We start from the raw sequence: 57,671 nt of genomic DNA on the forward strand, positions 1-57,671 counted from the left end.
TGCACTGACAGACGGGAGGCCCGGTGCCAGCTGGCCCCGGGCCTCCCGTCTGTCTGGTGTGCCCGATCAGGGCACGAGGCGACTCAGGAGGACGACTCCCAGTCCGCGGGACCGCGCGAACCGGCGCGGTACTCCTCGAGCGGGACGTCGTTCGCCTTCCAGGCGGCGACGACCGGCTCGACGATCTCCCAGCAGCGCTCGGCCACGTCACCGCGGATGGAGAGCAGCGGGTCGTCGTGGAAGATGCCGTTGAGGACCTCGCCGTACGGGGTGAGCTCGCCGTCGCTGAAGGACGAGGACAGCGTGATCTGTCCCATCTCGAACGGGTTGCCGCCACCGTTGGCCGACACGGTCAGCTCGATCTCGTCCGGGTTCAGGACGATGCGGAGCGTGTCCGTCTTCGGCCGACCGCTCAGGCCGGAGGGCAGACGCGGCACCGGCTTGAAGGTGATGAGGACTTCCTTGCGGCTGTTGCCGAGGGCCTTGCCGGAGCGCAGCGTGAAGGGGACGCCCTTCCAGCGGGCGGTGTCCACCTCGACGGAGATCTCGGCGAGGGTCTCGGTCTGGCGCGACGGGTCGACGCCGTCCTCCTCCTGGTAGGAGGGGAGGTCCTTGCCGTCGATCGTGCCCGCCGTGTACACGGCGCGACGCGAGGCGATCTTGGCGTCGTCGCCCTTGAGCTGGGTCGACCGGAGCGCGCGGGCGAGGGACGAACGGAACTCGACGGCGTCGATCTCCGCCGGGGCGTCCATCGTGACGATGCCGAGGATCTGCAGCAGGTGCGACTGGATCATGTCGACCATCGCGCCGGCCTCGTCGTAGTACTGGGCGCGGTTCTCGAGGCCGAGGGTCTCGTCGTAGAAGATGTCGACCTTCTCGATGTTCTCCGCGTTCCAGATGGGCTCGAACAGGCGGTTCGCGAAGCGCAGACCGATGATGTTCAGCACCGTGGTGCGGCCGAGGAAGTGGTCGGTGCGGTGGACGCGGTCCTCGGGAACGAGCTTCAGCACCGTCTCGTTGAGGGCCTTGGCGCTCGCGACGTCGGTGCCGAAGGGCTTCTCGAACGCGAGGGTGGTGCCCTCGGGGAGCTCGACGTGCTCGAGCGCCTCGCAGATGTCCGAGGCGATCTGCGGCGGGAGCGCGAAGTAGAGGATCGGCTCGTGCTCGGCGGCGGCGAGGAGGGCCTCGAGGTGCTTCGGGTCCGTCGGGTCGCCCTGGATGAAGGTCGTCGACTCGATGGTCGCGTCGACCTCGGGGCCCTTGACGTCCTGCGAGGCGAAGGACGTCGTGACGATGTCCTTCCACTTCTCGGGGCTGCGCTCGCTGCGGCCAGTACCGATCAGCTGCACGGGGACGGAACGGCCGCTCTGCAGGAACGTGCCGAGACCCGGCAGGAGCAGGCGGGAGGCGAGGTCGCCCGTCGCGCCGAAGATGATGAGAGTGCGCTTGTCGGTCACCGGGGGTGACTCCTTTCGCGAGGTGGATGGGTCCGCGTGGCTCAAGCCGCTGTCGGACCGGTTGATTCCCCAGGCTGGAACGCTGTCACGATCCACAGCCGGGAAGGTCGTCCGGACACAGTTCGGGCGGCACCAGGTGGTGCCGCCCGAAGCGCGTCAGGTGCGGGTCAGTGCCCGAAGTTGCCGCGGTAGTACTCGAAGACCCAGCCGACGAGCGTGATCGTCACCAGCGCGAGGCCGATCGGGACGATCCAGAGGCCGGCTGCGACCCCGAGGAAGATGATCGAGACCGAGGCTGCCAGCAGGATGGGCCACCACGACCACGGGCTGAAGTGCCCGAGCTCGGCGTCGCCGTCCTCGATGTTGGCGTCCTGGCGGTCCTCGGGCAGGTCCCCGCCCTGGGCCGACAGCACGCGCTGCAGGTAGAAGGCGATGAACGCCGACATGACCCCGACGAGGCCGAGGCCCATCGTGCCCACCGGCTCCCACCCACCGTGGTTGAGGCGGAACCAGATCGTGTACGCGGCGTCCGCGAGGATGAAGAACCCGAAGAGGATCCAGAACAGGTTGACGTTGGCGCGCATCGCCTTACTTCACCTCGCCCTTCGCGGCGTCGTAGGTCGGGGCATCGGGAGCGTCCTTCGCAGGACCCACACCGATCGGCACACCCGCTTCGGGGTGGTTCAGGTCGAACGCCGGGGACTCGGAACGAATCCGCGGGATCGACGTGAAGTTGTGTCGCGGCGGCGGGCAGGAGGTCGCCCACTCGAGCGAGCGGCCGTAGCCCCACGGGTCGTTCACGGCCACCTTCGGAGCGTTCCGCGCCGTGACGTAGACGTTGAAGATGAACGGCAGGAACGAGATGCCGAGGATCATCGCGCCGATGGTCGACAGCTGGTTCATCCAGGTGAAGCCGTCGTTCGGCAGGTAGGTCGCGTACCGACGCGGCATGCCGATGACGCCCAGCCAGTGCTGGATCAGGAACGTCGTGTGGAACCCGACGAACAGCAGCCAGAAGTGGATCTTGCCGAGACGCTCGTTGAGCATGCGCCCGGTCCACTTCGGCCACCAGAAGTAGAAGCCGGAGAACATGGCGAACACGACGGTGCCGAACACCACGTAGTGGAAGTGCGCCACGACGAAGTACGAGTCGGACACGTGGAAGTCGAGCGGCGGCGAGGCCAGGATGACGCCCGTCAGACCACCGAAGGTGAACGTGATCAGGAAGCCGATGGCCCAGAGGATCGGGGTCTCGAAGGTGACCGAACCGCGCCACATCGTGCCGACCCAGTTGAAGATCTTCACGCCGGTGGGGACCGCGATGAGCATCGTCATGAGGGAGAACCACGGCAGCAGCACCGAACCGGTGACGTACATGTGGTGCGCCCACACCGTGATCGAGAGGGCCGCGATGGAGATGGTCGCGTAGACGAGGGTCTTGTAGCCGAAGATCGGCTTGCGGCTGAAGACCGGGAAGACCTCGGAGACGATGCCGAAGAACGGCAGCGCGATGATGTAGACCTCGGGGTGCCCGAAGAACCAGAACATGTGCTGCCAGAGCAGCGCTCCGCCGTTGGCCGGGTTGAACACCTGGGCGTCGAACACCCGGTCGAGACCGAGGCCGAAGAGCGCGGCGGCGAGGACCGGGAAGGCCATCAGCACGAGGAGCGACGTCACGAGGGTGTTCCACGTGAAGATCGACATGCGGAACATCGTCATGCCGGGAGCGCGCATCGTGATGATCGTCGTGATGAAGTTCACCGCGCCGAGGATCGTCGAGAAGCCGGTCAGGCCGAGCCCGAACACCCAGAGTGTGCCGCCGAGCCCTGGTGTGAACGTCGTGTCACTCAGTGGCGCGTACGCGAACCAGCCGAACGACGCGGCGCCCTGCGGGGTGAGGAAGCCACCGACGGCGATGAGGCCACCGAAGAAGTAGAGCCAGAACGCGAAGCCGTTGAGCCGCGGGAAGGCGACGTCAGGGGCACCGATCTGCAGCGGCATGATCGCGTTCGCGAAGCCCGAGAACAGCGGCGTCGCGAAGAGCAGCAGCATGATCGTGCCATGCATCGTGAAGAGCTGGTTGTACTGCTCCTTCGTCGCGACGAGCTGCAGCCCGGGCTCGAAGAGCTGCGCGCGGATGACGAGTGCCATCACGCCGGCGAGCAGGAAGTACAGGAACGACGTGATCAGGTACATGTACCCGATCGTCTTGTGGTCCGTGGAGGTGATCCACCGGACGATGATGTTGCCCTTCCGACCGACCTTGGACGCCTGGAAGTCCGGCGTCGCGGTGCTGGTCGGTTGGCCGACGAATGACGTTGTCATCTGGCGAGCCCCTACTTGTCGTCGCTCGACGCCGTGACGGGCGCCTTGTTGTCAGGCTGGTTCGTGTTGGTGTTGTACTCGTCGCCGAGCAGGCCCACCTTGCCCTGGTCGGTCAGGGTGTCGAGGTACGCCTGGTAGTCAGACGAGGACACGACCTTGACCTGGAAGAGCATGAGGGAGTGGTACTCGCCGCAGAGCTCGGCGCACTTGCCCTGGTACGTCCCGATCTTCTGCGGGATGAAGTACTCGTAGTTCGTCTTGCCGGGGAGCATGTCCTTCTTGTACAAGAAGTCGATGACCCAGAAGGAGTGGTCGACGTCACGCGAGTCGAGCTCGATCTTGACCTTCTTGTCGACGGGCAGGTACAGCGTCGGGAGCTGCGTCTCGTCGATCGCGCCGTTCGCGTTCTCTTCTTCCTGGGCCTGGATGCCCTGGTAGTAGACGCTCTTCGACGGGTCGTTCTGGTTGATGTAGTTGAAGTCCCAGCCCCAGCGCTTGCCGTAGACGTGCACGGTGGCGTCCGGCTGCGCGAAGGGCTTCTCGATCGCGGCCTGGTCCTTCGCGGTGAAGGCGAAGAAGCCCAGCACGAGGATGAGCGGCACGATCGTGTAGAAGATCTCGAGCGGCATGTTGTACCGCATCTGCACCGGGAGGCCGGTCTGGCCCTTCCGACGGCGGTAGACGATGGCGGCCCAGATGATCAGACCCCAGACGATGAGCCCCACCGCGAGCAGCACGATCCAGCTCGTGGTCCACAGGCCGACGACGCGGCTCGTGTGGTTGGTGACGTCCTTCGTCTCTTCCGTCCCGGGGAGCCATCCGTTGAGCTGCTGCTGCGAGCACCCAGCCAGTGCGATGACCAGACCGACGGCCACCGGGACGGCCGCCCAACGTATACGGCGATTCGAACGCACTGTTACCTCTCGGAAGACGCGGAAGCGAGAGCGCAGTCTGTCGTTGCCGACACCGTGCCGCTCGGAGGCGACGCATGACTGGTTCCCAGCTTGGTTGGAACACTCCTAGCTTACTCGCAGCTGGTGACAGCGAGTGCACGCGCGACACGCGTCGTGGACTCTCGGGGGGCCCTGGGACGACTATTTCCCCTGGTCATCCGCGAGATGTCCGAGATCGGCGGCGTCGCCACGCCGAATGACGAACGGGGAGCGACCGTGTCGGTCGCTCCCCGTCCGGGTGCTGCTCGTGGTGGGCTCAGTGGAAGCTGTCGCCGCACGCGCAGCTGCCCTGCGCGTTGGGGTTGTCGATGGTGAAGCCCTGCTTCTGGATGGTGTCCTCGAAGTCGATCGTCGCGCCGTCCAGGTACGGGACGCTCATCTTGTCCACGACGACCTCGACACCGTCGAACTCGGCGGTGGTGTCACCGTCGAGCAGACGCTCGTCGAAGTAGAGCTGGTAGATGAGCCCCGAGCAGCCGCCGGGCTGGACGGCCAGGCGCAGGCGGAGGTCGTCGCGGCCCTCCTGCTCGAGGAGGCTCGCCACCTTGCCGGCGGCGGCGTCGCTGAGCAGGACCCCGTGCGACGGGACGGCCGTGGTGACGGCTTCGGTCGTGATGGTGTCGCTCATGCGCGCCTCCTTCTGGGCGGTGCGGTCACCGCGCCTCGTCTCCGATTGTAAACACCCGCACCGACGGAACGCACACGCCCGTCGCGCGGTGTGGAGGACATGCACGGTTCCACCTGCCGGGGGCGGGCGGTCAGGACCGGCCGACCCGGGCCTCCCGTCCGGTGTCCGCGCTCAGGCGCGCGTGGCGAGGCGAGCCAGCAGGATCGTCTCGGAAGCGACCGCGCGGTGCAGCACGCCGAGGTGCTGCGACTCGTTCGGGCTGTGCGCGCGCGTGTCGGGGTCCTCGACGCCCGTCACCAGGATCTGGGCCTCGGGGAACTCGGCGGCCAGGTCGGAGACGAACGGGATCGAGCCGCCGATGCCCTGCTCGACGGGCTCAGCGCCCCACCCCTCGGCCATCGCGGTCCTGGCCTCCTTGACGGCCCAGCCGCTGGTGTCCACCAGGAACCCGTCGCCCGCGTCCGGTTCGCTCAGCTCGACGCGGGCGCCGAACGGGGTGTGCGCGCGGATGTGGCGCTCGACGGCGGCCGCGGCGTCCGTGGCGCTCTGGCCGGGTGCCACGCGCACCGAGACCCGCGCGCTGACGGTGGGCAGCAGCGTGTTCGACGCGTTCGCCACGCTGGGGACGTCCATGCCCGTGACGGTGATCGACGGCTGGAACCACATGCGGGAGAGCACGTCGCCGGTGCCGACGGGTCGCACCCCGGACACGAGGGCGGCGTCGGCCGCGAGCTCGTCCTCGGAGCGCGCGGGGACCGGGGCGTCGTACGCGGTCAGGCCCTCGACGGCGACCGAGCCCGCGTCGTCGTGCAGGGAGCTGAGGAGGCGGACCATCGGCAGCATGGCGTCGGGTGCCGCTCCCCCGAACATGCCGCTGTGGCTGGCGTGCTCGAGCGTCGTCACGGTCAGCTTGAAGGTGACGTTGCCGCGGAGGGACACGGTGATCGCGGGGACCTCGGTGGACCAGTTGTCGCTGTCGGCCACGACGATGACGTCGGCGGCGAGGTGCTCCTTCTGCTCCCGGAGGAAGGTGCGGAACGAGCGGGAGCCGAACTCCTCCTCGCCCTCGACGAACAGCACGATGCCGAGGTCGAGGTCGTCCCCGAACCGGGCGTGCAACGCCCGGAGCGAGGCGATGTGCGTCATCACCCCGGCCTTGTCGTCCGAGGCACCGCGACCGTAGAGCCGGTCCCCGCGGAGCGTCGGCTCGAACGGCGGGGTCTCCCAGAGCGCGTCGTCGCCCTGCGGCTGCACGTCGTGGTGGGCGTAGAGCATCACGGTCGGCTTGCCGTTCCGGGCCGGACGGACGGCCAGCACCGCGGGCTGCCCCAGCTCGACGCCGGCGTGCTCCGTGCCCTCGGCCTCGCTGGCACCGTCCGGTGTGTCGCCCGACACGGCGGACCGAACGATCCGGACGGACTCGAACACGCCCGTGTCCCGCGCCAGTCCGGCGACCGCCTCGGCGCTGCGGCGCACGGCCGACGCGTCGAACGCCGACCACGACACCGACGGGATCCGCACCAGCGCGGAGAGGTCGGCGATCGTCCGGGGCAGGTCGCCATGGACCTGTTCGCGGAGGGCGTCGAGCAGCTCGGGGTCGGTCGCGGGCGCGGACTGTGCGGTGTCGGTCATGCCCGGTAATCTAGAGGACACCAACGTCGGGCTGTTCCCCGGCGCACCGCTCACCGACCAGCAGGAATCACCGTGGCGAAGGCAGCACCCAAGACCATCACGACAGTCAACCCCTCGGAAGAGGAACTGCTCGAGCAGGGCAAGGGCCGTCCCACCCCGTCCCGTCGTGAGCGGGAAGCGGCCAACCGCCGTCCCCTCGTGGGCAACTCTCCCGTCGACAAGAAGGCAGCGCGCGCACGCCTCAACAGCGAGCGCGAGAAGGCCCGCGTCGGCATGGCCAACGGCGAGGAGCGCTACCTCCCCGCGAAGGACCGCGGCGAGCAGCGCCGGTTCGTCCGCGACACGATCGACGCCCGCTGGAACGTGGGCGAGGTCATGATGCCCGTCCTCGTGCTGTTCCTGGTCGTCGGCTTCGCTGCTCCGCGGACCTCGGTCGCCTCGTACTCCCTGCTGGTGATCTGGGCATTCGTGGCGCTGTTCCTCATCGACTGCCTGGTGCTCTGGATGTCGCTCCGCAAGAAGCTCACCGCGAAGTTCGGCGAGTTCCAGCGCGGCACCTTCTTCTACATCCTGACGCGGGCGTGGCAGCTGCGCTTCCTGCGCCTGCCGAAGCCCCAGGTCAAGCGCGGGCAGCGTCCCGCCTGACCTCGTGTCCTCCCGGAGCGCCGTCGGCATCGCCGGCGGCGCTTCGTCGTTCCCGGTGCGTCTGATGCTGCGGGCGGTGCGATCGCACGTCGTGTCGGGTCGCGGAGCGCCGAGTCGACACCACGTGCGATCTCGGCGGGGCGCGGGGGCGCGGGGGCGCGGGGGCGCGGGGTGCGGGAGGCGTCGGGCCGGAGGCTCGGTGGCGGGCCGGCGGTGAGCCTCCCGTCCGGCGAGGGGTCACGACACCCCGAGCGCGCAGCGCCGACCGGTCACAACCCGTCGCCCGCGCCGCGTGTCAGCGACGGAACGCGACCGCTCGGCGGACCTGAGCGGGGTGTCGCGACCGCTCGCGCGCAGCGGGCGGTGAGATCGCACGTCGTGTCGGGTCGCGGAGCGCCGAGGCGACACGACGTGCGATCTCGGCGGGCCGCCGAGGCGGGACGCGCCGGGCCGGAGGCTCGGTGGCGGTCCGGCGGCGAGCCTCCCGTCCGGCGAGGGGTCACGACACCCCGAGCGCGCAGCGCCGACCGGTCACAACCCGTCGCTCGCGCGGCGCGCCAGCGACGGAACGCGACCACTCGACGGACCTGAGCGGGGTGTCGCGACCGCTCACGCGCAGCAGGCGGCGCGATCGCACTTGGTGTCGGGTCGCGGAGCGCCGAGGCGACACGACGTGCGATCTCGCCGGGGCGCGGGGGCGCGGGGGCGGGACGCGTCGGGCCGGAGGCTCGGTGGCGGGCCGGCGCCGCGCCTCCCGTCCGGCGAGGGGTCACGACACCCCGAGCGCGCAGCGCCGACGGGTCACGATGCGTCGGTCGCGCGGCGCGCGAGCGACGGATCGCGACCGCTCGACGGACCTGAGCGGGGTGTCGCGACCAGTCGCGCGCAGCAGGCGGTGAGATCGCACGTCGTGTCGGGTCGCGGAGCGCCGAGGCGACACGACGTGCGATCTCGGCGGGGCGGGGTGCCGGGGCGGGACGCGTCGGGCCGGAGGCTCAGTGGCGGGTCGGCGCCGGGGCTCCCGTCCGGCGAGGGGTCACGACACCCCGAGCGCGTCGCGCCGACGGGTCACGATGCGTCGGTCGCTCGGCGCGCGAGCGACGGAACGCGACCGCTCGGCGGACCTGAGCGGGGTGTCGCGACCGCTCGGCGGACCTGAGCGGGGTGTCGCGACCGCTCGGCGGACCTGAGCGGGGTGTCGCGACCGCTCGACGCGCGACCGCTCGGCGCGTCAGCGCTCCGCGCGCCGCAACCGCTTCCGGCGCAGCCGGTTGATGCGCGTGGCCCAGGTCGGGCCCTCGTAGAGGAACGCCGTGTAGCCCTGCACGAGCGTGGCGCCGGCCTCGATGCGGGCCTGGACGTCGGCCTCGGTGGTGACGCCGCCGACGGCCACGACGCAGAAGTCCGCCGGCACGGCAGCCCGCACGCGCCGCAGGACCTCGAGCGACCGTGAGGCGATCGGCGCACCGGACAGTCCCCCGGCGCCCATCGCGGTCACGTCGGCCTCGGGCGTCGTCAGCCCGGAGCGGCCGATCGTGGTGTTGTTCGCGATGATGCCGGCGAGTCCGACGTCTACGGCGAGACCGGCGATCGCGTCGATCTGCTCGTCGGTCAGGTCCGGCGCGATCTTCACGAGCACGGGCACCCGGCCCGCGGCCTCGTGCACGGCGTCGAGCAGCGGCCGGAGCTGGTCGAGCTCCTGCAGGCCGCGCAGTCCGGGCGTGTTCGGCGAACTGACGTTGACGGCCAGGTAGTCCGCGAAGGGGGCGAGGAGCCGCGTCGACTCGAGGTAGTCGTCGACGGCGTCGGCGACGTCCACGACGCGGCTCTTGCCGATGTTCACGCCGATGACCGGTCGGCCCGGGTTGCGCCGGGCACGTTCGAGTCGGCGGGCAGCGGCCGGGGCGCCGTGGTTGTTGAAGCCCATCCGGTTGATCAGTGCGCGGTCGGCGATGAGCCGGAACAGTCGGGGCTTGTCGTTGCCCGGCTGCGGCTTCGCGGTGATCGTGCCGACCTCGACGTGGCCGAAACCGAGCAGGCCGAGCCCGGCGATGCCCTTGGCGTTCTTGTCGAACCCGGCGGCCAGGCCGAAGCGGGACGGGAAGTGGATGCCCATCGTGGTGACACCGTCGGCCGCGGCGGGACGGGAGTAGCGCTCGACGACCCCGGCGAGGAACGGCACGCGCGGCAGCCACCGGATGACCGCGAACGCGACGTGGTGCGCACGCTCGGGGTCCATGTTCGCGAACACCGCACGGAAGACCACGCCGTAGCCGACGCGGATGCACCGTTCGGCGATGTTCGTCACGCGCCCGCCCCGGTGCTCGCTGTGCGCGGGCCGTCGCGGTGGTCGATGCGGAGCTGCCCGATCGCGGACTCGAAGTCCTCGAGCGAGTCGAAGGCCTGGTAGACGCTGGCGTAGCGGAGGTAGGCGACCTCGTCGAGCTCACGCAACGGGTCGAGGATCGCCAGGCCGATGTCGTTGGCGTCGATCTGGCTGGCGCCCGAGGACCGCACGATCTCCTCCACCCGCTGCGCGAGCACCGCGAGGTCGGAGTCGGTGACGGGCCGTCCCTGGCACGCCTTGCGCACGCCGGAGATGATCTTCTCGCGCGAGAACGGCTCGAGCACCCCGTTGCGCTTGACCACGTTCAACGACGCCGTCTCGGTGGTCGAGAAACGGCGGCCGCAGTTCGGGCACTGACGGCGTCGGCGGATGGAGGTGCCGTCGTCGCTCGTGCGGGAGTCGACGACGCGGGAGTCCGGGTGGCGGCAGAAGGGGCAGAACATGGCACCGCCAAGGCTATCGGTTCACGCGCTCCGTCACGGCGGCACCGTGCCCCGGCAGCTGTTCCTCGGTCGACAGGGCGACGATGTGCGGAGCCACCGCGGCCAGGGCCGCGGCCGTGTACCGGATGACCTGCTGCGGCCGGAGGAACGTCGACGCGGACAGCCCCGACCCGAAGCGCGCCTGACCACCCGTCGGCAGCACGTGGTTCGACCCGGCGAGGTAGTCGCCGAGGCTGACCGGCGTGCTCGGGCCGACGAACACCGCACCTGCGGCGTCGATGTCCGCGAACACGGCGTCGTCGTCGACGGTCTGGATCTCGAGGTGCTCCGGCCCGTAGGCGTTGCTCACCGTGGCGGCGTCGGTCAGTGAGTCCACCAGCACGACGGCGGACTGCGGTCCGTCGAGTGCGGCCTGGAGGCGCGCCGCTGTCCCCAGGGCGGCCGTCCGTTCCGGGATGGCGGCTTCCACCGCGTCGGCGAAGGCCGCCGACGTCGTCACCAGCACGCTGCCGGCCTGCTCGTCGTGTTCGGCCTGGCTGATGAGGTCGGCGGCGACGAACCCGGGGTCGGCGGAGTCGTCCGCGATGACGAGGATCTCGGTGGCACCGGCTTCGGAGTCGATCCCGACGACGCCACGCACCAGGCGCTTCGCCGCGGCAACGTAGTTGTTGCCCGGGCCGGTCACCAGGTCGACCGGGTCGAGCCCGATCTCGGCGACGCCGTACGCCAGCGCGCCGATCGCCCCGGCCCCGCCCATCGCGTAGACCTCGTCCACCCCGAGGAGCCCGGCCGCGGCGAGGATCGTCGGGTGCACGGCGCCCCCGTGGTCCCGCTGCGGTGGCGACACGAGCGCGATCGACCCGACACCGGCGACCTGCGCGGGGACGACGTTCATCACGACGCTCGAGGGGTACACGGCCTTGCCGCCGGGCACGTACAGCCCGACACGACGCATCGGCTGCCAGCGCTGGTGCACCTCGGCACCGTCGCCGAGGGTGGTCACGGACGGCTGCGGCACCTGCGCCGCACTCGCGGCGCGGACGCGGGTGATGGCTTCGTCGAGCGCCGTGCGGAGCTGCGGGGTGAGTCCGGCGACCGCGGCGGCGATCTCGGCAGCGGGCACCCGGACGTGCTCGGGGGCTCCCCCGTCGAACCGCTCGGCCTGCTCGCGCAGCGCGTCGGCACCGCGGTCGCGCACGTCGTCGACGAGCACCCGGGCGGCGTCCACCGCATGCCCGACGTCACCGACGGCGCGCGGCATGAGTCGGAGGAGTTCGGCACGGGCGGGGAGACCGCCGCGGAGGTCGATTCGCTGCATCATGAGGCCTCCAGCGTAGCGAGCACCCCTGACCGCCATGCGCCGGCGAGCAGCGGTCAGGGGGCAGCCGTGACGGCCGTGACGACCGCGCGGTGGTGGTCCACGGCGGGCTCGTCCCAGGCGCCGAGCAGCACGAGCGTCGCGATGCGGAAGGCCAGCGCACGGACGAGCAGCTGTGACCACTCGGGGACCTCGACGCCGAGCGGCCCGAGCTCGTCGAGCGGGACACCGTGCCAGCAGACGGCGTCGACCGCCGCGATCGCCGCACCGAGCCCGGCCGGCCGCCAGTACGGCGCCCAGTCGAACACGGCCGGTGGGGCGTCGGCGGCGAACAGCACGTTGCCGAGCAGGTCCCCGTGGATGACCTGCGCGGGTGCCTCGACCGGCCGGAACGCCGCGGCCAGTTCCGCGAGCATCGGGTCGTTCGGCAGCGGGGTCTCGCCCCACACCATCCGGTCGGCCCGGCTCCAGGGGTCGTCCGTCGTGTCGAGGAACGCCGGACGCTGCAGGTCGGCGAGGGCACGGTGGAAGGCGGTTCCCGCGCGGATGACGTCCGACGCGCGGGACTCGTCCGTGGCACCGTCGACCCACGTGGAGGCCTCCCATCCACCGTGCAGCCAACCGCCGTCCTGCGTGACGACGGGCCGGGGCGTCCGGAACTCCGGGGTGTGGCCGAGTCGGGTCAGCACGTCCGCCTTCCACACGGCCTCGGCTGGGTCACCGTGCGGCCGCAGCACGACGTCGCCGGCGCGCCAGGTGAGCCCACGGCCACCTGGAAGCGGATCCGGGACCGCCCCGGCGACCCCGAAGGCCGTCAGGACCTCGGGGTCGGGGCGACCCGGGCGTTCCACGTCCCTGCTCCCCCGGGCCGCGCTACACCAGGCAGCGCGGGCCGAGCAGGCTCTTCAGCTCGCCGAACAGGTCCGGGGTCAGGTTCACCGGGAACGGCAGCTCGAAGGTGCGCGCGACGTCGTCCTTGAGCAGCCGGAGCCGCACCTCGGTGTCACCGGTGTGCCGACCGAGGACCGCAGCGAGCTCGGTCACGGTCTCGGTGGTGGCCTGCCGCTCCGGCACCGACAGCGTCAGCGGGCCGGAGCCCATGACGTCGCCGAGGGCCGGCTGGAACATGCTCACCGCGTGCAGCGCCTTGCCGTCGTCACGGACGTTGACCCGACCGCGCAGGACGACGATCGAGTCCGCCACCAGGGACGGCCCGAACTCCTGGTAGGTCTTGCCGAGGAACATGACGCCGATCTCGCCGCCGAAGTCCTCGACCTGGACGATGCCGTACGGGTTGCCGCTCGTCTTCGCCACGCGGTGCTGCACGCTCGTCAGGAGTCCGGCGACCGTGACGGTCTCGCCCTCCACCGAGTCGTCAGCCGCGATCAGGTCGGCGATGGTGATCGACTGGTGCTTCGCGAGCTCGATCTCGAGCCCGGCCAGCGGGTGGTCGGACACGTAGAGCCCGAGCATGTCGCGCTCGAAGGCGAGCTTGTCGCGCTTGGACCACTCCGGGCGCTCGGGCACCTGGGACACCGCGGCGACCGCCGGCTGCTCCTCGGCGACCTCGGCGAAGAGCGAGTCGAAGTCGAAGCCCACGTTGCCGTGGACCTCGTCGCGCTTGATCTTCACCGCGGCCTCGACCGCGCCCTCGTGGATCTCGACGAGCGCGCGGCGGGTGTCGCCGAACTCGTCGAACGCCCCGGCCTTGATGAGCGACTCGACGGTCCGCTTGTTCGCGGACGAGATCGGGATCTTCCGGAGGAAGTCGTGGAAGGAGTCGAAGGCGCCCTTCTCCTGGCGGGCCTTCACGATGTCGTCGACGACGTTGAACCCGACGTTGCGGATCGCGCCCATGCCGAAGCGGATGTCGTTCCCGACGGCGGCGAAGAACCCGATCGACTCGTTGACGTCCGGCGGCATCACCCGGATGCCCATGCGGCGGCACTCGTTCAGGTAGAGCGCCAGCTTGTCGCGGGCGTCACCGACGGACGTCAGCAGCGCAGCCATGTACTCGGCCGGGTAGTGCGCCTTCAGGTACGCCGTCCAGAACGAGACCACGCCGTACGCCGCCGAGTGCGCCTTGTTGAAGGCGTAGTCGGAGAACGGCAGCAGGATGTCCCACAGCGTCTTGATCGCCGCGGCCGAGTACCCGTTGTCCAGCATGCCGCGCTCGAAGCCGGCGTACTGCTTGTCCAGCTCGGACTTCTTCTTCTTGCCCATCGCGCGGCGGAGGATGTCCGCCTGACCGAGCGAGAACCCGGCCACCTTCTGCGCGATGGCCATGACCTGCTCCTGGTAGATGATCAGGCCGTAGGTCCCGCCGAGGATCTCCGCCAGGGGCTCCTCGAGCTCCGGGTGGATCGGCGTGATGGGCTGCTCGCCGTTCTTGCGGAGCGCGTAGTTCGTGTGCGAGTTCGCACCCATGGGGCCCGGACGGTACAGGGCGATGAGCGCGGAGATGTCCTCGAAGTTGTCGGGCTTCATCAGGCGCAGCAGCCCGCGCATCGGCCCGCCATCGAGCTGGAAGACGCCGAGGGTGTCGCCGCGCTGCAGGAGCGCGTAGGCCTCGGCGTCCTCGAGTCCCATGTGCTCGAGGTCGAGGTCGGTGCCGCGGTTGGACTTGATGTTGTCCAGGGCGTCACTGATGATCGTCAGGTTCCGCAGGCCCAGGAAGTCCATCTTGATCAGGCCGAGCGACTCCGATGCCGGGTAGTCGAACTGCGTGACGATCTGGCCGTCCTGCTCCCGCTTCATGATCGGGATGATGTCGATCAGCGGGTCGCTCGACATGATGACGCCGGCGGCGTGCACGCCCCACTGGCGCTTCAGGCCCTCCAGCCCGAGCGCCGTGTCGAACACCGTCTTGGCTTCCGGGTCGGTCTCGACGACCGTGCGGACGTCGACGGCCTCCTTGAACCGCGGGTGCTCCTTGTCGAAGATCCCGGTGAGCGGGATGTCCTTGCCCATCACGGGCGGCGGCATCGCCTTCGTGAGCTTCTCGCCCATGCCGAACGGGAAGCCGAGGACGCGGGAGGAGTCCTTCAGCGCCTGCTTCGCCTTGATCGTGCCGTACGTGACGATCTGCGCGACGCGCTCACTGCCGTACTTGTCGGTGACGTACTTGATCGCCTCACCGCGGCGCCGGTCGTCGAAGTCGACGTCGAAGTCGGGCATCGAGACGCGGTCCGGGTTGAGGAAGCGCTCGAAGATCAGACCGTGCCGGATCGGGTCGAGGTCGGTGATGCGCATGGCGTAGGCGACCATCGAGCCGGCACCGGAACCACGCCCGGGGCCGACGCGGATGCCGTTGTCCTTCGACCAGTTGATGAAGTCGGCGACCACCAGGAAGTACCCCGGGAAGTTCATCTGGTTGATGATGCCGACCTCGTAGTCGGCGCGGTCCTGGACCTCTTTCGAGATGCCGCCCGGGTACCGGTACTGCAGCCCCTTCGCGACCTCTTTCTCGAACCAGGTGTGCTCGGTCTCGCCCTCCGGCACCGGGAACTTCGGCATGTAGTTCGCCGAGGTGTCGAACTCGACGTCGCACCGCTCGGCGATGAGCAGCGTGTTGTCGCAGGCCTCGATGTTGTCGCGGAACAGGTGCCGCATCTGCTGCGGGGTCTTGAGGTAGAACTCGTCGGCGTCGAACTTGAACCGGTTCGGGTCGTTCAGCGTCGAGCCGGACTGCACGCAGAGCAGCGCCGCGTGCGACTTGGCGTCGTGCGAGTGCGTGTAGTGCAGGTCGTTCGTGCCGACGAGCGGCAGGCCGAGGTCCTTGGCCAGGCGGATGAGGTCGCCCATGATCCGGCGCTCGATCTCGAGGCCGTGGTCCATGATCTCGGCGAAGTAGTTCTCCTTGCCGAAGATGTCGCGGAAGTCGGCCGCGGCCTTGATGGCCTCGTCGTACTGGCCGAGGCGCAAGCGCGTCTGGACCTCTCCTGACGGGCAACCGGTGGTCGCGATGATGCCCTCGTGGTGCTCGCTGAGGAGTTCGCGGTCCATGCGGGGCTTGAAGTAGTAGCCCTCCAACGACGCCTTCGACGACAGCCGGAACAGGTTGTGCATGCCCGTCGTGTTCTCGGCGAACATCGTCATGTGCGTGTACGACCCCGCACCGGAGACGTCGTCCCCGCCGCCGTCGCCCCACCGCACACGGGTCTTGTCGGACCGGTGGGTGCCGGGCGTGATGTAGGCCTCTGTCCCGATGATCGGCTTCACGCCGCCGGCCTTGGCGGCCTTCCAGAACTCGAACGCGCCGAACATGTTGCCGTGGTCCGTCACCGCCACGGCCGGCATGCCCTGCGCCGCGGTCTCCGCGACGAGGTCGTTGAGCCTGGCTGCGCCGTCGAGCATCGAGTACTCGCTGTGCACGTGCAGGTGGACGAAGGAGTCGGAACTCGCCACGGGACCTCCGGTCGAACGAACTGCGTGTGGGACGCAGACAGCCTAACCACGGCCGGCGACACCCACGGGCGTGTCGACGGAACCGCCCGCGTGTCAGAGCGACGCGGCCCGGATCCGGTCGAGCGCGAGCCGCAGGTCGTCCGGGTACTCCGCCTGGAACTCCACCCAGTCGCCGGTGCGCGGGTGCGCGAACCCGAGCCGGACGGCGTCGAGCCACTGGCGGGTCAGCCCGAGTTCGGCGGCGAGCACCGGGTCGGCGCCGTACATCGTGTCCCCGACGAGCGGGTGGCGCGTCGCGGCCATGTGCACGCGGATCTGGTGGGTGCGCCCGGTCTCCAGGTGCACCTCGAGGAGCGTCGCCGACCGGAAGGCCTCGAGCGTCTCGTAGTGCGTGACGCTGGGCTTGCCGTCCGAGGTGACCGCGAACTTCCAGTCGCTCGAGGGATGCCGGCCGATCGGCGCGTCGACGGTGCCGGAGGTCGGGTCCGGGTGCCCCTGCGCGAGCGCGTGGTAGACCTTCTCGACCGTGCGCTCCTTGAACGCCCGCTTCAGGTGCGTGTAGGCGAGCTCGGTCTTCGCGACGACCATCAGCCCGGACGTGCCGACGTCGAGCCGGTGCACGATGCCCGCGCGTTCCGCGGCTCCGGAGGTCGCGATGGTGAACCCCGCGGCGGCGAGTCCGCCGGGGACGGTCGGACCGTCCCACCCGGGCGACGGGTGCGCGGCGACGCCGACGGGCTTGTCGACGACGACGATGTCCTCGTCGTCGTGCACGATCGTCATCCCGGGGACGTGCGCCGGGACGATGCGCGGGGCTTCCTTCGGCGTCCACTCGACCTCGAGCCAGGCGTCGCCGTGCAGGCGGTCGGACTTCTCGGCGGTGACGCCGTCGACCCGCACGCCGCCGGCGGCGACGACGTCGGCCGCGAAGGACCGACTGAACCCGAGCAGCTTCGCGAGGGCCGCGTCGACACGCTCACCGGCGAGCCCGTCGGGGACGGGCAGACTGCGGGACTCGGTCACGTCGCGTCGTGCCCGAGCGAGTCGTCGGGACGAGCGGAGGCACGGCGAGCGTCGGCAGCGTCGGTGACGCTCCCCGACTCGGGGACCGCAGCGTCCGTGGCGGACGCGCCGTGGGCCTCCTGGCTGGCCGTGCGCTGCTTGTCCGACACCGTCCTGGTGCCGTCGAGGTTCACCCCGAGGATGACCAGCAGGACGAACACGACCATGCTCACGCAGATGAACGCGTCCGCGATGTTGTAGATCGCGGGCATCATCCACGGCGTGGAGATGAAGTCGACCACGTGGCCCCGCCCGAAGCCCGGCTCACGGAAGAGCCGGTCGAGCAGGTTGCCGAGCGCGCCGCCGAGCAGCATGCCGAGGACGATCGCCCACCACATGGAGCGGATCCGCCGGGCGAAGACGATGATCGCGACGACGACCGCCGCCGAGACGATCGAGAACACCCACGTCATGTTGACCGCGAACGAGAACGCGGCGCCGGGGTTCCGCACGTACAGGAACTGGAGGGCCCGGCCGAGGACCGGCACCACCTGTCCGTAGGGGAGGTGTGCGACGACCAGCGCCTTCACGACCTGGTCGGCTGCCACCACCACGACAGCGGCGAAGGCCAGTGCCGCGATCGCGCGGACACTGACCTTCGCTCGTTGGTCTTGCTGGGACAACGTCAGTTGCCGAAGCCCTGCGCCGATGCCGGCGCGGGCGTGAAGCCGGACTGTTCGGTGCCCGACGGGGTGTCGAGCTCGTTGAGCTGGCCCTGGATGTAGCTCTTCAGCTGGGCGCGGTAGTCGCGCTCGAACGTGCGGAGCTCGTCGATCTTGCCCTCGAGCTGGCGCTGCTCGCCCTCGAGCACCTGCACGCGCTGGCGGTTGGCGTTCTCGGTGTCGGCGATGATCTGGCGCTGCTTCGACTCGGCCTCGGAGACCAGACGTGCTGCCTGGGCCTGACCCTCGGCGATTAGCGCGTCGCGCTTCTCGACACCCTCGCGGACGTGCTCCTCGTGGAGACGACGTGCGAGCGTCAGGAGGTTCGTGGTGCCCTCGGTGTCCTCGTCCGGGTGGACCGTGGTGGTCGGAGCCGCGGCGGCGACCGGCGCCGGCTCGGGAGCGGCGGCGACGGGGGCCGGCTCCGGCTCGGGCTCGGGGGTCGGAGCAGGAGCGGGCTCTGCGGCAGCGGCCGGCTTCGGCGCCGATTCGGCGGCCTGCAGGCGCTGACGGAGCTCCTCGTTCTCCTGGGTCAGGCGACGCAGCTCGACCACGACCTCGTCGAGGAAGTCGTCGACCTCGTCCTGGTCGTAGCCCTCGCGGAACTTGGTCGGCTGGAACCGCTTGTTGACTACGTCTTCCGGCGTCAAAGCCATTGCCGTCACCTCAATAGAACTGCTGAACGTGTGGAACCGGGACGTCCCGCTGTGAATGTACCAGCGGGGCCCTCGGTGCGGATGCCCGCGGAGGCGAGCATCGATCCCGACCACCGTACACCGAGCACGGGCCTGATCCGTGATCGTGGCCGCGGCGCGGCGCGTCTCGGACGAGACAAGGGCCGGGAGGGGTGGGTCAGACTGCGACCGAGATGACCCGGACGACGCTCATCAGGATGATCACGACGAGCATCACGATCGACCAGCCGAAGTCGAGCGCCACGGCTCCCATCCGGAGCGGCGGGAGCGCACGGCGGACGGTCTTGATCGGCGGGTCGGTGAGCGAGTAGACCGCGTTCGCGACCACGAGCATGCCGCCGCGCGGTCGCCACGAGCGGTTGAACGCCTGCACCATGTCCAGCGCGAACCGCCCCCACATGACGAAGAAGTACAGCAGGAGGAGGAAGTACAGGATCGTGAAGATCGAGGACACGGTTCGGCTCGCTCGTCTCGGGTGGTCGGCGTCTGGAGGACGTCGGCCACGGGGCGGGTGGGCCTGGGCGGCGCCCCGCGGTCACGACCGAGGTCGGGACCTGAGGGACGCGACGACTCAGGACTGGGCGAAGAAGGACGCCTCGATGTCGGACTCTACCTCGGGCGCCTCACCGCTCACTGCGACGTGCGCCGGGGAGAGCAGGAAGACCTTGTTCGTGACGCGCTCGATCTTGCCGTAGAGGCCGAGCGACAGGCCGCTCGCGAAGTCGATCATGCGACGCGCGTCGGACTCGGTCATCTGCGAGAGGTTGATGATGACGGGGATCCCGTCGCGGAAGCTCTCGGCGATGGACTGGGCGTCCTTGTACTCGCGCGGGTGGACGGTGAGGATCTCGTTCATTTCCTGGACCGGGGTCGCCTTCTGTGCGGTCGTGTGCGAGCGGCGCAGCGGAGTGACCTGGGCGCCGCGCTGGTGGGTGTGCGGGGCCTTCGCCTCGGGGGCCGCCGCAGCGGGTGCCGCCGCGGGAGCCGCAGCCGCCGGAGCGGGGGTCTCGTGCTGCTGGGCAGCGAGTGCCGTGGACTGCTGCTGCGGCGCGCGCGACTGCGGCTGCGCGCTCTGCGGCTCGTCCTCGTACTCGAGTTCCTCGTCGGCGAGGCCGAGGTAGACCATCGTCTTCTTCAACGGACCGGCCATGGTTCCTCCAGGGGTGTGCGTGCTCGGGGTTGCCCTGTGACGAGGCTAGGGCGCGGCCGGCCGGTTTCCGGTGATTGCCGTCCCGATCCGCAGGTGTGTCGCGCCCTCGGCGATCGCCTCGGCGAAGTCGCCGCTCATCCCGGCGGAGACGTCGGTGGCCGTGGGCACCGTCAGACGCACACGCTCGGAGATCGCCCGGAGCCGCGCGAAGGCGGCTCGGGGCTCCTCGTCGAGGGGCGCGACGGCCATCACGCCGCGCAGGGCGATCGTGCCGGTGGCCAGGACGCGCTCCACCATGGCGTCGACGTCATCGGGCTGCACGCCCCCGCGGCCGGGGTCGTCGGTGAGGTTGACCTGCACGAAGCCGTCGATGACGGGCGGTGCTGGTTCCTCGGTCGTGGGTGCGAAGGCGTCGACGACGGACGCCCGGTCGAGCGACTGCACCACGTGGGCGTAGCGGCGCACCTGACGGGCCTTCTTCGACTGCAACTGCCCGACGAAGTGCCAGGTGAGCCCCAGGTCCGCCAGCTCGGCGGCCTTGGCCTGGGCCTCCTGGTGGCGGTTCTCCCCCACGTCGGTCACGCCGAGTGCGGCGAGCTCGGCGACGAGCGACGCCGGGTGGTACTTCGTGACCACGATGAGCGTCAGGTCGTCGGACGAGCGACCGGCCGCCCTGGCCGCGTCGGCGATGCCGTCGCGGACCGAGGACAGCCGGTCCTGGAGGCTCGGGGAGCCGTCCGTCATGTCGTCTTACTTCAGGAAGTCGGGGACGTCGAGCTCGTCGTCGTCACCGTCGAAGGCGGGGTCCGCGGCGCGCTGCGCCGGCGGCTCGTGCTCCTGCGACGCCCACGAGCGTGCCGGGGCGTCCTGCGGGCCGGTCGAGCTCGAACCGACGGGCACGGTGGCACCGGCGTCCGGGTCGACCCAGCTGGCGCGGCGTTCCTTGACCTGCGACGAGGGCTCTCCGCCGTCGAACCCGGCTGCGATGACCGTGACGCGGACCTCGTCGCCGAGGGTGTCGTCGATCACTGCGCCGAAGATGATGTTCGCCTCGGGGTGGACGGCTTCCTGCACCAGGCGGGCCGCGTCGTTGATCTCGAAGATGCCGAGGTTCGAGCCACCCTGGATCGAGAGCAGCACGCCGTGCGCGCCGTCGATGGAGGCCTCGAGCAGCGGCGATGCGACCGCGAGCTCCGCAGCCTTGATCGCCCGGTCGGCTCCCCGCGAGGACCCGATGCCCATGAGCGCCGAACCGGCACCCTGCATGACGCTCTTCACGTCGGCGAAGTCGAGGTTGATCAGGCCGGGGGTGGTGATCAGGTCGGTGATGCCCTGCACGCCGGCGAGCAGCACCTGGTCGGCGGTCGCGAAGGCCTCGACCATCGAGATGCCCCGGTCGGAGATCTCGAGGAGGCGGTCGTTCGGCACGACGATGAGGGTGTCGACCTCGTCCTTCAGGCCGGCGACGCCGTTCTCGGCCTGCGACTGACGACGCTTGCCCTCGAAGCTGAAGGGCTTCGTGACGACACCGATCGTCAGCGCGCCGATCGACTTGGCGATGCGGGCGACGACGGGCGCACCACCCGTGCCGGTCCCACCGCCCTCACCGGCGGTGACGAAGACCATGTCGGCCCCCGCGAGGGCCTCTTCGATCTCTTCGGCGTGGTCCTCGGCGGCACGACGGCCGACCTCGGGGTCCGCACCGGCGCCGAGGCCGCGGGTGATCTCGCGGCCCACGTCGAGCTTGACGTCGGCGTCGCTGAGCAGGAGCGCCTGGGCGTCGGTGTTGATCGCGATGAACTCGACCCCACGGAGGCCCAGCTCGATCATGCGGTTGACGGCGTTGACGCCGCCGCCGCCGACACCGACGACCTTGATCACGGCGAGGTAGTTGTGGTTCGTGGTCACGTCAGTCCGGCCTCCGGTAGAACCCTCAACCTCTACTTGAAGTTGCGGGGTTGTGCTGCTATGGGTGGTGCTGGCTTCGACGCTACGGGTGCGCTCCGGGCGGTGTCGCCCCGCCACGCCGCGTGTCGTGCAATGCGGTGCCGCACTTTCTCGGCGCGGCGGTCCGAGCTCAGTCCTGGGTGCGGATGATCCCGTTGTCGGGCGCGGACACGTCGTACTCGACCGCCGTGTCCGGGGCGCGGGTGGCATGGTCCTTCACCAGGGCGTCGAGCAGGGCTGCCTTCGCCGCGGACTCGTCAGGGCTCCCCCACACGACGCGCGAGCCGTCCTTCATGGTGAGGGTCACGTCGTCGGCGGTCGACGCCGCGACGCCGGACACCTGCGACCGCACGGCCGACGGCAGCGCCAGGACGACCTCGGTCATCGTGCGGAACACCGAGGAACCGAGCTTCGCGGACCCGACGTCCGCCAGCGGCATCGTGTCCGGGCGCTTCGTCGAGGACTGCACGACGATGCCGGCGGGGTCGACCAGGTCGAAGGACTTCCCGTTCTCCACCGTCACCACGGGGGTGCGCTCGGTCACCGTGACGACGAGCGTGTGCGGCGGCGACTCCTCGGTCACGTAGCTCTCGATGAGCGGGAAGGCGGCGATGTCCCGCTTGATCGCGGCGGAGTCGAGCCGCGCGAGCGGCGTGCCGATCTGGTCGGACAGCGCCCGGCGCAGCTCGGCGTCGTCGACCCGGCTCGTGCCCTTGACCTCGATCCGCTGGAGTGCCATCAGCGGGGAGAACACGGCGACGAGGATCGAGACGCCGAGCACGACGACGATGCCGCCCGTCGTGATCCAGGCGGCGCGCCGGTGCCGGGAGCGGCGGGTGAAGCGACGGACCTCGGCCCGTTCGTGCAGCCGGCGGCGCTTGCGCGCGGCCCTGGCCTCACGCGCGGTCTCGGCAGCGCGGACACCGGCGCCGATGGGCGTGGTCGCGGCGTCGGGCTGTCCGGGACGGGAGGCCGTGCGCAGGTCCACGACGTCCGTCGCGCCCGGCGCGTGGTCGCGGTCGCTGTCGCTGTCGCGGTCGACACGGTCACCGTCAACGTCACCGGCGCGGTCGGCGTCGTCACCCTCGTGCCGCGCGTCTGGGTCGTGGTCGCGCCGCGCGTCGCGGTCGTCGTCCGCGTCGACGACGGTGCCGGTCGCCGTGACGTCGGGCAGGTCCGGCAGCGCTCCGGCCGAGCGTGTGGGGGTGGACGCGACCGTCCAGCGGTCCGTGGCGGACGAGGCGGAGGCGAGCGGGGCCTCCTGGGCGTCCTCGACCCCACGGCGGCCGGTGAGCCGCCCGAGTCGCGGGACCCGGCGCTCGCGTGGTGCGGGTTCGTCGCCCTCGTCGGCGGCGGCGCGCTGCGCCGGACGCTCGTCGAAGCCCTCGGGACGCTTCACCTGGCGCTGGCCCCGTCGGTCTGGTCGGCCGGCGCGTCGCCGAGGGCGGTGAGCACCTGCGGGATGATCCGGTACACGTCGCCGCAGCTCAGCGTCATGATGATGTCGCCGTCGCGGGCGACCGCGGCTGCGCGGGCCGAGGCCTCGGCCCAGTCGGGCAGGTAGTCGACGTGGGTCTGGTCGTGGAAGCGCTCCTGCACCAGGGCGCCGGTGACGCCGGGCTCCGGGTCCTCGCGGGCGCCGTAGACGTCGAGGACGACCGTGTGGTCGGCGAGCTGCTCGTAGACCGCGGCGAAGTCCCCGGCCATCATCCGGGTGCGCGAGTACAGGTGCGGCTGGTGGATCGCGATGATCCGGCCGTCGCCGACGACGTTCCGCGCGGCGCGCAGGGCTGCCGCGACCTCGGTCGGGTGGTGGGCGTAGTCGTCGTACACCGACACGCCGCGCTCGACGCCGTGCAGCTCGAAGCGGCGCTCGGTGCCGCCGAAGGCCTCGATGCCGCGGACCGCGTCGGCCGGGGACACCCCGAGCCCGACGAGCACGGCGAAGGCACCGACGGCGTTGACCGCGTTGTGGCGCCCGGGGACGCGGAGCGTGAGGTGGTGGGACTCCCCCGCCGCGCGGAAGTCGACCTCGACGCCGGCCGACTCGACGATGCGCTCGATGCGGACGTCCGCGTCGGCGGCCTCGCCGAACGTGACGACCTCGGGCGCGTGCTCGAGGGCGCGGACCCCGGCGGTGACGCGCTTCGCACCGGCGTCGTCGCTGGAGACGACGATGCGCTCGCGGGCCTTCGCCGCGAACTCGACGAAGGCGTCGATGAACGCGTCCTCGCTGCCGTAGTGGTCGAGGTGGTCCGCGTCGACGTTCGTGATGAGCGCCACTGCGACGTCGTAGAGCAGGAAGGAGCCGTCGGACTCGTCGGCCTCCACCACGAACAGGTCGCTCGTGCCCGGCGCTGAGCTCGTGCCGAGGGACTGGATGACGCCACCGTTGACGAAGCTCGGGTCGAGGCCGAGCTCGACCATCGCCGTGACGATCATGCCGGTGGACGTGGTCTTGCCGTGGGCCCCCGCGACCGCGACCAGGCGGTGCTGGGCGATGAGGGCGGCGAGGGCCTGGGAGCGGTGCAGGACCGGCAGCCCGCGGCGCTGGGCCTCGAGGAGCTCGGGGTTGTCCGGCCAGAGGGCGCTGGTGACGACGACGGTGTCCGCGGCGCCGACGTTGGACGCGTCGTGGCCGATGTGCACCTCGGCGCCGAGCTCGCGCATCCGCCCGGTCGTCGCGGTCTCGCGGGAGTCGCTGCCCGTGACACGGTGCCCGGCGGCGAGGAACATCCGCGCGATCCCGCTCATGCCGGAGCCGCCGATGCCGACGAAGTGGACCGTGCCGAGGTCGTCCGGGATCGGCTGGGTCAGGTCCGGCTTGATGGTCATGGTTCCTCCGTGCTGCTGCCGTGCGTGGTGCTGTCGTGCGTCGAGTCGCCGTGCCTGGTGCTGTCGTGCGTCGTGCTGTCGTGCGTCGCGCCGCCGTGCGAGCGGGGGCTGGTGCCCGTGGCGGCCGCCCGTCCGGCGTCGAGGACCAGGTCGGTCATCCGGTCGGCACCGTCGCGGTGGCCGACGCTGCCCGCACGCATCGCCATGTCGGCGATCCGCGCGCGGTCCTGCAGGAGCGTCAGGAGCTGGAACGTCACCCAGTCCTGGTCGAACTCCTGGTCGGCGACGAGCACCGCACCCCCCGCCTCGACGACGTCGCGGGCGTTGTGCCGCTGCTCGCCGTTGCCGACAGGGTACGGCACCAGGACGCTCGGCAGCCCGACGGCCGCGAGCTCGCACACCATGCCGGCACCGGCTCGCGACACCACGAAGTCCGAGGCGGCGTACGCCAGGTCCATCCGGTCGCAGTACGGCAGGACGGTGTACCCGTCGAGGTCGCTCGGGCCTATGTCGGACTTGCCGCCGACGACGTGCAGCACCTGCCACCCGGCGCCGACGATGGACGCCGCCGAGCGGTTCACGGTGCGGTTGATGCTCCGGGCACCGGAGGACCCACCCGTCACGAGCAGCACGGGTCGGTCCGGGTCGAGCCCGAACTCGGCGAGGCCCTCTGCCCGGCGCGCACGACGGTCGAGGTCCTCGACCTCACGGCGGAGCGGCATCCCGACCAGGCGGGAGTGGCGCAGCCGGGTGTTCGAGAAGGTCACCCCCACGTGGTGCGTCAGGAACGCCGCGAGCCGGTTCGCCAGGCCCGGCTTGGCGTTCTGCTCGTGCACGACGATCGGGGTGCCGGTGCGCTTCGCCGCGATGTACGCCGGAGCGGCCGCGTAGCCGCCGACCCCGAGGACGACCTCGACGTCGTGCTCGCGGATGAGCTGTTCCGTCCGTCGCACCGCTCGCCAGAAGGCACCGGGGAAGCGCAGCGCCGCGGCGTTGGGCTTGCGCGGGAACGGCAGCCGCGGGATGGTCAGGAGCTCGTAGCCGCGCATCGGCACCAGGCGGGACTCGAGGCCCTCCGCCGTGCCGAGCACGAGGACGCGGTCCTCCGGGGAACGCTCGGTCAGCCGGTCGGCGACGGCGAGCAGGGGGTTCACGTGGCCGGCGGTGCCCCCGCCGGCGAAGAGGTAGGTGCTCACCGCACGCTCCCGTTCCTGGTGCGGACGTCGTGGACGTCGTGGGCGCGGGACAGCGCGTTCTTCCCGGGGATCTCCCGCGCGAAGGACAGGACGACGCCGATCGCGACGAGCGTCATGATGAGCGCGGACCCGCCCGCGGAGATGAGCGGGAGTGGGACACCGAGCACCGGCAGCAGGCCGAGGACCACCGCGATGTTGACGAGTGCCTGCCCGATCACCCAGGCGAGCACGCCGCCGGTGACGGTCCGGACGAAGGGGTCGTCCGACAGGCGGATGACCTTGATCATGCTGATGGCGAGCACCACGAAGAGCGCCAGCACGACGACGCAGCCGATGAGCCCGAGCTCCTCGCCGACGATCGCGAAGATGTAGTCGTTGTCGGCCTCGGGCAACCAGGACCACTTCGCCTTGGAGTTGCCGAGCCCGACGCCGAACACCCCGCCGGACGCCAGCGCCCACATGCCGTGCACGGGCTGCCAGCAGATGTCCTGCGCCTGGTTCGAGTCGGTGCACCCGGAGAGCCAGGCGCTGATGCGGACCTGCCGGGAGCTCGACGCCATCGTGACGACGGGCAGCAGGACCGCGATCGCCGCGATGCCGACCGCCAGGTGTCGCAGCCGCACACCGCCGACGAACAGGCTGCCGAAGACCAGGATCACCATGATCATCGCGGTGCCCTGGTCGCCGCCGAGCAGGACGAGGCCGATGGAGACCGCGGTGGCCAGGCCGACCGGGATGAAGACCTCGCGCCAGTCGTGCAGCTTCTCGCGCTTGCGGAACAGCACCGCGCCGATGCCCAGCACGAGTGCGAGCTTGAGGAACTCGGACGGCTGCGCGGTGATCCCGCCGAAGCCGATCCAGTTGCGATTGCCCTGGACGTCGATGCCGATCGGGGTGAACACGAGCAGCTGGAGCACCAGGCCGGCCCCGACGATGCGCATGGCCCAGCGGCGCCAGAACTCGGCGGGGAACCGGCTCACCACGAGCATGAGCGGCACGCCGATGAGCGCGTAGAGGCCCTGCTTGGCGAAGGCGCCGAAGAAGCCGTGCTTGTACCGGTACTCCTCGACGCTCGAGGACGAGAGCACCATCACGACGCCGAACACGACGAGGAACAGCGTCACGCCGAGGATCGCGTAGAAGCTGCTCGACTCGGCCACGAAGACGTTCCGGACCGCGACGACGGCACCGTTCGCCCGGCGTCCGGCAGCAGAGCGGCTCGAGGTCGTGCCGGGCCGCCCGGCCGTGGTCGTCGTGCGCGCCGTCGCTGTGCGCGCGGTCGCTGCTCTGGCCGTCGCCGTGTTGGCCTCCGCTCGGCCGCTACGGCCGTTCGCCGGAAGATCCGTCGGTGTCGCCATCGGCGTCGCCTCCCAGGTGCTCGTGGACCGCCGCCGCGAAGCGCTCGCCCCGGTCGGCGTACGAGCCGAACTGGTCGAACGACGCGGCAGCCGGGGCGAGGAGGACCGTGTCGCCCGACCTCGCGATCGACGCGGCATGTCGGACCGCCTCGGGCATGACCTGATCAGTGTCCGTTGCTTCGACCTGCAGGACCGGCACCGTCGGCGCGTGTCGCGCGAATGCCTCCACGACCGGGCTGCGATCCGCGCCGATGACCACGACGCCGCGGGCTCCGGGGCCGAACTCCTCGACGAGGGCCTCGACGTCGACGCCCTTGAAGAGGCCACCGACGATCCAGACGACCGAGGGGAACGCCGACAGCGACGCAGTCGCGGCGTGCGGGTTCGTCGCCTTGGAGTCGTCGACCCAGGCGATGCCGTTCGCGGTGGCCACGTGCTCGGTGCGGTGGTGGTCGGCGCGGAAGGCCCGGACCGCGCGCTGGATGGCCGAGGGACGGACCGTGCCGGCGCGTGCGAGGGCCGCGGCGGCGAGCACGTTCATGGCCATGTGCGGGCTTGCGAGCCCGGCGGCCTCGAGGTCCTCGTGCGTGGCGAGCTCGAGCGCGCTGCTGCGGCGGTCCTCGACGAAGGCGCGGTCGCACAGGACGTCGTCGACGATCCCGACGTCGCCGGCAGCCGGGACGCCCGGCGTGAACCCGACGGCACGGCAGCCCTCGACCACGTCGGCTTCCTCGACCATGCGGCGGGTCGCCTCGTCGGTGACGTTGTAGACGCAGGCCAGCACGGTGCGCTCGTACACCTTGGCCTTGGCCGCGCGGTAGGCCTCCGCGGAGCCGTGCCACTCGAGGTGGTCGTCGGCGATGTTGAGGCAGACCGAGGCCAGGGGCACGACCGCGCCGTCCCCGGAGTCCGCCATGTAGTGCAGCTGGTGGCTGGAGAGCTCGACGACCAGGACGTCGAAGCCCTCGGGGTCGCGCACGACGTCGAGGACGGGGACACCGATGTTGCCGCAGGCCACGGCCCGCAGGCCCTCTTCCTGGTACATCGCGGTGGTGAGCTGCGTCGTCGTGGTCTTGCCGTTCGTGCCGGTGATCGTCACCCACGGGGCGGCGACCGGGCCGCGGACGACCTTGTCGCGCACACGCCAGGCGAGCTCGACGTCCCCCCACACCGTGCTGTGCTCGGTGGCCCAGCGGACGGTCGCGTTGTGCGGCGGCAGCCCGGGCGACACGACGACCAGGTCGGGTGCCTGGCGCTCCAGGTCCGCGGGCACGGCATCGAGCGGCGTCTGCACGAACCGGGCGCCGATCACCGCGAGCAGCTCGACGCTGTCCGCGGGGGCGTCGGTCGAGTAGACGGTGACGGTGCTGCCGAGCTCCACCAGGGTGTCGGCGACCGAGAACCCGGTGGCCCCGAGACCGAGCACGGCCACGCCGAGGCCCTTCCAGCCCTCGGACCACCAGCTGTCGAGCCCGTCGAGACGATCAACCAACGCGTGCGATCCATTCCAGGTAGAAGAGTCCGACACCGGCGGCGACGCAGAGTCCGGCGATGATCCAGAACCGCACGACCACCGTCACCTCGGCCCACCCCTTGAGTTCGAAGTGGTGGTGGAGCGGGCTCATCCGGAAGATGCGCTTCCCGTGGGTGATCTTGAAGTACGCGCGCTGCAGGATGACCGAGCCGGTGACGATGAAGAACAGGCCACCGATGAGGATGAGCAGCAGCTCGGTGCGGCTGAGGATCGCGAGACCCGCCAGCGCGCCGCCGAGGCCGAGCGAACCGGTGTCGCCGAGGAAGATCTGTGCCGGCGACGTGTTGTACCAGAGGAAGCCGATCAGGCCACCGCAGACCGCGGCCGCGACGACGGCGAGGTCGAGCGGGTTCGTCACGGTGTAGCAGGCGTGCTCGGTGCTCGCGTCGAGCCGGGCGCCCCCGCAGATCTGGTTCGACTGCCAGAAGCCGATGATCACGTACGACCCGATCGCCAGGATGCTCGACCCGGTCGCGAGGCCGTCGAGGCCGTCCGCCACGTTGACGCCGTTCGACGTCGACACCGTGAGCAGGACGATCCAGGCGAGGAACAGGATGGTGCCGATGACCGTGCCGAGGGCCATGAAGTCGAGCCACGGGATGTCCCGGATCGCCGAGATCATGGTGGATGCGGGCGGCTTGCCCGTCGAGCTCGGCACCACGAGTGCGACGGTCGCGAAGATGACGCCGACGATGACCTGGCCGAGGATCTTCGCCCACCCGCCGAGCCCGAGGCTCCGCTGGCGACGTACCTTGAGGAAGTCGTCGACGAACCCGACCAGGCCGAGCCCGACCATCAGGAACAGCACGAGCATGCCCGAGAGCGTGACGGAGTCCCGCCCGACCAGGTGCCCGACGAAGTAGCCGATCACCGTGCCGAGGATGAGCACGATGCCGCCCATCGTCGCGGTGCCGCGTTTGGTGTGGTGCGACTGCGGACCGTCGTCACGGATGAACTGGCCCCACCCGAGACGGTGGAACAGCCGGATGAACAGGGGCGTGAGCAGGAGTGTGAACACCAGCGACACGGCGCCGGCGATCAGGAGGGCGATCATGCGGGGACACCTCCGAGGCGGTCGCCGAGGAACCGCAGCCCGGCCGACTTCGAGGACTTGACGAGGACGACGTCGCCGGGGCGGACCATCTCCTGCAGGGTCTGGACGGCGTCGTCGACGTCCTCGATGAACACGGACTCGCCGTCCCACGATCCCTCGAGGGTGGCGGCCTGGTGGATCGCCATCGCGCCGCGGCCGACGACCACGAGCTGGCCGATCCCGAGCCGGACGACGAGGCGACCGATGGTGTCGTGCTCCTCCACCGAGAACTCGCCGAGCTCGGCCATCTCGCCGAGGACCGCGATGGTGCGCTCCCCCGGTCGGACGACCTGCACGAGCGTGCGGAGGGCAGCGGCGGTGGAGTCGGGTGAGGCGTTGTAGGCGTCGTTGATGACGGTGACGCCCTCTGGCCCGCCCTGGAGCAGCTCCATGCGCCAGCGCTCTGCCCGCGTCATGGACGCGAGCGCGGCGGCGCCGTCGGCGAGCGGGACGCCCCAGCGGTGGGCGACGGCCAGGGCGGCCGTCGCGTTCATCGCGTGGTGCTCGCCCAGGATGGCGAGGCGGACGTCGACGGTCTCGGGGACCTGCTCCGAGCCTCCCGGCTGGTCCTGGTCCTGGTCCTGGTCCTGTCGGCCGGGAGGCGCGGTGAGCGTGAAGCGCGTGCCGTCACGGTCCGTGGACACACCGGTCAGGCGGTAGTCGGCGTCATCGGACGTGCCGAAGCCCACGACGTGGGCGGCCGTGAGGCCGCGCATCGCCGCCACCCGGTCGTCGTCGACGTTCAGCAGGGCGGTCGCGGAGGCCGGCAGGTCGGTGACCATCTCGGACTTCGCGCGCTGCGTGGCCTCGATGCCGCCGAACTCGCCGGCGTGCGCGAGGCCCACCTTGAGGACGACGCCCGTGTCGGGCTCGGCTACGTGTACGAGCTTCGCGATGTGGCCGATGCCGCTGGCGCCCATCTCGACGACGAGGTACCGGGTGTCGTGGGTGACGCGGAGCATCGAGATCGGTGCGCCGACGTGGTTGTTGAAGGAGCCCTCGGGTGCGACGGTCTCACCGTGTTCGGCGAGGATCGTCCGCAGCATGTTCTTCGTGCTTGTCTTGCCGTTCGAGCCGGTGATGCCGACCACGCGCAGCCCGGCGGCACGGCCGTGCTCGTCGGTCCGGTCGGCGCTGGACGCACGGACGCGGGCGACGACCTCGTGCGCGAGCGCGGCGAGGGCGGCGTAGCCGTCGGCCACGACGACCTGCGCGGTGGCGCTGCCGTCGGGCAGGTCGGTGGCGCGCTCGGTGACGACCAGGGCGGCACCCGCGTCGGCCGCGGACGGCACGAAGCGGTGGCCGTCGGTCTCCTCACCGAGGAGCGCGAAGAAGACGCTGCCGGGGCCGACCAGGCGGGAGTCGGTCTCCACGGAGCCGTCGACGATCGTGTCGGCGGCACCGCGGACCAGCTCGCCGTCGACCGCTGCTGCGATCTCGGCGAGGGACATGGCGATCATCGCGTTTCCTCCACCGGGCCGGCGTTCGGCTCCCAGCCGGCCTCGCGGAGGGCCGCACGGGCCTCGTCGCGGGCGGAGTACGGCGTCCTGACGCCCTGGATGTCGCGGTAGTCCTGGTGTCCGGGCCCGGCCCAGAGGATCGAGTCCCCCTCGCCGACCAGTGCCACGGCGGCGCGGATCGCGGCCTCCGGGGGGCTGACCTCGTGGATCTCGTGGTCCGGGAAGGCCGCACGGGCGGCGTCGACCAGCGTGGTCCGGATCGAGGCGGCGTCCTCGAAGCGCGGGTGGTGGTCGGTCACGACGAGGATGTCGGAGCCCTCGGCGGCGACGCGGGCCATGTCGCCGCGCTTGGTCGTGTCGCGGTCGCCGTCGGCGCCGAAGAGCATGACGACCTTGCCCGGCGTGAACTGCCGGACGGCGGCCAGGGTGTTGAGGAAGGCGTCGGGGCTGTGGCCGAAGTCGACGTACACGCTCGGACCGTGCTCGCCGGAGACGCGCTCGGTGCGGCCGGGCAGGTAGCACTCGATGGCGCTGACGCGCTGGCCGTCGGTCTCGTCGGGGTAGCGGCGGTGGCCCGACTCGAGCGCCTGCGCGACGGCTCCGAGCTCGAAGCCGCCCTCGACGAGCATGACGATCGCCAGCGCGGCGTTCGCGGCCATGTGCCAGCCGATGAGCGGCACGCGGGTGGTGAGCTCGCGGCCCTCGGGTCCGGTGAGGCGGAACTCGGTGTACGCGGCCTGGGCGTCGGTGATGTCGACGTGCCACTCGGCCTCGACCTCGGGGTGCACCGTGATGGTCGTCACCGGGATGCGGGAGTCCTGCACGACGCGGTGGCCCCAGTCGGTGTCGAGCGAGACGACGCCGCGGCGACCGTGCTCCGGCTCGAACAGCGGGAGCTTCGCGCGGTAGTACTCCTCCATGTCGGCGTAGTCGTCGAGGTGGTCGTGGCTGAGGTTCGTGAACGCCACGACGTCGAAGACGATGCCGTCGACCCGGTGGCGGCTGAGGGCCTGCGCACTCACCTCGACGGCGACCGCGCGCACCTCGCTCTCGCGCATCCGGGCGAGGAGGGCGTGCATCTCGCTGGCCTCTGGTGTGGTCAGGCGGCTCGTCACGCTGAGCGAGCCGATGTGGCGCTCCGCGGTCGAGCTCAGGCCGGTGACCAGGCCGAGCTGCTTGAGGATGCCCTCGAGGATGTAGGAGGTGCTCGTCTTGCCGTTCGTCCCGGTCACGGCGAAGAGCTGCGGGAGGTCCTCGGCCTCGTCCGGGTGCGTGCGGTAGACCCAGGCGGCCACGTCACCGAGGGCCGCGCGGGGGTCGTCGACGACGAGCACGGGCAGACCGGCCGGCTCGGCCAGGGCGACACCGTCGGCGTCGGTCAGCACCGCGACGGCACCGCGCTCGGCGGCGTCGGCGGCGAACTGCGCGCCGTGCCGGTTCGCACCGTGCACGCCGACGAACAGGTCACCCGGCTGCACCTCGGCGGCGCTCAGCGTGACGCCGGTCGTCTCGACGCCGTCGAGCGAACCGACGACGCGGAGCCCGAAGGCGTTCGCGAGTTCGGCCACGGCCCTCGGGGTCGGGTGTTCGGGCCGGAGGACCGGGGGGATCCGTGCGGACAAGTGCTCCTTCTTCCTCACCACGTGGACGGGTAGGTCTTCGCCTCGGTCGTGGAGGGGGCGACACGGTACTTCTCGAGCACCTGGGACATCAGGGTACGGAACGCCGGAGCGGCGGAGCTGGAGAACTTGTGTCCCGGCCCCGGCTTCGTGAACGTCACCGTGACAACATACTGGGGGTCCTCGGCGGGTGCCATTCCGGCCACCGAGATGATCCGGTCGGAGCCGTAGCCCTTCGCACCGTCCGCGACCTCCGCCGTACCCGTCTTCGCGGCGATGTTGTAGCCGGAGATCGGCTTCATGCCGACGAGCGTGCCGCCGGTGACGACGCTCTGGAGCATGTCGGTCACCTGCTCGGCAGCGCCGGCGGACACGACGCGCTCCGGCTGCACGTCGGGCGCGTCGATCGTCTTGCCGTCGGCCGTCGTGCAGCCCTTGATGAAGTGCGGCGGGATGCGCACGCCGCCGTTCGCGAGGGTCTGGTAGATCCCCGCGACCTGGATGGCCGTCGTCGAGATGCCCTGGCCGAACATGGAGTTGATGTCGGTCTGCTGGTCCCAGTTCGGGCTCGCGCCGTACTGCATGCCGGGCTGACCCGGGTACTCGATCCCCGGCTCCGGCTGGAACAGGCCGAACTTCTTCATGACGTCGTAGCGCTGCTGCGTCGTGAGTCGGGCGCCGAGCTCCGTGATGCCGACGTTCGAGGAGTCCCGGAGGATGCCCGTCAGCGTCAGGTTCTCGGTCGCGTGGTACTCGGAGTCGTGGATGGTGCCGCCCCACGGGAACGTGCGGGAGTACGGCACCGAGATGCCCGTCGTCGGCGTGGCCTTGCCCTGGTCGATGAGCGCCGCCGCGATGGCCGACTTGATCGTCGAACCTGGCTCGTAGGAGTCCGTCAGGGCTCGGGACCCGTACGCACCCTTGTCCGTCGTCGCGTCCACGTCGTTCGGGTCGACCGTCGGGTAGTCCGCGACCGCGAGGATCTCCCCCGTCTTCACCTTCGTGACGGTCGCCGTGGCGGACACGGCGCCGATCTGCTGCGCGGCGTCGGCGATGTCCTGGGACGCCATGTACTGCAGGTCGCTGTCGATGGTGGTCTCGAGGGTGCCACCGTTCGTGGCCTGCTTCTTCGTCACGGTGCTGCCGGGCAGCTGGACGCCGTCCTCGCCACGTTCGTAGGTCTCGGAGCCGTTCGTGCCGGCGAGGCAGCTGTTGTACGCCAGCTCGAGGCCGGCCTGCGCGCCGTCGGTGCCCATGAAGCCGGTCAGGTTGCCGGTCGTGGCACCGGTCGGGTACGTCCGGGCCGACTGCTGCTGCGGGTACAGCCACGGGACGTCGAGCGCACGGACGGCCTCGTACCGCTTCACGTCGAGGCCCTTGACCAGGTAGGCGAAGTCGGACGTCGGGTCGGCGGCGATCGCCTTCTCCATGGCCGCTACCTCACCGCCGGAGGCCTCGGCGATCGCGGTCAGGGCGGCGTCGACGCTGACCTGCTTGACGCGGGTGCCGCCGAGCTTGCCCGTGAAGGACTTGACGAGCCGCGGCGCGGTCGTGATGTTGTAGCGGGTGACGCTGTCGGCCAGCGCGGTGCCGTCGCGGTCGACGATCGACCCGCGCGTGCCGTAGAGGGTCACGGGGATGCTGCGCTTGGCCTTCGACTGCTCGTTGAGCTCGGCTGCCTGCACGACCTGGATGTCGACCAGGCGCACGACGAACACCGCGACGAGCGCGATCACGGCGATGATGACGACGCTGTAGCGGAGTCGGCGGTTGCGGATCGTCTTCGTCACGCTGTGCGGTCCTTCCGGGGTCCTGACCCGCAGGTCACCGGGTGGAGGGTGCCTGGAGCTGGTTCGGGTCGGACTCTACGGACGACTTCGAGGAAGCCCCGTCCGACGCGCTGGCGCCGCTGGTCTTCCCAGTGTCACCCGTCGCAGCGGCGTCCTCCTCGGCCGGCGCAGCGGCTCCGGGTGCAGCAGCTGCAGGAGCGGCAGCGGCCGGCGCAGCAGCCGTGGGGGCGGCAGCGCCGTTCTCCTTGCTCGTCGTCGTGTCGCCCCGCGTCGCCGCGAGGGGCACGCCGTCGAGCAGCGAGTTCGGCACCTGGTTCGCGGTGTTGCCGGTCGCTTCCTCGGGCGTCGCGGGCGTCGGCGTGCCGAAGACCCGGCCCGTCGTCGGGTCGAGGTAGACCGGCGTCGAGTTCGCGATCATCCCGAGTGCCTGGGCGTTGCGAGCGAGGTTCTGCGGCGAGTCGAGCACCCGGAGCTCCTCGGACAGCGACTGCTGCGACCGGCTCAGCGTGGTCTGCTCGGCGGACAGCGAGTTCAGCTCGTAGGCGCCCTGGCTCAGGACCATGCTGATGCCGAGCTGCGCGAGCAGCAGCGTCCCGAGGGCCGTGACGCCGACGACGGCGTACGCGATGCGCGGGCGTGCTCGGCGCTGGGCCTTCGTCGGGGCGACCTCGACGAGCTCCGGCCGGGGGCGGGAGGGCCTGGGCGCGCGCGACGGGGCGACGGTGGGGTCGACGAGTGCGAGGTTCGTGCTCATGTCACTTCCGGATCCGCTCGGCCGCGCGGAGTCGCACGGGCGTTGCTCTGGGGTTGGCGGCGCGTTCGGCCTCGTCGGCCAGTTCCGCGCCCTTGACGACCAGGGAGAAGGTGGGGGCGTGCTCGGGGAGCTCGACGGGCAGGTCGGCGGGGGCACTGGACGTCGTCCGCGCGACCAGCGCACGCTTGACGATGCGGTCCTCGAGCGACTGGTAGGACTCCACGACGATCCGGCCACCGACGGCGATGGCGTCGAGCGCCGCGGGGATCGCCCGCTCGAGCACGCTCAGCTCCGTGTTGACCTCGATGCGGAGCGCCTGGAACACGCGCTTCGCCGGGTGTCCCTGACGCTGGATCGCGACGGGAGTGGCGTCGTGGAGGACCTGGACGAGGTCACCCGACATCGTGAAGGGCGTCTCGGTCCGGCGTTCGACGATGGCCTTGGCGTAGCGGCCGGCGAGCTTCTCCTCGCCGTAGCGCTGGAAGATGCGCCGCAGTTCGCCCTCGTCGTAGTCCGCGAGGACCTCGGCTGCGGTGATGCCCTGCGTCCGGTCCATGCGCATGTCGAGCGGGGCGTCCTGGCTGTAGGCGAACCCGCGCTCGGCCCGGTCGAGCTGCAACGAGGAGACGCCGAGGTCGAACAGCACACCGTCGACGGCGGCGAAGCCCTCGTCCGCGATGGCCGTCCGGATCTCGTCGTACACGGTGTGCACGAGCCGGACACGGTCCCCGAACCGGGCGAGGCGCTCCCCCGCGATGCCGAGGGCGTCGGTGTCGCGGTCGAGGCCGATGAGCGTCAGCTCGGGGAAGCGCTCGAGGAGGCCCTCCGAGTGGCCGCCCATGCCGAGCGTGGCGTCGACGACGACCTTGCCGGGGCCGTCGAGCGTCGGCGTGAAGAGGTCCACGATCCGCTCGAGCATGACGGGGGTGTGTGGGAACCGTTCGGGTGTGCTCATGTGCAGCCCCTCGCGTCCGCTGGGCCACGGGTCCGGATCCCCATCCATACCGACCTGACACCGGGGAAGGTGCATCAGGGCGTACGGCTGGGAGTCCCGATCCGCGGATCAGAAGACGCCCGGGATCACCTCCTCGTCGTTCTCGGCGAAGGCCTCTTCGGCTTCGGCGTAGTAGGCCTCCCACGCGGTGGTCGACCAGATCTCGGCACGGTCACCGCTGCCGATGACCGTGAGGTCCCGCTCGAGCCCCGCGTACTCACGGAGGTTCTGCGGGATCGTCACGCGGTTCTGCTTGTCGGGCTGTTCTGCGCTGGCCCCCGAGAGGAACAGGCGCATGTAGTCCCTGGTGCGCTTCGACGTCATCGGTGCCTGGCGGACGCGTTCGTGGATCTCCTCGAACGTCCTGGCGCTGAAGACGACGACGCAGCGTTCCTGACCGCGGGTCATCACGAGCCCCCCGGAGAGTTCCTCGCGGAACTTGGCGGGGAGGATCACGCGACCCTTCTCGTCGAGCTTGGGGGCATGGGTACCGAGCAACACGTCGGGGCCTCCCCTCAGCTCCACCGGTCAGCGACAGGCTCCACGGTACTCCACTTCCCTCCACTTCAGGGTGAAAGCCCTCCCCGAAACCGGCGCAGACCCCCGTTCTGGGGGCCGGTCTGGAGGCTCGGCGCGGCCCCGACACGTCCCGCACCCCCGGAACGGCGCGGATCGGCGTCGCGGGGTCGACCGGGGAGCGAAGTGGAGGACTTTCGCAGTCCCGGGGCGCGCGGTGGGCGGTGCGGGTCACCTCGCGCGGGGCGGGGGCGGCTCCGGCGTGAGCTGGGGGCGCTTCCGGGCATGAAGAAACGGGGCCGGCCCGTGATGGGCCGACCCCGTGGAGGAGTGTGGAGGGGAACTACTGGTTCGGGTCGTTGCGCTTGTCCCAGCGCTCGTTCATGCGGTCCATGAAGGACCCGCCGGTCGACGAGCCACCGGACGCCGGGCCGCGGCTGCCACCGGACGACGGCGTCCGTGGTGCCCTGCCCGAGGGCTTCGGTGCGCCCATGCCCGGACGAAGTGCGAACAGCACCCCGGCGAGCATGACGACGAAGCCGACGATGCCGATGAGGGGCTGGCGCATGACCAGCCCGAGGATGACGATGGCGACTCCAGCGAGCGCTCCGAGGACACCGATGGTGATCGACGTGTACGTCGGTCGCCCCTGCCGCCGGGTGACGCGCGCCACGAAGTCGGAGTCGTTCTGATAGAGGCTGCGTTCCATCTCTTCGAGAAGTCGCTGCTCTTGCTCCGAAAGTGGCATCCGGATTCCCTCTTTGTCCCTGGGATCGACGCGTGGATTGGGTGGACCGATACTACGACCGGGCCACCCACTAGGCTAGGCACCGTGGCTGAGAGTACGCGATTAGTGGACCTCGTCTCGGCACGGATCGATCGGGCACTGGACGACCAGCGTGATCGACTCGCTGCGATCAGTCCGGACCTGGCTCCGTTCGACGAGTTCGCCCGAGACCTCCTGTCCGGTGGCAAGCGCTTCCGGGCCCTGTTCTGCTACTGGGGGTGGCAGTCCGTGGCAGGGCGTTCCGGGTCGTTCGACCCGCTGGCGGAGGGCTCCCGGCAGACCACGGCCGAGGCGATCGTGACGGTCGCTGCGGCACTCGAGGTCTTCCACGCGGCCGCCCTGGTCCACGACGACATCATGGACCGCTCGGACACCCGTCGCGGGCGTCCGGCTGCCCATCGTCGCTTCGAGTCCCGACACCAGGACTCGGGGTGGGTCGGCGACCGCGGCCTGTACGGCACGAACTCCGCGTTGCTCCTCGGCGACATGCTGCTCTCGCTGAGCGACGCCGTCTTCGACGAGGGCCTGGCGCTGCTCGACCCCGCACGGGCCCGCGTCGTCCGCCAGGAGTTCCACACCATGCGGCTCGACGTCACCGCCGGGCAGTACCTCGACATCCACGAGGAGACGGCGTGGCCGACCGTGGACGAGGCCGAGCACCTGCTCCGTGCCCAGCGCGTGGTCGTGTTCAAGTCGGCGAAGTACTCGGTCGAGGCCCCGCTCGTCATCGGCGCCCTGGTCGCCGGCGCCTCCGCGTCGCAGCTCGAGGGGCTCCGCGCGTTCGGGCTCCCCCTCGGCGTGGCCTACCAGCTCCGCGACGACATGCTCGGTGTCTTCGGCGACCCGGAGGTCACGGGCAAGCCGGCGGGCGACGACCTCCGCGAGGGCAAGCGCACCGTCCTCATCGCCTCGGCGCGCAAGGCGCTGCCCGGTGGGTCCCGCGCACTGCTCGACGAGCTCCTCGGCGACCCGGACCTCGACGAGGCCCAGGTGCAGATGCTCCGGGCCACGCTCACCGAGTCCGGCGCCGTGACCGCGGTCGAGCGCTCGATCGACCGGCACGTGCAGCGCGCCAAGGCAGCGCTCGACGCCGCTCCGCTGACGCCGTCGGCACGCGAGCAGCTCGCGTCGCTGGCCGACACGGTCTGCCGGCGGTCCGCCTAGCCAGCACCGACGACGGGTGGCCCGGTGCCAGCTGGCACCGGGCCTCCCGTCATGGACGGCTAGAGCAGGGACTGCGCGACGCGGCGCACCTCGGCCTTGCGGCCGGCGCGCAGCGCGTTGATCGGCGAGTCACCGATGGTGTCGTCGACGGCGAGCATCCACCGGACCGCCTCGTCGTCGGTGAAGCCGTTGTCGCCGAGCACGACCAGCGTGCCGCGCAGCTCGGGCAGCGGTTCGGCGTCGTCGAGGAACTCGACGGGTACGCGCAGGACACCGCCGACGCGCGCCGCGAGCAGCGTCCGCTGCTCGAAGAGCCGGTGGACGCGGCCGGGGCTGACGCCCAGCAGGTCGACGAGGTCGGGGACCGTCAGCCAGCGTTCGGAAAGGGACATGTCATCCGTGGGTGTGGCACTCACACGCCCATCGTGCCAGAGAGCAGCCCCGGTGCGAACCACTCGTCCGTCACATCGGTCACACACGACGCATCCGACTCTCTGGTTGACTTGCGATTCACGACATGCCAGCGTGGAGCCGCCTGTGAGCGCGCTGCCGCGTCCCCACAGCTCACCCGCCCTGACAGGAGCACCCCGTGGACACCGACGCCGACGACCGCGCACGACGCGCACGTTCCGCCAGATTCGCCACCATGCCCATCGTCCTGGCCGGGACGATCGCCGTCACCGCCGGGCTCACCGGCCCGGTCGCGCACGCCGAGACGCGGCACGACGACGACGGTGCCGCGAACAAGCGCCACGTCGACGAGGACCACAACGTCGGGCACCGCTCGGTCTACAGCCCCGCCGTGGCCCGTGCGGCGAAGCCGACCATCACGACGGTGTCCGCCGTGCGGAAGGCCCCGACCACGTACTCCGTCCAGCAGGGTGACACGGTGTCCGGCATCGCGGCCCGCTACGGCCTGTCGGCGCAGGAGGTCCTCGTGCGCAACGGCCTCGGCTGGAACACGATCATCCACCCCGGACAGACGCTGCACCTGGCTTCGACCCCGGCCGTGGCTGCCCCCGTCCGTGCCGCCGCGCCGAGCGGTGCGGTCTACCACGTCAAGCAGGGCGACACCGTCTCGGGGATCGCGGCCCGCGTGGGCGTGTCGACCTCGGCCATGCTCGGGGCGAACAGCCTGTCGCTCGGCAGCATCATCCAGCCGGGCCAGGCGCTCCGGGTCCCCCGTGCCGCGTCGGTCCCCGCGGCAGCGCCCGTGGCCGCCGCACCCGCAGCGGCTCCGGTCACCGCAGCACCGGCGTCCGCCAAGGCCGGGTCCGTGAAGATCGGTGCCGGTCAGACGATCGCGTCGATCGCGGCCGCACACGGGGTCGCCGTGTCCGCGCTCCTGTCGGCGAACGGGCTCACCTACACGAGCACGATCTACGCGGGCAAGACCCTGGTGCTCCCGACGTCCGGACCGTCGCTCTCCGCCGAACAGCGGGCGAACGCCCAGACGATCGTGAACGTCGGTCGCTCCCTCGGCGTGCCCGACCGCGGCATCGTGATCGCCCTCGCCGCGGCGATGCAGGAGTCGAGCCTGCGCAACCTGCCCCACGGCGACCGTGACTCCGTCGGCCTGTTCCAACAGCGCCCGAGCCAGGGCTGGGGCACCGCGGCACAGTTGCAGGACCCCACGTACGCCACCCGCCTGTTCTTCGGCGGCCGCTCCAACCCGAACAAGGGCACGACCGCCGGGCTGCTCGACGTCCGCGGGTGGGCCTCCAAGAGCGTGGCCGACGCCGCCCAGGCCGTGCAGATCTCCGCCTACCCGAAGGCGTACGCGCAGTGGGAGCAGTCCGCGACCGCCTGGCTGGCGACGCTCTGAGCGCCGTCGCGGTCGGGACGGCACCGGCCTCCCGACCGCGGGCGCGACTCATCCTCCAGGTCGAGATTGCATCACGGCCGGTGCGTCCCCGCCGACGGATCGCGCCCGCCTTCGTAGAATGCCGCCGATGAGCACCAACGCCGCCACGGACCCCATGATCGGTCGCATGATCGATCAGCGGTACCGCGTCCGCTCCCGCATCGCGCGCGGGGGCATGGCGACGGTCTACCTGGCGACGGACGTGCGGCTCGAACGCCGCGTGGCGATCAAGATCATGCACGGCCACCTGGCCGACGACCAGGCCTTCCGGGAGCGCTTCATCCAGGAGGCCCGCTCGGCAGCGCGACTGTCCCACCCGAACCTGGTCGGCGTGTACGACCAGGGTGCCGAGGACGACACCGCCTACATCGTCATGGAGTACATCCCCGGCATCACGCTGCGGGACCTCCTGCAGGAGCACCACGCCCTGACGCCCGAGCAGGCGACCGACATCCTCCGCGCCGTGCTCGCCGGACTGGCGTCGGCGCACCGGGCCGGCATCGTGCACCGTGACCTCAAGCCCGAGAACGTGCTCCTCGCCGACGACGGCCGCATCAAGCTCGGCGACTTCGGCCTGGCCCGCGCCGCGTCGCAGAACACCGCCACGGGGGCGGCGCTGCTCGGGACCATCGCGTACCTGTCCCCCGAGCTCGTCACCCGCGGCGCCGCCGACTCCCGCAGCGACGTCTACGCGGTCGGCATCATGCTGTACGAGATGCTCACCGGCGAACAGCCCTACAAGGGCGAGCAGCCGATGCAGATCGCGTACCAGCACGCCAACGACACCGTCCCGGCCCCGAGCGTGGTCACGCCTGGCGTCCCCTCGGAGCTCGACGACCTGGTCACGTGGGCGACGTCCCGCGACCCCGACGACCGTCCTCGCGACGCCCGCGAGATGCTCGAGCACATCAACGGCAACCAGCAGCGCGCGACCGGGCAGTACCGCACCGCCGTGCTGCGGCCGGAGAACGCCACCGCGATCCTGCCGGCCGGCGCGCCGAACCCCGACCGGGCACGCGACGCGACCGACGCCACCACGGTGCTCGAGCCCCGACGTACCGGCGGAGCCCCGACCACCGACCGCGGACGCAACCAGCCCGGGCCGCGTCGCACCGGGCAGGCCCCCGGCGCGCTCTCCCCCGCCAGCCAGCGCCTCGCCGACAAGGCGGCCAAGCGCCGGAAGCGCGGCTGGATCGCCCTCGTGGTTCTCCTCGTGGTGGTGCTCGCGGCCGCGGGCGTCGGCTGGTGGTTCGGTCCCGGGCCCGGCGGGAACGTCCGGATCCCCCAGGTCGCCGGCAAGTCCGTGTCCCAGGCCCGCCAGATGCTCGAGGCCGAGGGGCTTCGTGCCGCCGACCGCACCGGCGCCCGCTTCGACACCGTCATCGCCAAGGGCCGCGTGTCCGCGACCGCACCGGCAGCGGCACGTGTCGTGCAGAAGGGCACCGCGATCCAGATCCTCGTGTCGAACGGCCCGAAGATGATCGCCCTCCCCGCGATCGTCGGACAGTCGGTCTCCACGGCGCAGGCGGCACTCGACGACGACTTCGACCTGCAGGACCCGCAGTACCAGTTCTCGGCCGACGTGCCGAAGGACACCGTGATCGCGGCGACCGGCCGTGGCACCGGTGGCACCACCATCGACCTGTCCTCCGTGCCCGAGTACGGCGAACGCGGACCCGTCACGCTCACCGTGTCACTCGGCGCCGTCCCCGACGTCGCCGGGAAGACCGTCGCGCAGGCACAGGCAGCGCTCGAGGCCGTCGGGCTCACCCTGGGCACCCAAGACTCCCGCTACAGCGACGACGTCCCCACCGGAGCGGTCCTGTCCTCCAGCGCGCACGACGACCCCGCCGTCAAGGGCACGGCCGTCGACGTCGTCGTGTCGAAGGGCCCGACGCCGATCACGCTGCCGAAGGTCGAGGGTGCGAGCATCAACCAGGCCTCGTCGACGCTCGAGGCCCTGGGTCTCAAGGTCTCCTACCCCGACTGCACGAACGTGCTCTGCAGCTTCTACGACTGGAAGGCCAACCTGCCGGTGAAGGCCACTGACCCGGCCCCCGGCACCACGGTCTACAAGGGCGACACGATCACCCTGTCCTACCCGCAGTAGCCCGCCGAGCCTCGGCCGGGCGGACACTGCGCGCGGCGCGGACCGCGCAGCGTGTCCCGCGAGCCGAGTCTCGGCAGCGGCGCGCGCTGGGCGCGACCACGTGACAGACGGGAGGCCCGGTACCAGCTGGCACCGGGCCTCCCGTCCGCGGGGTGGGCGCTACGGGCGCGCGGGGTACGGGTGCGCGCCGAGCTCCTCGGCCACGAGGAACGCCAGTTCCAGCGACTGCATGTGGTTCAGGCGCGGGTCGCACAGCGACTCGTAGCGGGTCGCGAGGGTGGCCTCGTCGATCTGCTCGGAACCACCGAGGCACTCGGTGACGTCGTCGCCCGTGAGCTCGACGTGCATGCCGCCCGGGTACGTGCCGGCCTCGCGGTGGACCTCGAAGAAGCCGAGGACCTCGTCCACGACGTCGTCGAAGCGACGGGTCTTGTAGCCCGTCGGCGTGGTCAGGCCGTTGCCGTGCATGGGGTCCGTGACCCAGAGGGGGTTGGCCTCCATGTCCTTGATGGCCTGCAGCAGCTTGGGGAGCTCGTCGCGGATCCTCCCCGCGCCCATGCGGGTGATGAACGTCAGGCGGCCCGGCTCGCGGTTCGGGTCGAGCTTGTCGATGAGGGCTTCCATGTCGGACACGCTCGTCGTCGGGCCGAGCTTCACGCCGATCGGGTTGCGGACGCGGGACAGGAAGTCCACGTGGGCGCCGTCGAGGTCGCGGGTGCGCTCCCCGATCCAGATGAAGTGGCCGGAGGTGTCGTAGGCGAGCCCCGAGCGGGAGTCGATCCGGGTCATCGGGCGCTCGTAGTCCATGAGCAGGCCCTCGTGCGAGGCGAAGAACTCGACGTGCTTGAGCTGCTCGAAGTCCGCACCGCAGGCGTCCATGAACCGGATCGCGCGGTCGATCTCCTTCGCGAGGTGCTCGTACCGGGCGTTCGCGGGGTTGGACGCGAAGCCCTTGTTCCACGAGTGCACCTGGCGCAGGTCGGCGAATCCGCCCTGGGTGAAGGCTCGGACCAGGTTCAGCGTCGACGCGGCCGTGTGGTAGCCCTGCACCAGGCGGCGCGGGTCGGCCTGGCGGCTCTCCGGGGTGAAGTCGTAGCCGTTGACGATGTCACCGCGGTACGCCGGCAGGGTGACGTCACCGCGGGTCTCGAGGTCGCTCGAGCGGGGCTTGGCGAACTGCCCGGCCATGCGGCCCATCTTGATGACGGGCATCGAGGCGCCGTACGTCAGCACGACGGCCATCTGCAGGATCGTCTTGACGCGGTCGCGGATCGAGTCGGCGGTGGCGCCGGCGAAGGTCTCGGCGCAGTCTCCACCCTGCAGCAGGAAGGCCTTGCCCTGCGCGGCGGCGGCGAGGCGGTCGCGGAGCTGGTCGACCTCCCCCGCGAAGACGAGGGGCGGCAGCGTCGCGATCTCGGCCGAGGCGGCCTCGGCTGCGGCCTGGTCGGGCCAGGTGGGCTGCTGCTTGATGGGGAGGGTGCGCCAATGGTCGAGGCCCTCGATGACGTCCGGATCCTGCAGGGCGACGAAGTCGGGCGACTCGGACAAGGCGGTACCTCTGAGTTCTCGTGGGTGGCGCTCCCGACGGTGCTGCCGGGACCGTCTGAGCCTACCGTCCGGCCGCGCCCCGTCGCTCGCGCTTGGCGGTAGCCCCCACGACCTGTGCGCGGGCGGAGCTCGCACGCTCCTTGACGCTCGTCGCGTAGACGTCCTCGTACTCCTGGCGGCTCAGCCCGGCGAGCTCGTGCATGACCTCGTCGGTGACGCTGCGGAGGATGAAGCGGTCGGTCTCGAAGCCCTGGAAGCGGGAGAAGTCGAGCGGCTTGCCGAACACGACGCCCACGCGCTTGAACTTGGGGAAGCGCTGGCCGATCTGCTGGACCTCTCGGGTGCCGACCATCGCGACGGGGATGACGAGCACGCGGCCCTCGAGGATCATCCGCGCGATGCCGGTGCGGCCGCGGTACAGCTTGCCGTCGGGGCTGCGGGTGCCCTCGGGGTAGATGCCGAGCTGCTCACCGCGTGCCAGCACCTGCAGGCCCGTGCGGAGCGAGGCCTCGGAGGCCTTGCCACCCGACCGGTCGATCGGCAGCTGGCCGATGGCGTTGAAGAAGGTCTTCGTCGCCCAGCCCTTGAGCCCGCGGCCCGTGAAGTAGTCGCTCTTCGCCAGGAAGGACATCCGCCGGTCGAGCACCGCGGGCAGGATCACCGAGTCGATGAACGAGACGTGGTTCGAGGCGAAGATGACCGGTCCCGACGCCGGCACGTGCTCGCGCCCGACGACCCACGGCCGGAACAGCGTCAGGATGAGCGGGCCGAGCAGGAAGTTCTTGAGCAACCAGTAGAGCATCATCGACTCCGGTTCGGGGACGGCGGACGGTGGTGCTAGGCGGTGCGGGCGTGGATGCGCGCGAGGTCAGCGGCACCGACCACGCCGGCGTCGTTGACGAGTTCGGCGATCACGAACTCGGGCTCCGGGTGGTAGCCGCGGGCCGGGAGGTTGTTGAGGTAGGCCTGGCGGATCGGCTCGAGCAGGCGCTCCCCCGCGCTCGCGACGCCACCGCCGAAGACGAACAGCTGCGGGTCGAGCACGGCGGAGAGCGAGGCGCAGGCTTCCCCGAGGTGGCGACCGAGGCGACGCAGCGCCGCGAGGGCCCCGGGATCGTCAGCCAGGATGAGCTCGCCCACGACGGCGCCGTCGAGGTGGCCGCCGTTGTCGTCGCGGGCCTGGGCCAGCGCGACGCCGATGCCGCCGGCGTCGGCGACGTCGTTCGCCATGCGCTGCAGGGCGCGGCCGGAGCCGTACTGCTCGATGCAGCCGCGGGCACCGCACCCGCACGGCAGGCCGTTCGGGACGATGCGCAGGTGGCCGATCTCGCCGCCGGTGCCGAAGCCACCGCGGAAGAGCCGGTCCTCGGTCACGATGGCGCCGCCGACGCCAGTGCCGATGGTGAGCATGGTCATGTCGGAGACGAGCCGACCGGCGCCGAAGCGGAACTCGGCCCACCCGGCGGCGTTGGCGTCGTTGTCGACGGTGATGTGCAGGTCGCCGAGCCGCTGCTGCAGCTTCTGCCGCAGGGGCTCGTTCCGCCAGCGGATGTTCGGCGTGTAGTAGACGATCGACTGCGACGCGTCGATGAAGCCCGGCGCGGCGACGCCGACGGCTCCGACCTGGTGCTGCGCACTCAGGCGCTGGACCATCGTGACGACGTCGTCCAGCATTGCGTCCGGGTCCGCAGCGTTCGTGGCCACACGGTCCTCGGCGATGATCTCGCCCAGCTCCGTGACGACCGCTCCCGCGATCTTGGTGCCCCCGATGTCGATTCCGATGGCCTGCACGAGGGACGAGCCTACCGGTTCGGTGCGTACTCATCGAACGCGCGATGTCCGCCCCTATGCTGGGACGAGAGGCGTCAACGTGAGACGCACTCGCCATCGAACCGGTCGACAAAGGAGTTGCCGTGAACGATCAGCGACCCGTAGAGGGGTCTCCGACACAGGACCACGCGTCCGTTCCCATCGCGCCGGACCACGGTTCCGCGGCACGACTGCTCGCGGACCGGGCCCGTCTCACCCCGGACCGGCCGATCCTGGCCGAGCGCCACGGGGACACCTGGACCACCATCAGCGCCGACGACGTCCTGCGCCGGGTCCGTGGGATCGCCAAGGGGTTCGTCGCCGCCGGCCTCGAGCCCGGCGCCCACGTGGCGATCCTCTGCAGGACCCGGCTGGAGTGGACGCTCGTCGACTTCGCGATCTGGACCGCCGGGCTGGTGTCCGTGCCGGTGTACGAGACGAGCTCCCCCGACCAGGTGCGCCACATCCTCGGTGACTCGGAGTCCGTGGCGATCGTCGTCGAGCAGGAGGAGCACGCCAGGCGGGTCGCCGGCATCGCCCCCGACCTGCCGCACCTCGGTCAGCACTGGACCATCGACGGCGGCGGGCTCGACGACCTGACACGACTCGGCGAGGACGTCACCGACGACGACCTCGACGCCAGGACCGCGACCGTACACGGCCACGACGACGCCACGATCATCTACACGTCGGGCACGACCGGCCGCCCGAAGGGCTGCGTGCTCCGGCACGACAACTTCACCGCGACGGTGGAGGGCTCGACCGAGGCCATGTCCGAGATCGTCGCGGGCGACGCCTCGACGTTGCTCTTCATCCCGCTCGCCCACGTCTTCGCACGCTTCATCGCCGTGATGAGCATCTCCGCGGGCACGCTCGTCGGGCACGAACCCGACACGAAGGACCTGATGCGGGCGGTGTCGACGTTCCAGCCGACCTTCCTGCTCGCCGTGCCCCGCGTCTTCGAGAAGATCTACAACTCGGCCGAGCAGAAGGCCGACCTCGCCGGGCGCGGCCGGGTGTTCCGTGCCGCAGCCGCCACCGCGGTCGCGCACTCGGAGGCCGTGGCCGCCGGTCGGGTCCCGCTCGGCCTGGCACTGCGGTTCCGGCTGTTCGACCGGCTCGTGTACGCCAAGCTCCGGAACGCCATCGGCGGTCGGGTCCGCCACGCGATCAGCGGGTCGGCCCCGCTCTCCCCCCGGCTGTCGCACTTCTTCCGCTCCATCGGCGTCCTGATCCTCGAGGGCTACGGCCTCACCGAGACCACCGCCCCCGCGACCGTGAACCGCGCCGACGAGCTCCGCATCGGCTCCGTCGGACGTGCGCTCCCCGGCGTGGAGATCCGCATCGCCGACGACCAGGAGATCCTGATCCGCGGCGTGGACGTCTTCGACCGGTACTGGCAGAACCCCGAAGCCACGGAGCGGGCCTTCGTCGACGGGTGGTTCCGCACCGGCGACCTCGGCCACCTGGACGGCGATGGCGTGCTCACGGTGACGGGCCGGGCGAAGGAGCTCATCGTCACGGCCAGCGGCAAGAACGTCGCGCCGGCGCCGCTCGAGGACGGCATCCGCGAGCACCCCCTGGTGGGGCAGGTCGTGGTGGTCGGCGAGGGCAAGCCCTTCATCGCGGCCCTCGTCACGCTCGACCGCGACATGCTCCCCGGCTGGTGCGCGTCCCGTGGCATCACCCCGGCGCTCTCCGCCCACCAGGCCGCCCACGACGAGCGCGTGCTCCAGGCCGTCCAGGAGGCCGTCGACGCCGCGAACGGACGGGTCTCGCGTGCCGAGTCGGTGCGGTCGTTCACGATCATCGACACGGAGCTGACCGAGGCGTCCGGGCACCTGACGCCGAAGCTCACGATCAAGCGGTCGGTGGTGCTCCGGGACTTCGCCGCGGACGTCGAGTACATCTACTCGGGGTCGAAGGTGCAGACCACGGCGACACCGGTGATCGAGAGCCGCCGACGGCGCTGAGCCCGACCTCGACCTGCGTGCGGGGCCGTCGGCTCCCCGACGGGAACGACAGGGTCGACGTCGGACGACAGCGAAGTCGTCGTTCCGGGTCCGCGACGGCCCCGGACGACGACGAATCGGACGCAACGGCGGGAGGCGGACGCACGGGAGGCCCGGTGCCGGTCCATGGGACCGGCTCCGGGCCTCCGTCACAGTGCGGTGGTGCAGTCCTGCGGTGGTGCAGTCGTGCGGTGGTGCCGTCGTGCTGGGTCGTTCTCTGTCGTGTCGGGCGCCTGATGACCGGTCGGGTGCGGTCTGCCGAGCGACGTCACCGTCGACGTCGATCGCCTGCCGCTCCCCATCCGTCAGACGGAGGCGGGTTCCTGACCCTGTTCGGGCTCGAGGACGGCCGTCGCGGCCGTCGTCGCCGGGACAGGCTCTGGGCGTCGGTTGGTGCGGGTGCGGTGCGAGCTGAGCTCGTCGGTGTGGAGTGTCATCGTGCGTCCTGGAGGTGGGAAACCATGTCGGCGGGAGGACCGACCGGGACACGGTACCGCTTCGTCGGGACATGACGACAATCCCGCGTTGGGGTGTCACCCGTCAGGGCGTCAGATGTCCCTCGCGGACGGCTGGTATCCCTCGGAGGGACACGTCAGCCGCCCGCGCGGGCATCGACTCGGGCGTGGGTCAGCGCCGCATCGTGATCGTCGAGCTGGCCAGCCCGACGGCACTGGCGACACCCGGGTGGGTGATCGTCACCTTCACGCGGTACTTCGACGCCGGCAGCTTCGCGATGGAGAACGGCACGGAGTTCGTCCCCTGCTTCACAGCGATCTTGTCGGCGATCGGCCGCCACGTGTTGGAGTCGTCCCCGGCGACGAACACCGTCGCCGTGGCGCCCGGGACCCAGGCGGCGTCGTGGAACTGGATCGTCGTCGAGCCGACGGCGGTCGGGTCGGCCCGGAGGTGCAGGGACCGCAGGTGCCAGGTCAGAGCGCCCGGGTCCTCGTTCGGGTCGAAGCGCAGCGCGGACACCGTCCGCCCGGACCAGCCGAGCTTCGGGTCGAGGGCGTCCTCGTCGAGGTCGTTCTGCGCGTTGAGGTCGATCCGGATCTCCCGCGCGTTGCCGTGCGAGTAGGTCAGGACGTCGTTGCCGATCTGCGGGACGGTCGACGACGGGTCCCACCAGATGAGCCGCGCCATCTTGCCGCCCCCGGCGGTCGACTTCAGCGAGTAGGAGCCGTCGTACGTGTACTCGATCGAGAGGTTGTGGTAGGTGCTGGCCGAGAACCGCGAGACCGGGAGCGAGAGCTGCGAGTCGCCGGGGTACATGCCCGAGTTGCGCGCCGTCATCCCGGCGTTGTTGTACCCGAGGATCGTCGCGTACTTGATGCCGATGCCCTGCGCGGCTTCCGGGCTGGTGAACACCCACGGCTTGCCACGCTGTCGGGTCGCGAGGTCGACGCCCTGCGACGGGTTCGGCGAGTCCACGACCGGACGAGGCCGCGGGGCGACGGTGATGCCGCCGTAGGTCCCCGGCGGGTAGGCCGCACGCGAGCCACCGGCTCCGTGCAGGCGGACCCAGTCGATGCTCGCCGTCCCGGTCTTGCCGGCCGGCAGGACCACGGGGTCGACGCGGAGCGCGACGATGGTCCCGCTGAAGGGCCGCTTCCCCTGGAGCTCGGAGCTCTTCGACAGCGCCAGGTCGTACACGTGGCTGCCAGCGGTCACCGGGAAGGTGATGCCGCCACCGCAGGCCGAGGTCTTCTCACGGCAGGTCCACCAGTACACGGCGCCGATCTGCCGCGTGAAGGGCTGGTCCATGCTGAACGACAGGCTCGTGTACTTCGAGGCGTTGATCGGCTTCGTGGCGCCGTCGCGCCCGTACGGCAGGCTGCCGCTGACGGTCTGCACGAGTGACACCTGGTCACCGGAGCGCAGGGCGACCTTGAGCTTGCCGGCGCTCACCGACGTGGGCGTGCCGACCTCGTCGGTGTTCTGGTCCTCGGCGTTGGAGTAGTCCCACGGGTCGCCGTAGACCTCGGACGCGAAGTCCGGGGCCTCGACCTGCTGCGACGTGGCTGCCTCTGCTGGCCGTGCGTCCGGCACCACGCTGATCGTGGTGCCGACGAGCGCGACGAACGCCGCCGCGACCGCGATGGAGGTGGCGCGTCGGCGCGCCACGTGAGTCTTCTGCATGCTGTGTCCCCTGCCCCTGGTCCGCCCGGAAGTGACCCGGACGCGGCAACCGTACACAGCGCCGCCGACATCGGCAGGCCCGCGTCCGGGGGCTGCCGACGGGAGCGACGGGTTGCTAGTGGAACCAGTCCTGCGCGCGGACGTCGCGGAGGGCCTGGCGGCGGGTCTCCGGCTCGAGGGTCATCACGTACACGGTGCCGTCGAGGTGGTCGGTCTCGTGCTGGAGCGCCTCGGCCATCAGCCCGGTGCCCTCGACCTCGACCGGGTCGCCGTCGACGTCGACCCCGCGCACCTTGGCATAGGGGTACCGCTTCGTCGGGTAGGCGAGCCCGGGGACGGACAGGCACCCCTCGTCCATGAACTCGGGTTCTCCCGAGACCTCGACGAGCTCCGGGTTGAGGACGTAGCCGACCTCGCCGTCGACGTTGTAGGAGAACGCGCGCAGACCGACGCCGATCTGGGGCGCCGCCACGCCAGCGCGGCCGGGCTCCTTGACGGTGTCGATGAGGTCCTGCACGAGCTCGCGGACACCGTCGGCGCCGATGCGCACCGGGTCCGAGGGCGAACGGAGGACGGGGTCGCCGAACAGGCGGATGGGTCGGACGGTCACGTTACTGCAGCACCACCAGGAGGTCGCCGGCGTCCACCTGCTGGGTCACCGGTATCGCGAGTCGGCCGACGGTGCCCGCCACGGGCGCCGTGATGGCCGCTTCCATCTTCATCGCCTCGATGCTCGCGACGGCCTGGCCGACCGTCACGACGTCACCGACGGCGACCTTGAGCGTCACGACGCCGGAGAACGGCGCCGCGACCTGGTGCGGGTCGGTCCGGTCCGCCTTCTCGGCGGCCTTCGTCTCGACCTGGACCGAACGGTCGCGGACGTACACCGGACGGAGCTGCCCGTTCAGCGTCGCCATGACCGTGCGGATCCCCCGCTCGTCGGCCTCGCCGATGGCCTCGAGCCCGACGTGCAGGTCCACGCCCCTGCCGAGCGACACGACGTGCTCCTCGCCGGGACGCAGCCCGTAGAGGTAGTCGACCGTGGACACGACGGAGAGGTCGCCGTACTCGTCGCGCACCTGCTGGAACTGCCGCGTGGGCTGCTCGAACAGCAGGCGGTTGAGGGCACTGCGGCGCTCGGGCCCGGGGGTGTCCAGGTGGACGCGCTCGTGCTCGGGCACCGGGGTGACCTCGAGCGAGACCGTCCGGCCGGCCAGCACCTTCGTGCGGAACGGCTCGGGCCACCCGCCCGGCAGCTCGCCGAGCTCCCCGGCCATGAAGCCGATGACGGAGTCCGGGATGTCGTACTTGTGCGGGTTCTGCTCGAAGTCCACCGGGTCGGCGTCCACCGCGGCGAGCTGCAGCGCGAGGTCACCGACGACCTTCGAGGACGGCGTCACCTTGGTCGGGCGTCCGAGGATCCGGTTGGCCTCGGCGTACCAGTCCTCGACCTGCTCGAACCGGTCGCCCAGGCCGAGGGAGATGGCCTGCTGGCGGAGGTTCGAGAGCTGCCCGCCGGGGATCTCGTGCTTGTAGACGCGGCCGGTGGGCCCGGCGAGCCCGGACTCGAAGGGCGCGTACGCCCGCCGGACGGCTTCCCAGTACGGCTCGAGGTCCCCGACGGCGTCGAGCGAGATGCCCGTGTCGCGCTCGGTGTGCGCCAGGGCCGCGACGAGCGCCGACATGCTCGGCTGGCTCGTCGTGCCGGCCATCGGCGCTGCTGCGACGTCCACGGCGTCCGCACCGGCGCGGGCGGCGGCGAGGAGCGTCGCGAGCTGTCCGCCGGCGGTGTCGTGGGTGTGCACGTGGACGGGCTGGTCGAAGCGCTCGCGCAGCGCGCCGACGAGCTTCTCCGCCGCGCTCGCGCGGAGGAGCCCCGCCATGTCCTTGATGCCGATGACGTGCGCACCGGCCTCGACCATCTGCTCGGCGAGCCGCAGGTAGTAGTCGAGGGTGTAGAGGTCCTCCGCCGGGTCCAGCAGGTCGCCGGAGTAGCAGAGCGCTGCCTCGGCGACGGCCGTGTCGGTGGCGAGCACGGCCTCCAGGGCGGGTCGGAGGGCGCGCACGTCGTTCAGCGCGTCGAAGACCCGGAAGACGTCGACGCCGGTCGCGGCGGCCTCGGCGACGAACGCGTCGGTGACCTCGGTCGGGTACGGGGTGTAGCCGACCGTGTTGCGTCCGCGGAGCAGCATCTGGATCGGGATGTTCGGCATCGCCTCGCGCAGCGACGCCAGGCGCTCCCACGGGTCCTCGCCCAGGAACCGGAGCGCGACGTCGTAGGTCGCGCCGCCCCAGGCCTCGGCGCTCAGCAGCTGCGGCGTGAGCCGCGCGACGTACGGCGCGACCGCGACCAGGTCCTTGCTGCGGACACGCGTGGCGAGGAGGGACTGGTGCGCGTCGCGCATGGTGGTCTCGGTGACGGCCAGCTCGGTCTGCGCGCGGAGCGCCTTCGCCCACTCGGTCGGACCGAGGAGTCGCAGCCGATCGCGCTGCCCCTCGGGGACCGGCGCCGACAGGTCGACGCCCGTCGGGAGCTTCGTCGCGGGGTCCACCACGTGCGCGGCGGGCGAGCCGTTCGGCCGGTTCACGGTGACGTCCGCCAGCCAGTTCAGGACCTTCGTGCCGCGGTCCTTCGACACGTGGCCACCGAGCAGCTGCGGACGCTCGCCGATGAACGCGGTGGAGACGTCGCCGCGGGCGAAGTCGGGGTCCTCGAGCACGGCCTGCAGGAACGGGATGTTCGTGCTGACGCCGCGGATGCGGAACTCCGCCAGGGCCCGACGCGCGCGGGCGACGGCGCTCGGGAAGTCCCGGCCACGGCACGTCATCTTCGCGAGCATCGAGTCGAAGTGCGGGCTGATCTGTGCGCCGGTGGCGACCGTGCCGCCGTCGAGGCGGACGCCGGCGCCGCCCGGGCTGCGGTACGTGGTGATGCGGCCCGTGTCGGGTCGGAAGCCCTGGGTCGGGTCCTCGGTCGTGATGCGGGTCTGCAGGGCGGCGCCGTGGACGACGACGGTGTCCTGGGACAGGCCGAGGTCGGCGAGGGTCTCCCCCGCCGCGATCCGCATCTGCGACTGCACGAGGTCGACGTCCGTGACCTCTTCGGTCACGGTGTGCTCGACCTGGATGCGGGGGTTCATCTCGATGAAGACGTGCTGGCCCGCGCGCTCGCCCACGGTGTCGAGCAGGAACTCGACGGTGCCGGCGTTCACGTAGCCGATGGACCGGGCGAAGGCCACGGCGTCGCGGTGCAGCGCGGCCGCCACCGCGGGGTCGAGGTTCGGCGCCGGCGCGATCTCGACGACCTTCTGGTTGCGGCGCTGCACGGAGCAGTCCCGCTCGAACAGGTGGATCGTGCCGGCGTCCGTGCCGGTGGCGTCCGCGAGGATCTGGACCTCGATGTGCCGGGGCCGGAGCACGGCCTGCTCGAGGAACATCGTGGGGTCGCCGAACGCGCTGTCGGCCTCGCGCATCGCCTCTTCGAGCGCCGGACGCAGCTCCTCCGGCGTCTCGACGCGCCGCATGCCTCGACCGCCACCACCGGCGACGGCCTTGGCGAAGACCGGGAACCCGACGGCCGCGGCCTCGGCGACGAGCTCGTCGACGTCCCGGCTGGCCGGCGTGCTGGCGAGCACGGGGACGCCAGCCGCGATCGCGTGCTCCTTCGCCGTGACCTTGTTGCCCGCCATCTCGAGCACGTGCTGCCCGGGGCCGATGAACGTGATGCCGGCAGCTGCGGCAGCCGCGGCCAGGTCGGGGTTCTCGCTGAGGAAGCCGTACCCGGGGTAGATCGCGTCGGCGCCGGACTCGCGGGCGACCCGCACGATCTCGGCGACGTCGAGGTAGGCCCGGACCGGGTGGCCCCGCTCCCCGATGAGGTAGGCCTCGTCGGCCTTGAGGCGGTGCAACGAGTTGCGGTCCTCGTACGGGTAGACAGCGACTGTGCGGGCACCGAGTTCGTACGCCGCGCGGAAGGCACGGATCGCGATCTCGCCACGGTTGGCGACCAGGATCTTGCGGAACACGCGGGCCCTTTCAGCACTGGGTCAGGTGCGACCACCCTACTGGCGGTAACGTTGCTCAACGTGCATGTACTCAGCGTGAGCTCTCTCAAGGGCGGTGTCGGCAAGACGACGGTCACACTCGGTCTGACCTCCGCCGCGTTCGCCAAGGGTCTGCGAACGCTGGTGGTGGATCTCGACCCCCAGTCCGACGTCTCCACCGGCCTCGACATCAACATCGCCGGCCACCTCAACGTGGCCGACGTGCTCGAGAACCCGAAGGAGAAGATCGTCCGCCAGGCCATCGCGCCGTCCGGCTGGACGAAGGGCTCCCAGGGCAAGATCGACGTCATGGTCGGCTCCCCCTCGGCCATCAACTTCGACGGGCCCCACCCGTCGATCCGCGACATCTGGAAGCTCGAGGAAGCGCTCGCCAACGTCGAGCAGGACTACGAGCTCGTCCTCATCGACTGCGCCCCCTCGCTCAACGCCCTGACCCGCACCGCATGGGCGGCGTCCGACCGCGTCACCGTCGTCACCGAGCCGGGCCTGTTCTCCGTTGCCGCTGCCGACCGAGCCCTCCGCGCGATCGAGGAGATCCGCCGCGGACTCTCCCCGCGCCTGCAGCCCCTCGGCATCATCGTGAACCGCGCCCGGGTGCAGTCGCTCGAGCACCAGTTCCGCATCAAGGAGCTCCGCGACATGTTCGGGCCGCTCGTGCTCTCCCCGCAGCTGCCCGAGCGCACCTCGCTGCAGCAGGCCCAGGGTGCCGCGAAGCCCCTGCACGTGTGGCCCGGCGAGTCCGCGCAGGAGATGGCCCGCAACTTCGACCAGCTGCTCGAGCGCATCATGCGCACGGGCAAGATCGGCCCGTACGCCGACGGCAGCCCCGTCTGACGCTGGCACGCTCGCGCTGAGGACGCACCCCGGGTCGCCGACCCGGGGTGCGTCCTGTCGTGGGACGTCCGTGTTCCGGGTCCGTGTCCGGGTCCGGGTCCGGGACGGTGTCCGTGCCCGTGCCCGTGCCCGTGTTCCGAGTTCCGAGTTCCATGTCCGGGACGGTGTCGAGCGGTCACGACTCCCCGCTCACGTCCGGCGAGCGGTCACGAAGCGTCGGCTCAAGGCCGCCGCGCCGACGGTTCCCGGCCACTCGGCACCGTACACGCGGGGTGTCGTGACCGCTCGGCCCGGTGTCGGGGCGCGTCCGGCACCGCTGAGATCGCAGTTCGTGTCGGCTCGGCCCCGCCCGAGGCGACACGAAGAGCGATCTCGGCGCCGCGGCCGTCACGTCACACGGCGGCAGCCGGGAGGCTCGTCACGCGTCAGCCGCGTCGGGTCGGCCCGGTGGACGCGCGGCCGAGCGGTCACGACTCTCCGCTCACGTCCCGCGAGCGGTCACGACGTGTCGGCTTGAGGCCGCCGCGTCGACGGTTCCCGGCCGCTCGGCGACGCGCACGCGGGGTGTCGTGACCGCTCGGCCCGTCGTCGGAGGCGCGTCCGGCACCGCCGCGTCGACGGTTCCCGGCCGCTCGGCGACGCGCATGCGGGGTGTCGTGACCGCTCGGCCCAACGTCAGGGGCACGTCCGGCACCGCTGAGATCGCGGTTCGTGTCGGCTCGGCGCCACCCGAGGCGACACGAACTGCGATTTCACGATGAGGTCGCGCCGCGACGCAGCCGCAGCCCGCGGGGTCAGGACGCGCGGGAGGCGCGGCGCGCAGCGAGTTCGTCGGAGGGGTCGGCCGCGGGCGTCGCGTCGAGCTCGACGAGGGAGCTCTCCACCTCGCGCAGGACCTTGCCGACCGCGATGCCGAAGACGCCCTGCCCACGGGACACCAGGTCGATGACCTCGTCGTCGGACGTGCACAGGTACACGGAGGCGCCGTCGGACATCAGCGTCGTCTGGGCGAGGTCGGAGACGCCGGACTCGCGGAGCTGGTTGACGGCGGTGCGGATCTGCTGGAGCGAGATCCCGGTGTCGAGCAGACGCTTCACGAGCTTGAGCACGAGGATGTCGCGGAAGCCGTAGAGGCGCTGCGACCCGGACCCGGCCGCACCGCGGATGGTGGGCTGCACGAGTTCGGTGCGGGCCCAGTAGTCGAGCTGGCGGTAGCTGATGCCGGCGGCCTTCGCGGCGACCGTGCCGCGGTAGCCGTTCTGTTCGTCGTGCTCGGGGAGTCCGTCGGTGAACAGCAGCCCGAGGTCGTACCGCGTCGTGTCCGACGGGGTACCGGGGGTGTCGTTCCCACTCATTGGACTGCCTTCCACGACGATCGAGCCCTCACCCGAAGGTTCAACGACGGGTTGAGAGTTGTTCCGAGGTCCACGGTAGCGACTCCGACCGGTTCGACGCGGGACATCCGACTCGGCGCGTCCGGCGTGTCGAGGATACGCCCGCGCACCGACGCTCCACCAGCGCCCCTCACGCGTCCATCCGACCGATCGCCGCGCGGATGAGGTTCGAGCGGATGACCTCGAGGTGCCCCGCGATCTCCCGCGCGAGCTCGGAGGCCTTCGCCCTGGACGTGGCGTCACCACGACGGGAGACGGGCATCAGCGCGGACTCGATGAGCCCGACCTCGCGCTCCGCGGTGCTGCGGAAGGTCCGGAGGTGTCGGGGCTCGATGCCGGTGCGCTGCAGCTCGACGAGGGCCTTGAGGACGACGACCGAGTCCTCGCCGAAGGTGTCCGACGCGGGCAGGAGCGAGGCGGACACGGCGTCGGCGACGAGCATCGGGGACGCCTGTGCCGCCCGGACGAGGTCGTCGCGCGTGTAGCGCTTCTCGCGGCCGAGGATGGAGGGCCTGGGGCCGTCGCCACCCCCGGGGAGCGCCGGCTGCCGACCGGCGTCGAGGTCGGCGAGGTACTCCTTGATGACCTTCAGCGGCAGGTAGTGGTCACGCTGCAGGCCGAGCACCACGCGGAGCCGGTCGACGTCGGCGGGCGAGAACTTCCGGTACCCGCTGGCGGTGCGGACCGGCGTGACGAGCTCGCGTTCCTCGAGGAAGCGGAGCTTGGAGCTCGACAGGTCGGGGAACTCCGGCTTGAGCCGGGCGAGGACCTGTCCGATCGTCAACAGGTCCGCGGCCGGCGAACCCGACCGCACTGCGGCCGAGCGCGCGGCCACTACGCGTTCGCCAGGCGCGCCAGGTCGACCCGGGACGCGTAGAACGTCAGGCGGAACTTGCCGACCTGCACCTCGGCGCCGTCGGTGAGCGGTGCTTCGTCGATGCGGACACCGTCGAAGTACGTGCCGTTCAACGAGCCGTTGTCCTTGACCGTGAACGACGTGCCGTTCCGGAGGAACTGCGCGTGCTTCCGGGAGACGGTGACGTCGTCGAGGAAGATGTCGGCGTCGGGGTGGCGGCCGGTGGTGGTGACGTCGGAGTCGAGCAGGAAGCGCGCTCCGACGTTGGGG

At 71.0% G+C, this 57,671-nt stretch carries 48 protein-coding genes (1 of these 48 running past the window's edge); 6 read left to right on the forward strand and 42 right to left on the reverse strand.

All coding sequences use genetic code 11. The features are described 5' to 3' along the window. Positions 1-83: 83 nt before the first annotated feature. From ITJ68_RS15500 to ITJ68_RS15525, 6 genes are all read right to left on the reverse strand, one after another. The gene (locus ITJ68_RS15500) at positions 84-1,457 is read right to left on the reverse strand and encodes a glucose-6-phosphate dehydrogenase (protein ID WP_194662515.1); all 1,374 of its coding nucleotides are present in this window, start codon (positions 1,455-1,457) and stop codon (positions 84-86) included. A gap of 167 nt (positions 1,458-1,624) precedes the next feature. Beyond that, positions 1,625-2,041, reverse strand: coding sequence for a cytochrome c oxidase subunit 4 (locus ITJ68_RS15505; RefSeq protein ID WP_194662516.1), 417 nt, complete (start codon positions 2,039-2,041; stop codon positions 1,625-1,627). A 4-nt stretch (positions 2,042-2,045) separates the two neighbouring features. After that, a complete protein-coding gene (ctaD, locus tag ITJ68_RS15510) occupies positions 2,046-3,782 on the reverse strand; it encodes a cytochrome c oxidase subunit I (protein ID WP_194662517.1) in 1,737 nt (578 codons plus the stop codon). Positions 3,783-3,793: 11 nt separating this feature from the next. Next, positions 3,794-4,696, reverse strand: coding sequence for a cytochrome c oxidase subunit II (coxB, locus tag ITJ68_RS15515; RefSeq protein WP_194662518.1), 903 nt, complete (start codon positions 4,694-4,696; stop codon positions 3,794-3,796). 295 nt (positions 4,697-4,991) lie between these two features. Beyond that, complete coding sequence (locus ITJ68_RS15520; protein WP_194626017.1) at positions 4,992-5,363, reverse strand: HesB/IscA family protein; 372 nt, start codon at positions 5,361-5,363, stop codon at positions 4,992-4,994. 171 nt (positions 5,364-5,534) lie between these two features. Next, entirely contained in the window at positions 5,535-6,995 is a 1,461-nt protein-coding gene (locus ITJ68_RS15525; protein WP_194662519.1) for a dipeptidase, read from the reverse strand. 72 nt (positions 6,996-7,067) lie between these two features. Between ITJ68_RS15525 and ITJ68_RS15530 the strand changes: the two genes are divergently transcribed. Continuing rightward, a complete protein-coding gene (locus ITJ68_RS15530; protein WP_268097010.1) occupies positions 7,068-7,640 on the forward strand; it encodes a DUF3043 domain-containing protein in 573 nt (190 codons plus the stop codon). 1,231 nt (positions 7,641-8,871) lie between these two features. Here the strand turns inward: ITJ68_RS15530 and ITJ68_RS15535 are convergent. From ITJ68_RS15535 to ITJ68_RS15655, 25 genes are all read right to left on the reverse strand, one after another. Continuing rightward, on the reverse strand, positions 8,872-9,939 hold the full coding sequence (locus ITJ68_RS15535; RefSeq protein WP_416354655.1) for a quinone-dependent dihydroorotate dehydrogenase: 1,068 nt from the start codon (positions 9,937-9,939) through the stop codon (positions 8,872-8,874). 5 nt (positions 9,940-9,944) lie between these two features. Next, a complete protein-coding gene (nrdR, locus tag ITJ68_RS15540) occupies positions 9,945-10,430 on the reverse strand; it encodes a transcriptional regulator NrdR (RefSeq protein ID WP_194662523.1) in 486 nt (161 codons plus the stop codon). 13 nt (positions 10,431-10,443) lie between these two features. Continuing rightward, positions 10,444-11,751 (reverse strand): histidinol dehydrogenase, encoded by a 1,308-nt coding sequence (gene hisD / locus ITJ68_RS15545; RefSeq protein WP_194662524.1) that lies wholly within the window; start codon positions 11,749-11,751, stop codon positions 10,444-10,446. 53 nt (positions 11,752-11,804) lie between these two features. After that, a complete protein-coding gene (locus ITJ68_RS15550; RefSeq protein WP_194662525.1) occupies positions 11,805-12,599 on the reverse strand; it encodes a hypothetical protein in 795 nt (264 codons plus the stop codon). Between the two features lie 22 nt (positions 12,600-12,621). Continuing rightward, positions 12,622-16,104, reverse strand: coding sequence for a DNA polymerase III subunit alpha (gene dnaE / locus ITJ68_RS15555; RefSeq protein ID WP_416354656.1), 3,483 nt, complete (start codon positions 16,102-16,104; stop codon positions 12,622-12,624). A 144-nt stretch (positions 16,105-16,248) separates the two neighbouring features. After that, a complete protein-coding gene (locus tag ITJ68_RS15560) occupies positions 16,249-17,178 on the reverse strand; it encodes an RluA family pseudouridine synthase (RefSeq protein WP_194662527.1) in 930 nt (309 codons plus the stop codon). Continuing rightward, entirely contained in the window at positions 17,175-17,840 is a 666-nt protein-coding gene (gene lspA / locus ITJ68_RS15565) for a signal peptidase II (protein ID WP_228505828.1), read from the reverse strand. The genes ITJ68_RS15560 and lspA overlap by 4 nt, the downstream gene beginning before the upstream one ends. Positions 17,841-17,842: 2 nt before the next feature. Next, entirely contained in the window at positions 17,843-18,535 is a 693-nt protein-coding gene (locus tag ITJ68_RS15570; protein ID WP_194662528.1) for a DivIVA domain-containing protein, read from the reverse strand. 196 nt (positions 18,536-18,731) lie between these two features. After that, positions 18,732-19,028, reverse strand: coding sequence for a YggT family protein (locus ITJ68_RS15575; RefSeq protein ID WP_268097006.1), 297 nt, complete (start codon positions 19,026-19,028; stop codon positions 18,732-18,734). Between the two features lie 117 nt (positions 19,029-19,145). Continuing rightward, positions 19,146-19,724 (reverse strand): cell division protein SepF, encoded by a 579-nt coding sequence (locus ITJ68_RS15580; protein ID WP_194662529.1) that lies wholly within the window; start codon positions 19,722-19,724, stop codon positions 19,146-19,148. Positions 19,725-19,769: 45 nt separating this feature from the next. Beyond that, positions 19,770-20,468 (reverse strand): YggS family pyridoxal phosphate-dependent enzyme, encoded by a 699-nt coding sequence (locus tag ITJ68_RS15585; protein WP_194662530.1) that lies wholly within the window; start codon positions 20,466-20,468, stop codon positions 19,770-19,772. A 6-nt stretch (positions 20,469-20,474) separates the two neighbouring features. Beyond that, positions 20,475-21,632, reverse strand: a complete 1,158-nt coding sequence (gene ftsZ / locus ITJ68_RS15590) for a cell division protein FtsZ (protein ID WP_194662532.1) — start codon at positions 21,630-21,632, stop codon at positions 20,475-20,477. Between the two features lie 169 nt (positions 21,633-21,801). Continuing rightward, entirely contained in the window at positions 21,802-23,070 is a 1,269-nt protein-coding gene (locus ITJ68_RS19650; protein ID WP_323743345.1) for an FtsQ-type POTRA domain-containing protein, read from the reverse strand. Beyond that, positions 23,067-24,506, reverse strand: a complete 1,440-nt coding sequence (gene murC / locus ITJ68_RS15600) for a UDP-N-acetylmuramate--L-alanine ligase (RefSeq protein ID WP_194662534.1) — start codon at positions 24,504-24,506, stop codon at positions 23,067-23,069. Before murC ends, ITJ68_RS19650 begins: the two co-directional genes overlap by 4 nt. Further along, complete coding sequence (locus ITJ68_RS15605; protein ID WP_194662536.1) at positions 24,503-25,702, reverse strand: UDP-N-acetylglucosamine--N-acetylmuramyl-(pentapeptide) pyrophosphoryl-undecaprenol N-acetylglucosamine transferase; 1,200 nt, start codon at positions 25,700-25,702, stop codon at positions 24,503-24,505. Before ITJ68_RS15605 ends, murC begins: the two co-directional genes overlap by 4 nt. Then, entirely contained in the window at positions 25,699-27,060 is a 1,362-nt protein-coding gene (gene ftsW, locus ITJ68_RS15610; protein WP_194662538.1) for a putative lipid II flippase FtsW, read from the reverse strand. The genes ITJ68_RS15605 and ftsW overlap by 4 nt, the downstream gene beginning before the upstream one ends. Beyond that, positions 27,023-28,552, reverse strand: a complete 1,530-nt coding sequence (gene murD / locus ITJ68_RS15615) for a UDP-N-acetylmuramoyl-L-alanine--D-glutamate ligase (protein WP_228505830.1) — start codon at positions 28,550-28,552, stop codon at positions 27,023-27,025. The genes ftsW and murD overlap by 38 nt, the downstream gene beginning before the upstream one ends. Then, positions 28,545-29,648, reverse strand: a complete 1,104-nt coding sequence (mraY, locus tag ITJ68_RS15620; RefSeq protein WP_194662543.1) for a phospho-N-acetylmuramoyl-pentapeptide-transferase — start codon at positions 29,646-29,648, stop codon at positions 28,545-28,547. The genes murD and mraY overlap by 8 nt, the downstream gene beginning before the upstream one ends. Beyond that, entirely contained in the window at positions 29,645-31,147 is a 1,503-nt protein-coding gene (locus ITJ68_RS15625; protein WP_194662545.1) for a UDP-N-acetylmuramoyl-tripeptide--D-alanyl-D-alanine ligase, read from the reverse strand. Before ITJ68_RS15625 ends, mraY begins: the two co-directional genes overlap by 4 nt. Beyond that, positions 31,144-32,769 carry a Mur ligase family protein gene (locus ITJ68_RS15630; RefSeq protein ID WP_194662547.1) on the reverse strand — a complete coding sequence of 542 codons (1,626 nt, stop codon included), beginning with the start codon at positions 32,767-32,769 and terminating at the stop codon, positions 31,144-31,146. Before ITJ68_RS15630 ends, ITJ68_RS15625 begins: the two co-directional genes overlap by 4 nt. Positions 32,770-32,783: 14 nt before the next feature. After that, entirely contained in the window at positions 32,784-34,556 is a 1,773-nt protein-coding gene (locus ITJ68_RS15635) for a peptidoglycan D,D-transpeptidase FtsI family protein (protein WP_194662549.1), read from the reverse strand. Between the two features lie 34 nt (positions 34,557-34,590). Next, the gene (locus tag ITJ68_RS15640; protein WP_194662551.1) at positions 34,591-35,310 is read right to left on the reverse strand and encodes a hypothetical protein; all 720 of its coding nucleotides are present in this window, start codon (positions 35,308-35,310) and stop codon (positions 34,591-34,593) included. 1 nt (position 35,311) lies between these two features. Beyond that, on the reverse strand, positions 35,312-36,265 hold the full coding sequence (gene rsmH / locus ITJ68_RS15645; protein WP_194662553.1) for a 16S rRNA (cytosine(1402)-N(4))-methyltransferase RsmH: 954 nt from the start codon (positions 36,263-36,265) through the stop codon (positions 35,312-35,314). Positions 36,266-36,373: 108 nt separating this feature from the next. Continuing rightward, entirely contained in the window at positions 36,374-36,805 is a 432-nt protein-coding gene (gene mraZ, locus ITJ68_RS15650; protein ID WP_194662556.1) for a division/cell wall cluster transcriptional repressor MraZ, read from the reverse strand. A 358-nt stretch (positions 36,806-37,163) separates the two neighbouring features. Further along, positions 37,164-37,568: a DUF3040 domain-containing protein gene (locus tag ITJ68_RS15655; protein ID WP_194662558.1), complete on the reverse strand. Its 405-nt coding sequence runs from the start codon at positions 37,566-37,568 to the stop codon at positions 37,164-37,166. A gap of 84 nt (positions 37,569-37,652) precedes the next feature. Between ITJ68_RS15655 and ITJ68_RS15660 the strand changes: the two genes are divergently transcribed. Then, positions 37,653-38,771 carry a polyprenyl synthetase family protein gene (locus tag ITJ68_RS15660; RefSeq protein WP_194662560.1) on the forward strand — a complete coding sequence of 373 codons (1,119 nt, stop codon included), beginning with the start codon at positions 37,653-37,655 and terminating at the stop codon, positions 38,769-38,771. Positions 38,772-38,830: 59 nt separating this feature from the next. Here the strand turns inward: ITJ68_RS15660 and ITJ68_RS15665 are convergent, their stop codons facing one another. Next, positions 38,831-39,163, reverse strand: a complete 333-nt coding sequence (locus ITJ68_RS15665; RefSeq protein ID WP_194662562.1) for an Rv2175c family DNA-binding protein — start codon at positions 39,161-39,163, stop codon at positions 38,831-38,833. Positions 39,164-39,417: 254 nt separating this feature from the next. Here ITJ68_RS15665 and ITJ68_RS15670 point away from each other — a divergent pair, with 254 nt between their 5' ends. Both ITJ68_RS15670 and pknB read left to right on the forward strand, forming a co-directional pair. Then, on the forward strand, positions 39,418-40,596 hold the full coding sequence (locus tag ITJ68_RS15670) for a LysM peptidoglycan-binding domain-containing protein (protein WP_194662564.1): 1,179 nt from the start codon (positions 39,418-39,420) through the stop codon (positions 40,594-40,596). A 127-nt stretch (positions 40,597-40,723) separates the two neighbouring features. Next, positions 40,724-42,745, forward strand: coding sequence for a Stk1 family PASTA domain-containing Ser/Thr kinase (gene pknB, locus ITJ68_RS15675; protein WP_194662567.1), 2,022 nt, complete (start codon positions 40,724-40,726; stop codon positions 42,743-42,745). A gap of 159 nt (positions 42,746-42,904) precedes the next feature. Here pknB and ITJ68_RS15680 read toward each other — a convergent pair whose 3' ends face one another. The 3 genes from ITJ68_RS15680 to ITJ68_RS15690 form a co-directional block, all read right to left on the reverse strand. Continuing rightward, a complete protein-coding gene (locus ITJ68_RS15680) occupies positions 42,905-44,293 on the reverse strand; it encodes a class II 3-deoxy-7-phosphoheptulonate synthase (RefSeq protein WP_194662569.1) in 1,389 nt (462 codons plus the stop codon). 61 nt (positions 44,294-44,354) lie between these two features. Further along, positions 44,355-45,095 (reverse strand): lysophospholipid acyltransferase family protein, encoded by a 741-nt coding sequence (locus ITJ68_RS15685; RefSeq protein ID WP_194662571.1) that lies wholly within the window; start codon positions 45,093-45,095, stop codon positions 44,355-44,357. Between the two features lie 35 nt (positions 45,096-45,130). After that, complete coding sequence (locus ITJ68_RS15690) at positions 45,131-46,084, reverse strand: ROK family protein (RefSeq protein WP_194626046.1); 954 nt, start codon at positions 46,082-46,084, stop codon at positions 45,131-45,133. Between the two features lie 122 nt (positions 46,085-46,206). Here ITJ68_RS15690 and ITJ68_RS15695 point away from each other — a divergent pair, with 122 nt between their 5' ends. After that, positions 46,207-48,075 carry an AMP-dependent synthetase/ligase gene (locus ITJ68_RS15695; RefSeq protein WP_194662573.1) on the forward strand — a complete coding sequence of 623 codons (1,869 nt, stop codon included), beginning with the start codon at positions 46,207-46,209 and terminating at the stop codon, positions 48,073-48,075. A 344-nt stretch (positions 48,076-48,419) separates the two neighbouring features. On the opposite strand, the gene ITJ68_RS19375 is transcribed toward ITJ68_RS15695, so the two are convergent. The 4 genes from ITJ68_RS19375 to ITJ68_RS15710 all read right to left on the reverse strand — a co-directional run bounded on the left by ITJ68_RS19375 (position 48,420) and on the right by ITJ68_RS15710 (position 54,278). Continuing rightward, positions 48,420-48,551: a hypothetical protein gene (locus ITJ68_RS19375; RefSeq protein WP_267238486.1), complete on the reverse strand. Its 132-nt coding sequence runs from the start codon at positions 48,549-48,551 to the stop codon at positions 48,420-48,422. A 190-nt stretch (positions 48,552-48,741) separates the two neighbouring features. Further along, positions 48,742-50,253 (reverse strand): hypothetical protein, encoded by a 1,512-nt coding sequence (locus ITJ68_RS15700; protein WP_194662574.1) that lies wholly within the window; start codon positions 50,251-50,253, stop codon positions 48,742-48,744. 115 nt (positions 50,254-50,368) lie between these two features. Next, on the reverse strand, positions 50,369-50,863 hold the full coding sequence (def, locus tag ITJ68_RS15705; RefSeq protein ID WP_194662575.1) for a peptide deformylase: 495 nt from the start codon (positions 50,861-50,863) through the stop codon (positions 50,369-50,371). Between the two features lies 1 nt (position 50,864). Then, positions 50,865-54,278: a pyruvate carboxylase gene (locus tag ITJ68_RS15710; RefSeq protein ID WP_194662576.1), complete on the reverse strand. Its 3,414-nt coding sequence runs from the start codon at positions 54,276-54,278 to the stop codon at positions 50,865-50,867. A 60-nt stretch (positions 54,279-54,338) separates the two neighbouring features. Between ITJ68_RS15710 and ITJ68_RS15715 the strand changes: the two genes are divergently transcribed. Then, positions 54,339-55,151 (forward strand): ParA family protein, encoded by an 813-nt coding sequence (locus tag ITJ68_RS15715; RefSeq protein ID WP_194626051.1) that lies wholly within the window; start codon positions 54,339-54,341, stop codon positions 55,149-55,151. Between the two features lie 794 nt (positions 55,152-55,945). On the opposite strand, the gene ITJ68_RS15720 is transcribed toward ITJ68_RS15715, so the two are convergent. From ITJ68_RS15720 to ITJ68_RS15730, 3 genes are all read right to left on the reverse strand, one after another. Next, positions 55,946-56,506, reverse strand: coding sequence for a MerR family transcriptional regulator (locus ITJ68_RS15720; RefSeq protein WP_071276143.1), 561 nt, complete (start codon positions 56,504-56,506; stop codon positions 55,946-55,948). A gap of 169 nt (positions 56,507-56,675) precedes the next feature. Further along, positions 56,676-57,380: a MerR family transcriptional regulator gene (locus ITJ68_RS15725; RefSeq protein WP_194662577.1), complete on the reverse strand. Its 705-nt coding sequence runs from the start codon at positions 57,378-57,380 to the stop codon at positions 56,676-56,678. Next, on the reverse strand, positions 57,380-57,671 hold the 3' portion of the coding sequence (locus ITJ68_RS15730; protein ID WP_071276147.1) for an FHA domain-containing protein. Its footprint extends 188 nt past the window's final position; the window shows 292 of its 480 coding nt (coding positions 189-480); its start codon lies beyond the right edge, outside the window — the gene reads right to left on this strand; its stop codon occupies positions 57,380-57,382. The genes ITJ68_RS15725 and ITJ68_RS15730 overlap by 1 nt, the downstream gene beginning before the upstream one ends.

Source organism: Curtobacterium sp. VKM Ac-1395 (assembly GCF_015350975.1).
In the GTDB taxonomy this organism is placed as follows: Bacteria; Actinomycetota; Actinomycetes; order Actinomycetales; family Microbacteriaceae; genus Curtobacterium.

Bases quoted from the DNA above. Each gene is read 5' to 3' on its own strand.
- dnaE (WP_416354656.1), bottom strand. From the start codon at position 16,104: ATGCTCGACGGCGCAGCCAGGCTCAACGACCTCGTCGCGGAGACCGCG.
- hisD (WP_194662524.1), bottom strand. From the start codon at position 11,751: ATGATGCAGCGAATCGACCTCCGCGGCGGTCTCCCCGCCCGTGCCGAA.
- rsmH (WP_194662553.1), bottom strand. From the start codon at position 36,265: ATGAGCACACCCGAACGGTTCCCACACACCCCCGTCATGCTCGAGCGG.
- ITJ68_RS15665 (WP_194662562.1), bottom strand. From the start codon at position 39,163: ATGTCCCTTTCCGAACGCTGGCTGACGGTCCCCGACCTCGTCGACCTG.
- ITJ68_RS15570 (WP_194662528.1), bottom strand. From the start codon at position 18,535: ATGGCTTTGACGCCGGAAGACGTAGTCAACAAGCGGTTCCAGCCGACC.
- pknB (WP_194662567.1), top strand. From the start codon at position 40,724: ATGAGCACCAACGCCGCCACGGACCCCATGATCGGTCGCATGATCGAT.
- ITJ68_RS15685 (WP_194662571.1), bottom strand. From the start codon at position 45,095: ATGCTCTACTGGTTGCTCAAGAACTTCCTGCTCGGCCCGCTCATCCTG.
- ctaD (WP_194662517.1), bottom strand. From the start codon at position 3,782: ATGACAACGTCATTCGTCGGCCAACCGACCAGCACCGCGACGCCGGAC.
- ITJ68_RS15720 (WP_071276143.1), bottom strand. From the start codon at position 56,506: ATGAGTGGGAACGACACCCCCGGTACCCCGTCGGACACGACGCGGTAC.
- ITJ68_RS15640 (WP_194662551.1), bottom strand. From the start codon at position 35,310: ATGAGCACGAACCTCGCACTCGTCGACCCCACCGTCGCCCCGTCGCGC.
- ITJ68_RS15520 (WP_194626017.1), bottom strand. From the start codon at position 5,363: ATGAGCGACACCATCACGACCGAAGCCGTCACCACGGCCGTCCCGTCG.
- ITJ68_RS15580 (WP_194662529.1), bottom strand. From the start codon at position 19,724: ATGGCCGGTCCGTTGAAGAAGACGATGGTCTACCTCGGCCTCGCCGAC.
- ITJ68_RS19375 (WP_267238486.1), bottom strand. From the start codon at position 48,551: ATGACACTCCACACCGACGAGCTCAGCTCGCACCGCACCCGCACCAAC.
- ITJ68_RS15670 (WP_194662564.1), top strand. From the start codon at position 39,418: ATGCCCATCGTCCTGGCCGGGACGATCGCCGTCACCGCCGGGCTCACC.
- ITJ68_RS15700 (WP_194662574.1), bottom strand. From the start codon at position 50,253: ATGCAGAAGACTCACGTGGCGCGCCGACGCGCCACCTCCATCGCGGTC.
- murC (WP_194662534.1), bottom strand. From the start codon at position 24,506: ATGACCATCAAGCCGGACCTGACCCAGCCGATCCCGGACGACCTCGGC.
- ftsW (WP_194662538.1), bottom strand. From the start codon at position 27,060: ATGGCGACACCGACGGATCTTCCGGCGAACGGCCGTAGCGGCCGAGCG.
- ITJ68_RS15655 (WP_194662558.1), bottom strand. From the start codon at position 37,568: ATGCCACTTTCGGAGCAAGAGCAGCGACTTCTCGAAGAGATGGAACGC.
- mraY (WP_194662543.1), bottom strand. From the start codon at position 29,648: ATGATCGCCCTCCTGATCGCCGGCGCCGTGTCGCTGGTGTTCACACTC.
- ITJ68_RS15625 (WP_194662545.1), bottom strand. From the start codon at position 31,147: ATGATCGCCATGTCCCTCGCCGAGATCGCAGCAGCGGTCGACGGCGAG.
- ITJ68_RS15505 (WP_194662516.1), bottom strand. From the start codon at position 2,041: ATGCGCGCCAACGTCAACCTGTTCTGGATCCTCTTCGGGTTCTTCATC.
- ITJ68_RS15585 (WP_194662530.1), bottom strand. From the start codon at position 20,468: ATGACGGACGGCTCCCCGAGCCTCCAGGACCGGCTGTCCTCGGTCCGC.
- ITJ68_RS15525 (WP_194662519.1), bottom strand. From the start codon at position 6,995: ATGACCGACACCGCACAGTCCGCGCCCGCGACCGACCCCGAGCTGCTC.
- nrdR (WP_194662523.1), bottom strand. From the start codon at position 10,430: ATGTTCTGCCCCTTCTGCCGCCACCCGGACTCCCGCGTCGTCGACTCC.